A 56,412-nucleotide genomic window follows, 5' to 3' on the forward strand; every position below is an offset into this window, starting at 1 on the left:
TCGTCGACCTTCTTCGGCTTCGGCGCCGACGGCACCTTCGCGTACTGGAACGCCGGCGTGGCCTTCAGCGCATCCTTCGTCGCGCCCGGCAGGTAGATGTTGCCGTTGCGCACGTCGAGCGACCCGATCGGCACCGCGACGTCATGCGCGGCCACGCCGAGGAAGCCGCCGGCCGAAACGATCGCCGCCGACACCGAGCCGTCCGGCGCGACGATCAGGTCGCGCACGGTGCCGACTTTCTGGTTCGCGTCGTTGTACACGACCTTGCCCAGCACGCTCTTCTTCACGCTCCAGCCTTCGAGTAGCGCCTGCGATTGCTCGACGGTCACGCTGAGCGGCTGCGCGCCGGCGATCTGCGCGTGCGCGCTGACGCTCGATGCGAGGACGGTTGCTGCGATGAGGGTCTTGTAGAACTTCATGTAGTTTGCACTCCGGTTCGGTTGTTGTTGATTCCGGGAGCGAAGCGACGCGGGCGCAATGACTGATCGGTGAGCACCCCGCGGATGGCCGCCCCGCGGATGGCCGCCCCGCGCTTCGTCGGTCGCGTGGCGGTCGGCCGCGCCGCCACTGCGTGTGTGCATGACGGACCGGCATGGCCGGGCCGCGGCGTGCAGCACGGCGTTCATAGTAGCGACATTCGCCGGATCGTGCGTCCAGCGTGCAACGCGGCAGAGGGATCGAGCCGGAGCCAGATCAATGACCGTGCGGATAGTTGGTGCACGCGGCGCGGAAACAGCGACGCCGCGGCCTGTCGATCAGGAGAACATGGCAAACAGTCAACAGATCTTCACCGGTGCATCGAACCACGCGGCGGGGGCCACCCCGCCACCCTGCCCCGCTGCCACGCCGCGTCACGCGTTGCGCGAATACACCCGGCGGTGCCGCACCGCCTCGGCCAGCACGTCGAGCACGGGCTCGGTCTGCGACCAGCTCAGGCACGCATCGGTGATCGACACGCCGTACTGCAACGGCACGCCCGGCTTCAGATCCTGGCGCCCGGCCTCGAGATGGCTCTCCACCATCACGCCGACGATCCGGTGCTCGCCCTGCCCCAACTGTCGCGCGAGATCCTGCGCGACGTCGATCTGTCGCTCATGCGACTTGTTCGAGTTCGCATGCGAGCAATCGACCATCACCTGCTCGCGCAACCCGCTCTTGCGCAGCACCGCGCAGCTCGCCTCGACGTGCTCGGCGTCGTAGTTCGGCCCGTTCTTGCCGCCGCGGAGGATCACGTGCGCATCGTCGTTGCCGCGCGTCTCGAAGATCGCGGCCATCCCCATCTTCGTCATCCCCATGAACGCGTGGCTCGCGCGCGCGGCGACGATCGCGTCCGACGCCACCTGCACGCCGCCGTCGGTGCCGTTCTTGAAGCCGATCGGGCAGCTCAGCCCCGACGCGAGCTGGCGATGGCTCTGGCTCTCGGTCGTGCGCGCGCCGATCGCGCCCCACGCGATCAGGTCGGCAATGTATTGCGGGCTCAGCAGATCGAGGAATTCGGTCGACGCCGGCAGGCCCAGCGCGTTGATGTCGAGCAGCAGCTGCCGCGCGGCGCGCAGCCCTTCGTTGATGCGGAAACTGCCGTCCAGGCGCGGATCGTTGATGTACCCCTTCCAGCCGACCGTCGTGCGCGGCTTCTCGAAGTACACGCGCATCGTGATCAGCAGGTCGTCCTTCAGCGCATCGGCGGCGGCCTTCAGCCGGCGTGCGTAGTCGAGCGCCTGGTCGTGGTCGTGGATCGAGCACGGGCCGACGACGAGCAGCAGCCGGTCGTCGCGACCGTGCAGGATGTCGCCGATCGCGCGGCGCGTGTCCTCGACGAGCGTCTGCGTGGCGGCCGGCACCGGCAGTTCGTCCTGCAGCAGCGCGGGGGAAATCAGCGGTCGCACGGCGCCGATGCGGACGTCGTCGATGCGCGTGGTGTCCTGCGTCGCGTCGGCGCTGCCTACCTCGCGATCGTGGGAAGGATTGTCGAGGTTCTGCATGAGAATTCTCCGGGGGACGTCTGGAATGATTGGCAGCCTCGATTATGGCACTCGCGCAAGGCGGCACGCCGCTCGCGCAGAACTTCCGCGCGAGCGTGCGCAAGGCGACGCGAGCCGGCCGTTCGGCCGAGTGGTCGCATGTCGCCGAAGTACCGTACGATCGTGGCTGTCCCCTGCCGATGCGGGCCCTCGTTCGACGCCGGCGGCACGACGCACCATCCGTCCGTGATTGATCGTTCGCAACCTGACCCGACCCGCCAAGATGACCGTATCCGAACTGCTCAGCGCCATCCGCCAGCCCTACGCCGACCTGCTCGCGCAAGCGGCGGCGCAACCGGTGGCCGTCGTCGAACCGGCCTACCGGAAAGCCGACGGCACGCTCGCCACCGAAGGCCCGCTCGCGCTGCCGTGCCGCGCCGATCTCGTTCACACCGCAGGCGAATCGGCCGGCCAGTCGGCGACGGTCGACTCGAATGCGCAACTGGATTTCGAGCCCTTCGCGTTCGAACTCGACACGGCGGCCGTGTCGATCCAGCCATTCGTGTGGGACTGGGTGACGGTCGAAGCGGACGGTTTCGACGAAGCCGCGGCCACCGACGCGTTCAAGGCATGGTTCTTCGCGTGGTTCGACACCGACGACGCACGCGTGCCGACCGAGGACGGCCTGCATGGCCTCGTTCACTATCTGTCGGAGCCGGTACGCACGGAGCACGGATGGCAGGTCAACGCGGATCTCGGTTCGGCGCCGGGCGCGGCCGTCGAGGACTTGCTGTTCCGGCTTGTTGATGCGGGCGCCACGCGGATCGTGCTCGGTTGATGCCGCACTTCACCCTTCGTCGGATCATGATGAAAAAAACCCTTATCGCCCTACTGCTCTTCGCGTCACTGCCCGCGTTCGCCAAGGTTTCCACCGACGTGTACTGCTTCAAATCGGACGGCGACAAACCCGTACGCTTCGAGATGCGCACCTACTACGACGACGCCGTCGATTGGTCGGGCGGCATGGTCCGCTATGCGAAAGCGAAAACGGCGCTGCCGCTGGTGGTCGAGCACGTCGATGAGGAAGTGCTCGTCGAAGGCCGCCCGCATCAGTTCACGACGACCTGGGTCGAAATGGTGGACGGCAGGATCAATGGGCGGTACGAGATGATGTCGCAGGGTGCGATGATCTATTCGATGACCTATACCAGCGCGCGCACCGGCAAGCGAACCGCATTCAGCAGGGCACTGGACGTCGACGCGTCCGAGCAAACCGGGTGCCGCTGGTGATGCGCGCACTGATCCGGATTGTGCTGGCGCTGATCGCGCTGCGCGCGGCGGCAGCCGACGCCGCGCCGCGCGTCGTCTATCGCGGCGTGCTGCAAGGCGCCGGCGAGGTCGTGATGGAACTCGACCGCCGGCCGGCGGCGGACGGCACGATCTCGGGCCGTTATTTCTATACGCAGTACGGTGTCGACATTCCGCTGCACGGCCAGCCCGCGCAGCTCGTCGAGCCGCTCGAGCGCACCGCGTTGCCGGACGAGGTGCGCGACATGACGCGAAACAGCGGCGGCGCCGATTTCGCCCATCCAGCGGCAACCTGGCGCGGCACGCGGGACAACGATGGCTATCGCGGCCAGTGGACCGACGCGCGTACCGGCAAAACGCGGAACTTCACGCTGCGACGCATCGCCGAATACGATCCCGATGCGGTTGCGCCCGGCTCCGTCGAAGCCCTCTCCGATCGTATCGCCGGCGGCGTCGGCAGCGGCATCGCAAGCGGCGCGGCCATCGACATGCGGCAGGCGCCGTATGCGACGCTGAAGCTCGCCGGGCACGCACAGCCGGCCGGCCGCGAAATCGGCGACGGCACCGTCGCATACCGGATGTGGCGCGATCCGCGCACGAAACTCATGTATCCGCGTCTGAGCCGCCACCCCGATTCGGGGGTCATGGCACGGGTCAACCGCTTGCTCGAGCAGCAGCACTGGCAGATGAATCTCGCCGCACTCGAATGCGCGTCGACGCGCTATACCGACGACGGGCCGGCCGCCGGCTCGCTCGGCGGCTTCGACGACGAACAGGTAACGGTCACGTGGCTGTCACCTGCGGCGCTCGGCATCGTGGAATCGGGCAGTACGTACTGCGGCGGCGCCCATCCGAACAATCACTACGATCCGGTCACCTTCGACCTGCTGCGCGGTGCGTACCTCGACTGGAATCGCATGATCGATGCGGCTGCGCCGGCCACGGACGATGAATCGGCAACGAGCGCCGCGCTGGTGAAGTTCATTGAGCGGCTGCGCGACGCAGCCGCACCGGGAAAACAGCCGACGAGCGACGACGGCGATTCGCCGTCGTGCGCCGACGTGTTCCCGCAGTATCTGGCATTCGAACTCGATGCTCCCGGCAAGCTGTCGTTCGTCGTATCCGGAATCGGCCACGCGGCGGGCGCGTGTCTGGGGCCGCAGCTCGACGCGCCGTTTGCCGCGCTCGCGCCGATCCTCAGACCGGGCGGTGCGCGTTACCTCGTCCCGGGCGTCAAGCTGAAGTAATGCGGCGCGGCGCAGGCGCCGCCGTCATCGCATCGGGAGGCGATCAGCCCGCGTCGCCCGGCGCGTCGACGTCGATCCCGAGTTCGGTCGCCATCCGCTGAACGAGCGCGTTCAGCCGCGCCACTTCATCCGCAAGCCGCTTCTGCTCGGCCTTCAGCGCCTCGAACTCGGACGGCGGAACGGAATCCGTGCCGCCACCGGTATCCGGACCGGCGAAGTCGGCGACGTTCACCTCGCCGCACATCAGGTGCATCCAGCGGTTCTCGCGCGCACCGGCCGCACGCGGCAGCCGGATCACGAGCGGCTGCGCACGCGCGGCGAGTTCGTCGAGGAACGCCTCGACCGACGAGATGTCCGCGAAGCCGTGCAGGCGCGCGCTGTTCAGGCGCAGTTCGGCGGCCGTCTGCGGGCCGCGCAGCAGCAGGATCGTCAGCAGCGCGATCGCCTGGCTCGGGATGCCGAGCACGCGATTCATGTTGTGCTCGAAACGCGGCACGCGGCTGCTGCTGCCCTCCATCACGAGGCTCAGGTGCTTGAGACTGTCGAGCGCGGTCGTGACCTCATCCTCGCTGACGTTCATCACCGGCGAGCGTGCGGTTTTCTGGTTGCAGCCCGCGGTCAGCGCATTCAGCGACAGCGGATAGGTGTCCGGCACCGTATGCTGCTTCTCGACGAGCACCCCGAGAATGCGGGCCTCGAGAGGCGTGAGTTCGCGCAGGGCGCGTGGCGTGGGCATATCCGGCGTGGTGTTCATGGATGGCGTCGCAGCGTGCAGCAGGTGAAGGGAAACGTCGCGGCCCGTCCGGCGTCGCGAACGGGCGAGCCATATGATAGCTCGCGCCGTGGGGCCCGGCGCCACTTGCCGCCGCGCCGCGCGCACTTGCCGCAGACGGCTTTCGTCCAACGTATCCGCCGTGCGGCGGTACGCGACGATGCGTGTATTCGGCGCCGCGCATTCACGCTGCCTGGCCGCGGCTGGCATCGCCGCGCGTTTGCGCGTCATGCAAGCCGGCGCTACGATACGTGTTCAGCCGGAGAGGCGGCGCCGCACGCGGCCGCCTTCGCACGCCACGCCGGCACCGCGCATCGCCCGTCCCGCCCGCCGGGTTGCCGCGCATGCGCGGCACTCGCCACTCGTCAACACGGTTCAACCGTTCCCTCGTTCACTCGTTCACCACCATGACCGCATCCTCTTCAGCGCCGAACGTGCGCGCCATCGTCACCGGACACACGCGCGGCCTCGGCGCTTCGCTCGCGGAGCAGCTGCTGCAGGAAGGCATCGCCGTGCTCGGCGTGTCGCGCAGCCGTCATCCGTCGCTCGCCGCGCAGGCCGGCGACCGGTTCGCCGAAATCGAACTCGACCTGTCGGATACGTCGGCCGTGGCGACGTGGCTGGCCGGCGACACGCTGCGCAGCTTCGTCGACGGCGCGTCGATCGTGCTGCTCTTCAACAACGCAGGCATCGTCGATCCGATCGGACCGCTCGACGCGCAGGACCCGGCGCTCGTCGCCCGCGCGGTCGGACTGAATGTCGCGGCGCCGCTGATGCTGTCGGCCGCGCTCGTGCAGGCGGTATCGGCGCCGACCGAATGCCGGATTCTGCACGTGTCGAGCGGCGCCGCGCGCAACGCATACGCGGGCTGGAGCGTCTATTGCGCGACCAAGGCCGCGCTCGATCATCACGCACGCGCCGTCGCGCTCGACGCGAACCGCGCGGTACGGATCTGCAGCGTCGCGCCGGGCGTCGTCGATACGGGCATGCAGGCGACGATCCGCTCCACCAGCGAAGAGAATTTCCCGATGCGCGAGAAATTCGACGAGTTGAAGGCGAGCGGCGCGCTGTCGACGCCCGAGGCCGCCGCACGGCACCTGATCGGCCATGCGCTGAGCGACGCGTTCGGCGCCGAGCCGACGGCCGACGTGCGGAACCTGCCGGCCGGTTAAGCCGCGCACGCGGCGCGTCAGCCTTCGAGCCGCTTCGTCCAGTCTTCCACCTGCCGCTCCGTCCGGCGCTTGTCGAGCATCTTGCGCCAGCCGGGGGGCAACACCGGAACGCCGCACAGCGCATCGAGCGCGGCCATGTCGAGCGTGCGCCGGTACAGCACATCGAGCACCGTCGACAGCGGCCATTGCGGATATCGGCGCTCGTGCAGCGCCAGCACATCGCCCGGCGCCACCCAGCCTTCGTCCAGCACACGGTAGTACCAGCCGGTCCGGCCGCTTTGTTGCACGAGCGCCGCCATGCGCGGATGGTCGAAACGTGCATTGAGCTTCCAGCACGGCTGCCGCGACTGCGACACCTGCAGCACGGCGCCGCCCAGCGTGAACACGTCGCCGAGACACACGTCGTGCTCGGTCACGCCGTGCGTCGACAGGTTCTCGCCAAAGGCGCCCGGCCGCCCGAGCACGTCACGCGCCCCGATCTGCTCGGACCACCACGGATAGTGATCGTACGCATAGTGATGGACCGCCTTGTCGGGCCCGCCGTGATGCCGCGCGTCGGCCTGCCCGTCGCCCGCGAAGCCGAGCGTGCCGAGCCACAGACGCGCGTCGACCGGCTGCTTGTCGATCGCACTCAGGTGCGGCGTGCCGGCCAGCGGGCGACTCGTGCCGACCCGCACCGCGGCGATGGCGACCGCGATCGCCGGCCGCGCGTCGCCGCTCATGCCGGCACACCGTCCGGCAATGCCGCGAGCAGGCGTTCGAGCTCGCGCGTGCGCACGTCGCCGAGCGGCAGCAACGGCCGCCTCGGCTCGCCCGCGTCGAAGCCGCGCAGCCGCAGCCCGGCCTTCACGGTCACCGGCAGGCCGCCGTCGACGATGAACCGCAGCAGCGGCAACTGCGCGTGAAAAACCGTCCTGGCGCGCGCCAGGTCGCCCGCGCGCATCGCGTCGACCAGCGCAATCGGCAACGCGGCATTCAGGTTCGGCGCGGCCGTGCACCATCCGGCCGCGCCCGCGGCCAGCGCGGCAAGCGCCATCGGATTGCTGCCGTTGTAGAACGGGATCGTCCCGTCGCTCAACTGCGCGAGCCGGTGCATCCGCCCGATGTCGCCGGTGCTCTCCTTGACCATCGTCACGTTGTCGACGGTTCGGCAGATCGTCGCGATCAGGTCGGGCGACATGTCGACGCCGCTCGTCGCGGGGTTGTTGTACAGCATGATCGGGATGCCGATGGCGTCGCCGATCGCGCGGTAATGCGCGACGATCTCGTCGTTGCCGAGCTTCCAGTACGACACGGGCAGCACCATCACGGCATCGGCGCCGGCCTGTTCGGCGATGCGCGCGCGGCGCACCGCACCGGCCGTCGTGAGATCGGAGATGCCGACGACGGTCGGCACACGCCGGCGCACCGCGCGAATCGACGCAGTGGCGACCGCCTCCCATTCGGCGTCGGACAGGTACGCGCTCTCGCCGGTACTGCCCAGCGGCGCGATCGCGTGGACGCCATCGGCGATCAGGCGCTCGATCAGCGCATCGAGCGCCGGCAGGTCGATGGCGCCGTCGGCGGAGAACGGCGTAACCGGGTAGGCGATGATGCCTTGCAGCAGGATGGACACGATATGGATTCCTCAGTGATGGATGGACGAGACGGAAGCAATACCCGCGCTCATGCAATACAGTCCGGATGCGTGCGCAATGCGCGCCGCGCGTAGTAGTCGAACGTCACGGCATCGCGCTTCGGCTTCGAAATCCAGTCGTGCGCTTCCCGCGCGAGCGCCGGCGGCACCGGCTTGATCTCGCCGGCCGACATCGCCAGCAATTGCAGCTTCGCGGCCCGCTCGATCAGCAGCGCGAGGATGCAGGCTTCCTCGATCGTCCTGCCGACCACGAGCTGGCCGTGATGCGACAGCAGGATGGCGCGCTTGTCGCCGAGCGCCTTCGAAATGATCTCGCCTTCCTCGTTGCCGACCGGCACGCCGGGCCAGTCCTTCAGGAATGCGCAATCGTCGTACAGCGGGCAGGTGTCCATGTGCGACACGACGAGCGGCTGCTCGAGCATCGACAGCGCCGCGACATGCGCCGGGTGCGTATGGATGATGCAGTTCACGTCCGGGCGCTCGCGATAGATCCACGTATGGAACCGGTTGGCCGGGTTCGGAATGCCTTCGCCGTCGACCACGTCGAGATCCTCGTTCACGCGCAGCAGGTTCGCGGCCGAGATCTCGTCGAAGCCGAGCCCCAGTCGCTGCGTGTAGTACGTGCCGGCGTCGCCCGCGCGGCAGGTGATCTGCCCGGCCAGGCCCGAATCGTGACCGGCGTCGAACAGGATCCGGCACGTGAGCGCAAGCTTTTGCCGCGCGGACCAGCCGCTGTCGCCCACCTCGTTCTCGAGACGCCGCTCCGCCAGCGCGACCAGCGCCTCCTTCGTCAAATTCAGCGTTTCCGCCATGTTCACCTCCTGAATGGATCGGATCTGCCGCGCCGCTCGCGGCCGTGTCCGTGGACACGCAAGACACACGATACACCACAGGACACTTTGTGTCATGCGTTACAATCGATTTTTCGAAGGACACCTGGCGCCCCATGACGATTCGCCTGAAGCTGTTCAGAAAACAGAAGGGCTGGACGCTCGATGTGCTGGCCGACGAGACCGGCCTGACCAAGAGCTACCTGTCTAAAGTCGAGCGCGGCCTGAGCGTGCCGTCGATCGCGGTCGCGCTGAAGCTGTCGAAGGCGCTGAACATCGACGTCGAGCAGCTGTTCTCGGAAAGCCACAACCGCGAGCTGATCACGGTCACGCGCGCCGGCGAGCGCACGGCGATGGGTGCGGCGGCCGACAGCCACGCGCACCGCTTCGAAAGCATCGCGGCCGGCGTCGCGCCGAAGAAGATGCTGCCGTTCGTCGTGCATCCGCCGCACGAATTCGTCGCGTCGACGTTCCGCGAGCACGAAGGCGAGGAATTCCTGTTCGTGCACAAGGGGCGCGTCGAAATCGAATTCCCGAACGAGACGGTGCAACTCAAGACCGGCGATTCAGTCTATTTCAACGCCCTCATCCCGCACCGCACGCGCAGCCTCGGCGCCGCGCAGGCGGAGATCCTGGTCATCGTCAGTCACGACGACTAGCCTCGTCACTTCTTCGCGCAAGGATCTTCCGATGGTCACGAAGGCCACCGCACCGTTCCAGCAGATCAAGACGCTCGTTCGCCAGAAGGTCGACGCGGGCGACTGGCGCCCGGGCGACCGCATTCCGTCCGAACTCGATCTCGCCGCGCAATTCGGCGTCGCGCGCATGACGGTCAACCGCGCGCTGCGCGAGCTGACCGAGGAAGGCGTGCTCAAGCGCATCGCGGGCGTCGGCACTTTCGTCGCCGAAGTGAAGCCGCAGTCGAACCTGCTGATGATCGCGCACATCCGCGACGAGATCCGCGCGCGCGGACACGAATATCGCTGCCGCGTGCTCAGCCAGTCGCGCGAGCCCGCGTCGTTCGACGTCGCGGCCGCGTTCGGGCTGGCGGTCAACACGCCGGTCTTTCACGTGGTGTGCGTGCACGAGGAAAACGGGCGTCCGATCCAGCTCGAGGATCGCTACGTGAATCCGGCCGCCGCGCCCGAATTCATCGATCAGGACTTCCAGGCCGAGCCGCCGTCCGAATATCTGTTCAACAACGTGTCGCACTACGAACTGGAGATCGAGCACGTCGTCGACGCGGCGCTGCCGACGAGCGAACAGGCGCGGCTGCTCGACATGCGCGCCGACGAGCCGTGTCTCACCCTCACCCGCCGCACCTGGACGAACGGGCTGCCCGTCACGTTCGTGCACTTCCTGCATCCGGGCAACCGCTACCGGCTCGGCTCGCGCTTCAAGCCGGGCGCCGGACGGCACCAGACCTGAATCGGCTTCGGCACCCGAAAACGACCACGCGCGGCGGCCGCTTCATCGCGAAACGGCCGCCGCCCGCGTGACGGCGCTCGATATTCGCCGCTCAGATCGCCCCGACCTGCCCCGCGTCGCGCGTCCACACGACCGGAAACAGCGGATGCTCGAGCGGCGCGCCATCCGGCAGTTCATCGGCCAGCCCCGGGAAATCGGGCGACGTCTTCCAGCGGCGCGGCGCGTGACGGATGTCGTCGCCGACGAAGCGGATCGAGAACGCGCGCCGGCGGTTCTGCGTACCACCCGACGCATGCAGCGTCAGCATCCGGAAGCACACCATGTCGCCGGGCTCAAGCGCCCAGTGGCGAATCGGGAATGCCGAGCGGTCAGCCTCGATGTCGGGCAGATCGGCGAGGCTGCCTTCGGGGAACCACTTCGCCTCCTTGTCCATGAACGTGCGCGGCATCAGCCACGGCCCCTGATGCGAACCCGCGACGAATTCCAGCGTCGATTCGAGCGGCACCGGGTCGACCGGAATCCACATGCTGACGTTGTCGTCGCCTTCGATGTTGTAGTACGGCTGGTCTTGGTGCCACGGCGTGCGCTGCCGCGTGCCGGGCTCCTTCACGAGCAGATGGTCGTGATGCAGGCGAACAGTCTTCGTGCCCATCAGCGCGGCGGCCACCGACGGCGCGGGCGACCGCACGATGAAGTCGCGGTACGCATCGTTGTGCCGCCAGTTGCAGAAGTCCTCGAAGAACCAGCCCGGATCGTCGGGCCGGCTCGCGACCTTCGCACGCTCGCTCGGCTGTGCGAGGTTCGCGTCGATGCCGACGCGCAGCGCGGCCACTTCGTCGGGCGAGAAGATGCCCTTGATGCACACCGCGCCTTCGTCGCGGAAGGCGGCGATAAGTTCGGGCGTCACGGCTTTCGCGACGCGGTCCTGGATACTCGTCATGGCTTGCCTGTCGATTGAATGAAGCACGGGATCATGGGGGGCATGCGGTCACGGCGCGGCGGTCAACTGCTGCTTCGCGCCGTAGATGTCGAAGTCGAAGTATTTCGCGGCGATCTTCTGGTACGTGCCGTTCGCGCGGATCGCGGCGATCGCGTCGTTCAGCCGCTTCTTCATGTCGGCATCGCCCTTGCGCACGCCCATCGCGACGCCGTAGCCGGTGATGCGCACGTCGGTCACGTCGGGACCTGCGAACGCGTAGCCCTTGCCGCGCGGCGTCTTCAGGAACGAATAGCCGGCCTGCGTCTTGTCCTGGAAGGTCGCGTCGAGACGGCCGTTCACCAGATCCTGATACACCTGGTCCTGGTTCTGGTACGACACGATCGTCACGCCCTTGGTCGCCCATTCGGCCTTCGCGTACGCCTCCTGCGTGGTGCCCTGGTCGATCCCGACGCGCTTGCCGGCAAGCGACGCCGCGGTCGGCAGCAGCTTCGAGCCGGCCGGCGCGACGAGCGCGCCCGGCGACGCGTACAGCTTGTTCGAGAAGTCGATCTGCTTGAGCCGCTCGTCGGTGGCCGTCATCGCGGACATGATCACGTCGAACTTGCGCGCGCGCAGCGCCGGAATCATCCCGTCGAAGCCCTGCTCGACCCACACGCACTTCGCGCGCAGCTGCTCGCAAATCGCATCGCGCAGGTCGATGTCGAAGCCCGCGAGCGAGCCGTCGGGCTGCTTCGCCTCGAACGGCGGATAGGTGGGATCGATGCCCCAGCGGATCGTCGCCGTGTCCTGCGCGAACGAGACGAGCGGCGCGAACGCCAGCGCGGAAACGACGAGCTTTGCAGTGCGGTTCATGGTGTGTCCTTGTGGTCTCGACGTGGCGGGCGAGCGCCGGGCGTCCGTTGGGGAGCGTCGTTGCCGGCAGGCCCCGGCGCGGTACGCGAAAGACTGGGACTTCCTTCGATGAAACTGCGATGCAGTCTAGACCGCTCAATTTTTGAGCGCAAGCGTAGGGAGCGGGTTGGAGGAGGCTGGAGGGTGAGATCGGGACGAAGGGCGGGATTCATGGCCCGAAGTCGCGGGATTTTCCCGGAATTTCGAGTGTTTACCCGGCGTGATGTTGGGTCGCCACAGAACGAGTTTTTGCGGATATCCGCCGGAGGAAAATGTCTATACAGCGCGGTCTATCGACACATTTTTCCACCCGCGCCGCCCATGCACCCTATACCGCACCAACAACCATGAGTGGCGACGAGTATCGTCGAGATGTAAGATATACTTTACATTCGCGCGCGATGAACCTGCGTCGGGAGGTCAACATGCAACTCTATGAAATCGGTCAGGCCGTTGCAAAACGGAGGGCCGAACTCGACCTCACACAGGCCCAGCTTGCGAAGCTCGCCGGATTGTCTCGCCTCACGGTGAACCAGCTTGAAACCGGCAAGATCAAGGATCTTGGCGTGAACAAGCTGATCCCGCTGCTCGGCGTGCTCGGCATCGAACTCCAGGCACAGCCGCGGCCGGCCCAAAGCGGTCTCTACAAGGCGGTGGTGAGCTCAAACGTCAGCTATAGAGGTGAATTGACCGAGCGACTGCTGGCCGACGCGTTGACCACGGGACAGATTCCCGCAGGATACGAATCGCAGATCTCCGTGATCCTCGACGAGGTGCCGTTGCCGGTGGTGGTGAAGGCCGCCGAAGAAGCTGCCGCACGCTCCGGCACGCCGCTTCGCGCCATCTGGAAGAACCTTGCCGCATGGTCGAAGGATCTTCATCTGTACCGGGAGGTATGGGCATGATTGCACCAGCCGCTTTGCCCGACGGCCCGTGGCAAGGCCTGTTCCGTCACGCACTGCACTCATCGACGATATCCGGACACTCGGCTATACGCCGTCGTTCGACTACTGCGTGAATCTGGCCAGCGAGTTCCTCCGACAGCTTCCCGACACCAGCACCGCCCGCAAATCGCCCCTGCGCTGACCCTGCCTCCAGCAGCCTCGTGTCCGGCGAAACCGCGATTGCCCACGGTCCCCGGCCATGCTAAAAGTCCTCGCACGCATTTGGAAATGAAATGCTCGAATCCAGAAAAGTGCAGAAATGAATCGACCTTTGTTCGACCTCGACCTGTTGCGCGCACTCGTGATGGTCGCCGATTGCGGCAGCTTCACGACCGCGTCCGCGCGGCTGCATTCGACGCAATCGACGGTCAGCCAGAAGGTGCGGCGGCTCGAGGAGATCGCCGGGCATCGCCTGCTCGACCGCGGCACGCGCGACGTGCGGCCGACCGATGCCGGCGTGACGGTGCTCAGCTACGCGCGGCGCATGATCGCGCTGAACGACGAGATGCTGGAAGCGCTGTCGGGCGCGACCGTCGCGCTCACGATCCGGCTCGGCGTGCCCGACGATTTCGCGGCGGGCCGCACGACCCATGCGCTCGCCGCGTTCAAGCGCGATCATCCGCAGGTGAAACTCGAAGTGACGTGTGGGCTGAGCCGGGACATCAGCGCGGCCTACGATCGCGGCGAGCTCGATCTCGTGCTGATCAAGCAGCGGCGCGACAGCCGCGAGGCGGTGGTGCGCTGGCCGGAGAAGCTGCGCTGGATCGACAGCGCGCGGCATCCGACGATCGAACTCGACCCGGTGCCGCTCGTCGTGTTTCCGCCGCGCGGACTCTATCGCGACGACATGATCAAGGCGATCGAGGAGCGCGGCCGCCGCTGGCGGATCAGCTTCACGACGTCGAGCCTGAGCGGTATCCAGGCGGCCGTCGCGGACGGGCTCGGCATCAGCGTGCTGCCCGCGCGCGCGGTGACCGACGACCACGTGGTGCTGACCGACGAGCACGGCGGCTTCGCGCCGATCGGGAACATGGACATCGCGATCCTGCATCGGCCGACGGCCGATCCGATGGTCAGCGAACTGACGAAGGCGCTCGCGGCGATGCTGGAACACGAGCCGGAATAAGCGCGGCCGTCGCGATACGGAGCGACTGCGACGGAGCCCCGGCGTAACCGGGGAAGCCCGCGCTCGTCAGAACATCGTGTTCCCGTTCGCCGCATGCTCCGGCACCGGCTGGTTCACGTCCCAGTGCTCGACGATCTTGCCGTGCTCCAGCCGGAAGATGTCCATGATCGCGCTGCCGCGCGTGCCGGGCTCGCGCACCGCATGCACGTGCAGGATCACGTAGTCGCCGTCGACGAACGCGCGCTTGATCTCGCTGTGCGACTGCGGATATTTGTCGCGCAGGAACGCGACGAACTTGCGGAAACCGTCACGCCCGTCGGCCGCGTTCGGGTTGTGCTGCACGTATTGATCGCCGACATACGCGAGCGCGGCATCGGCATCCTTCTCGTTCAGGCCTTTCTCGTAGAACGCCAGCACCGTGCGGCGATTCGCTTCCTGCTGCGCTTGATCCGCTCCGGCCGCCGCCGCATGCACGGCCGTCACCGCGAACGTCGCCGCGGCCATCCAGCGCGTCCATCGCGCGGCCCGTGCCGCCATCGTGCGTGTGCGTCGCATCGTCGTCTCCCGCAGGATCAGGCTGAAAGAGCCCGATCATACCCGGCGCGATGCGGCTTCGCGCTCAGACCAGCACGCCGTCGCGCGCGACGATCCGCCCCGACGACACGACGAGCCGGCGCGTCGGCCGCGCGACGACGGCCTCGGCGAGCGTCAGCGCATCGACGAGCACGACGTCCGCACGCTTGCCGGCCTCCAGCCCGTAGTCGGCGAAGCCGCAACCGCGCGCCGCGCTGTGCGTCACGCAGTCGAGTGCGACTTCGAGCGCGTCGTCGCGGCGGAAATCGTTGCGCATGCCGATCAGCATCGCGCGTTCCAGCATGTCGGGCGAACCGTACGGCGTCCACGTATCGCGCACGCCGTCGTTGCCGCCGATGACGGTCACGCCGGCCGCGCGGCACGCGACGACCGACGGCACCGGCACCGCGGCCGGCGCGGTCGTGACGATCGCGACGCCGAGTTCAGCCATCCGCGCGAGCAGCGCGTCGCGTTCGCGTTCGGCAACGTCGCCGAGGCAGAAGCCGTGGCTGATCGTGACCTTGCCCTGCATGCCGAGCGCGGCCGTGCGCTGCAGGATCAGGTCGAGCGAGTACGCGCCCATCGACCCGCGCTCGTGCACGTGCAGGTCGAGCCCGCGGCCGTGGCGCTCGGCGATGCCGAACAGCACGTCCACCGCTTCGACCGGATCGCCTTCGATCGCGCACGGGTCGAGGCCGCCGAGCAGGTCGGCGCCCGCGCCGAGCGCGTCGGACAGCAGCGCGGCGGTGCCGGGCCGCTTGAGCACGCCCGACTGCGGAAACGCGACGATCTGGATGTCCACCTGGCCGCGCAGCGTGTCGCGCGTCGCGAGCACGCCGTGTAGATGCCGCAGCCCGGCGTCGGTGTCGACGTCGACATGCGTACGGATGCGCGTCGTGCCGGCCGCGAGGAATGCGCGCGCCAGCGCGAGCGACGCGGCGCCCGCATCGTGACCGCTCGTCGCGCGGTAGTGGCGCTCGTTCTCGATGCGGTCGACGAGGCGCGGCCCCACCGCGTTGCGATACCACGGCATGCCCCAGTGGGTCTTGTCGAGATGCGTGTGGCCTTCGACGAGGCCGGGCAGCGCGAGCGCGTGCGCGCCGTCCTCGATCGCGCAGCCCGCGGGCGCGTCGAGCGACGGGCCGATGCGCGCGATGCGCTCGCCTTCGATCAGGATGTCGAGCGCTTCGCCGGCGTGCGTGCGGACGTTGCGGATCAGCAGGTTCGTCATGTCGGTTCCGGGGTGGTCGGTCGGTGCAGGGCCGTCACGATGCACGCAGCATGACGGCGGTCAGGTCGTTATCGCGGGAAACGCGGCGCCAGCACGGACAGGGGAAGGAACCGCGGCCGGCGCGGCGCGAACGGTCGCAGGGAATGCGGTCACGATATCGGACGGGGCTGCCCGCGGCCAATTAAATGTCGCGATGCAGCGCATTCGATTTCGCGATGCGCGGTGCGCATGCTCGGCTGACGGGGCGCGACGATGGGGCGGGATCGCGGTGGAAGCGGTGGAAGCGGTGGAAGCGGTGGAAGCGGCGGAAGCGGTCGAAGCGGTCGAAGCGGTGGTAGCGGCGGAAGCGGCGGAAGCTGTCGCAGCGGTCGAAGCGGTCGAAGCGGCGGAAGCGACGAAAACAGAGGAAAAGCCGACCATCGCACATCGCGCCACGTCATAGGAATAGCGGCGCCCGGAGGCCGCGTCGCGCCGTCCCGGGCGCCCACTTCAACGCCGCGCCGTGCCGTCGAGTTGCCCGGCAACAGACTTTACACGTTGTTACCCGGCCGCACCGGACGCGCATCCACCCATTACTTATACTCACGGCGAGTTCGCCACCCGTCCCGGAATTCGTCGGCGAACACGTTGCCGATGCAGGAATCATCATGATGCGCATGCCTTCCACCAAGACCGTTCTGTTCGCCTCGCTCGTCGCCGTGGCGGCGCTTCCGCTGACCGCCTGCGTCGCACCCGGCTACTACGGTGCGCAACCCGGCTATCCGCAGCAGCAATATGCGACGCCCGGCTACGCACAGCCCGCGTATTCGCAGCCCGGCTACGTACAGCCGCAGCAGCCGGCTTATCCGAACCAAGCGCCGCAGTACGACCAATACGGCAACCCGCAGCCTTACGGCGGCCAGTACGGCAACGGCTACGGCGCGCAATACGGCACGCAATACGGCACGGTCGCGAACATCCAGCCGGTCAGCGGCTCGGTCGGCACGTCGGGCGTGGCCGGCACCGTCGTCGGTGCGCTGGTCGGCGGCGTGCTGGGCAACCAGTTCGGCCGCGGCCACGGCCGCGAGGCGGCCACCGTGATCGGCGCGCTGGGCGGCGCCGTCGCCGGCAACCAGATCGGCCAGCAGATGGGCGCGGCCCAACCGCCGAGCAGCTACCGGATCGACGTGCGGATCAGCGACGGCTCGACGCGCTCGTTCGACGTGCAGTCGCCCGGCGACCTGCGCCCGGGCGATCGCGTGCAGATCAACGGCAATCAGCTGTCGCGTTATTGATCCAGACCGCATGCGCCTGACCTGATCGGGCGCATCGCGCGCATCAGGCGCATTGCGCAGATTGCGCGCATCGCGCTTACTCGACGCCGCGCGCCGCCGCGGCGCTACGACGCGCGCGCTTCCCTTCATCTCCTTCCTTCTGTCAGCGCAGCACGCTTGCCGCGCTGACACGTCATCGTCAGCTCCCGCACAGCGCCGATACTCGCGCGAGCCACCCGTTTGCGCTTAGCATTGTCGATGCCCTGCCGCGCATCGCGCAGCAGATTCCGACACCCCAACAAGAACTGCATCCGATGATCACGATCCGCCTGCTCGACGCCGCCGATGCGGCGCAGTTCCAGTCCGTGCGCCTGCGCGCAATCGACACGTCGCCGACCTCGTTCCTGCCGACCCGCGACGAAGAAGCCGGCATCACGGTCGACGAATTCGCGACGCGCATCACGCCGAGCGGCGTGCAGGCCGTGTTCGGCGCATTCGACGGCGCAACGCTCGTCGGCATCACGGGCGTGCGCCGCGATCCACGAGTGAAGGTCGCGCACAAGGCGCTGATCTGGGGCGTGTTCGTCGATCCCGCGTATCGCGGGCGCGGCATCGCGCAATCGCTGCTCGACAGCGCGACCGCGCATGCGGCGCAAGCGTGGCAATGCAGCCAACTGATGCTGTGCGTCAACGAGATCAACGGCACCGCCGAACGCCTGTACGCGTCGCAAGGGTTCGTGCGGTTCGGCACGGAACCGCGCGCGTTGTTCATCGACGGCCGCTTCTACGACGAGCACCACATGGTCAAGACGCTGGCGTAACGCGCTCGCGTGCATCGACCGGCCGCACGCGAACGCGTTCTCGTGCGTTACCTCACCGCGTATCGGTGACCGTCATGTTGACGGCCTGCCCGGCGATCGTCACGTTCGTCAGCGTCATCGCGCTCACGTTGAACGCGTAGATCGGCCCCGGCGACGTGACGGTCGGCGTGCCCGACGCGACCGGCGTGCCGAAGTCGCAGTTGCGGATCGTCACGCCGGAGATCGGCTGCACGGCCGGCGTCGGCGGCGTGCCGTTGTAGTCGAACGCGACCGGCCCCTGCGCGACGATCGCCTGGAAGCACGACGCGGTCACGCCGTTCAACGTCACGTTGCTCGCCTTCACGTCGGAGATCGTCACGTTCTGCACGACCGGCGGCCGCGTGCGCACGGCGTCGTTCGCGGGCTGGTAGTCGCAGTCGAATGTGACGATGCCGCCCTGCGCGGCCGACGGATTGCCGGCCGCCGGCGTCGCCACGCCGAGCGGCACGCTCGCGTTGACCGGGCTGCCCGCGAGCAACGCGCTGCCGTAGCCGCCGCCCTTCAGCGTCACGCCGTTCGGCAGCGTGACGCCCTTCACGTGGAAGTCCTTCACGTAGCCGCCCCGGTTCATGTTCGTCTTCACGCGAATCGCGATGTTCAGCGGGTTGGTCTGCCAGTTCGCGTTCAGCATCGACAGGTTGGTCGCGTAGATCTGCTCGACGCCGCCGCCCATCTCGCTGCCGAGCGTGATGCCGCCGTGCCCGCTGTTCATCGTGCAGTCGCGGATCAGGTGCCGCTTCGCGGGGCCGTATTCCGTGTCGCGGTCCTTGCCCGACTTGATCGCGATGCAGTCGTCGCCGGTGTTGAACGTGCAGCCTTCGCACAGCACGTCGGTGCACGCGTCCGGATCGAAGCCGTCGTTGTTCGGCCCGATGCTGTTCGTCGTCACGCCGCGCATCACGACGTTGCGGCTCGCGGTCGGATGGTGCTGCCAGAACGGCGTGTTCTGCGTCTGGTAGTGCTCCATCAGCACGTTGGTGCAGCCGATGAATTCGACCATGCACGGCCGCAGGTAGTGACCGAGGCCGAAGATGCGCTTCTCGACCGGCACGCCGGCCTCGGACAGCGCCGGCAGGTAGTTCTGATCCTGCTGCCACGGCGTGACGGGCGACGTGAGCAGCGCATAAAGCGCATCGGAGATCGCGGGCGCGACGATCCGCAGGTCGACGTTGTTCGGATTCGCATAGTTCTGGGCCGGCACCGTCGCGCCGGCACCGTATGCACCCGACGAACCCTTGTAAGTCCACCAGCACACGCTGCTGCTGCCGGCGCCGGAGAACGGCGTCATCGCCTGTCCGTTCAGCACCGATGTCGGCCCTTCGCCGGTCAGCGCGATGTTCGTCGCGTTGCGCGCATAGACGGGGGCGCCGTAGTTCAGGCAGTCGTTCGCCTGCCAGCGGCTGTAGTAAAGGCGGCCGTTCGCGCCGCAGTCGACCGGCCCGTCCTTCGCATAGTCGGCCGGGTTCGGGCTGAAGTAGATCGTGCAGTTCGCGCTCAGGTGGAAATTCACGTTGCTCTGCAGCACGATCGGCCCCGCGCAGTACCAGTTGCCGGGCGGCACGACCACGCGGCCGCCGCCTTCGCGCACGCACGCGTCGATCGCCGCGAGAAACGCCGGACGCGAGTCGAACGCGCCGGGCGCGGTCGTCAGTTCGGAACCGGGGCTGACCGGAGATTTCGCCGCCGGGTACGGCGACGTCTGCGCGACGGTCGCGCACGCGCGTGCGCCGTAGTGCGTGACGTCGAAGTCGTGCCTGCGGAACGCGAGGCGCGACACATGCGCGAGCGATGCCGCGATGCGCGCCGCCGCACCGTGCTCGCCCCAAATCAGGTCGACCGCCGCATTGGGCGACGTGCCGGCCGCCGCAAACGCGCGGGTGGCCGCGAGTGGTCCACTGACCACGGCGCCGCCGGCGAGCGCGCCGGTCCAGCCGATGAAGTCGCGACGCGATACCCGCCGCGGCGCGGGCGATCGGACAGACGAAGACGAACGGCGACGATTTGCGGCCATGGGCACTCCTTCAATGGTTTGGGAGATCGATGCGCCGGACGGCGGATCGCGATTCATACGTCGTCGTACCACATCACGCAGTCTAGACGCGATCGAAGCGGCGGATGAATCTGTCGTTTACCCTGTTTCTACCGGCTTAACGTCGGATATGTGAGCGCACACTCACTTCGTGATTCTTACGCGTGGATATATGTTGTCGTATCTTTATGCGCAAAAACTCGATGTCCGACAGCAACGCGGTCGAGCCGAATCGACCGCGCGCATGGAATATGACAAGCTCGCTGAGGCCTCACCCGTCCATTCCAACCCGTCACAGGAGCCTCAATTGCGTACCCGACACGGAGTCGACCTCATCCGCGCCCGCGCGCTGTTCGATCGCGAGCGCCGTGCATTCACCGAAGCCATGCCGACCTCCCGCGCGTTGTCCGCGGAAGCCGCCGAGCATTTGCTGTTCGGCGTGCCGTTGCACTGGATGCAGGACTGGTCGACCCCGTTCTCGCTGGTCGTGAAGGAGGCGCGCGGCGCGACCTTCACCGACGTCGACGGTCATCGCTACGCGGACTTCTGCCTCGGCGACACCGGCGCGATGTTCGGCCATGCGCCCGAGCCGGTCGCGCGCGCGCTCGCCGACCAGGCGACCCGCGGCTACACGACGATGCTGCCGAGCGAGGACGCCGCGTGGGTGTCGCGCGAACTCGCGCGCCGCTTCCGGCTGCCGGTCTGGCAGTTCGCGCTGAGCGCGAGCGACGCGAACCGCTTCGTGCTGCGCTGGGCGCGCGCGGCCACCGGCCGCAACACGATCGTCGTGTTCAACGGCTGCTATCACGGGACCGTCGACGACGTGTTCGTCGATCTCGTCGACGGCCGCCCGACGCAGCGCGACAGCCTGCTCGGGCAGTCCTACGACCTGCTCGCGAACACGCGCGTCGTCGAGTTCAACGATCTCGACGCGCTCGAAGCAGCGCTGAAGGCGGGCGACGTCGCATGCGTGCTCGCCGAGCCCGCGATGACGAACATCGGGATGGTGTTGCCGGAGCCGGGCTTCTGGGACGCGGCGCGCGCGCTGACGCGCCGCTACGGCACGCTGCTCGTGATCGACGAAACGCACACGATCAGCAGCGGCCCGGGCGGCTACGCGGCCGCGCACGGCCTGGAGGCAGACGCGCTGGTGGTCGGCAAGCCGATCGCCGGCGGTGTGCCGTGCGCGGTGTACGGTTTCAGCGCCGAATTCGCGGAACGCGCGAAAGCGGCGAAGCTGAACGCGCCGCCCGGCCATTCCGGGATCGGTACGACGCTCACCGCGAACATGCTCGCGATGCGAGCGATGCGCGCGACGCTCGCCGAAGTCGCGACCGACGCCGCATATGCGCACATGTTCGAACTGGCCGCGCGACTCGCCACCGGGCTCGAACAGGCGATCGCGAAACACGGGCTGCCGTGGTGCGTGACACGGATCGGCGCGCGCACCGAGTTCCAGTTCTCGCCCACGCCGCCGCGCAACGGCACGATCGCGGGCGAACAGCTCGACAGCGAGCTCGAGCACATCGTGCATCTGTACCTGCTGAACCGCGGCGTGCTGATCACGCCGTTCCACAACATGATGCTCGTGTGTCCGCAGACGACGGCCGACGACGTCGACACGCTCGTCGCGCAGTTCGACGCGTGTCTGGGCGAGCTGGCGTGATGTGATGAGCGGCGCGCCGGGCTCGCCGGCATGCGCGAGCCCGACGCCTGCGCGCCCGTTCGTCGCACAGCGCCCGCGTGGGAAACGTCACATCACTGCCGTGACATCAGTCGAGACACGGTTTGCCCGCCGGCACGAATTGCCCGCGCCCCGGCTCCGCCGCGAGCAGCCGGCCGTCCTCGACGAGCAGCTCGCCACGCGACAGGCAATGACGCGGCCAGCCCGTCACCTCGATCCCTTCATAAGGCGTGTAGTCGACCGCATGATGGAGCGACGCATTCGCGATCCGCACGCGCTTGTCCGGATCCCATACGACGATATCCGCATCGGCGCCGACCGCGATCGTCCCCTTGCGCGGATACAGCCCGTACAGCTTCGCGGGCCGCAGCGACGTCAGCTCGACGAACTGGTGCAGCGATAGCCGCCCCTGGCGCACGCCGTCGAACAGCAGCGGCAAGCGCGTCTCGAGCCCCGGAATTCCATTCGGAATATGGTCGAACGAAACGGCATGGCCGCCCGGATGCTTGCCGCACGGATCGTCATAGTTGAACGGCGCATGGTCCGAGGAAAACACCGAGAACACGCCCTGCTTCAGCGCCTTCCACACAGCCTGCTGGTTCGCCGGATCGCGCGGCGGCGGACTGCACACGCACTTTGCGCCTTCGTACCCGTCGTGACCGCCGTGACCGCCGTGACCGCCGTGACCGCCGTGACCGCCGTGACCAAGATCGTCGGCCGTCAGGTACAGGTACTGCGGGCAGGTTTCCGCCAGGATCGGCAACCCGCGCGACTGCCCCCAGCGGATCTGCTCGATCGCTTCCGCACCCGACACGTGCACGATCAGGATCGGCACGTCGACGAGTTCCGCGAACGCGATCGCGCGATGCGTCGCCTCGCGCTCGACCACGGCCGGCCGCGCATGCGCATGGAAATGCGGCGCGACGTGGCCGTCGCCGAGCAGCCGCTCGGTCAGCCAGCCGATGCAGTCCGAGTTCTCCGCATGCACCATCACGAGCGCGCCGTGCTCGCGCGCGACCGACAGCACGTCGAGCATCTGCCGGTCGTTCAGCTTCAGGTCGTCGTAGGTCATGTACACCTTGAACGACGTATAGCCGTTCGCGATCAGCCGCGGCAGCTCCTCGGCCAGCACATGCGGCGTCGGATCGGCGACGATCAGGTGAAAGCCGTAGTCGATCAGCGCGCGCCCTTGCGCGCGCCGGTGATAGTCGTCGACGGCCGCCTGCAGCGACTGCCCCTTCGCCTGCGCGGCGAACGGAACCACGGTGGTCGTGCCGCCGCACAGCGCGGAGCGCGTGCCGGTCAGGAAGTCGTCGGCCATCTTCAGCCCATCGGGCATCGGCTGGTCGAGATGGCAGTGCGCATCGACGCCGCCCGGCATCACGAGCATCCCGCTCGCATCGAGCTCGCGCGGCGCGCGCGGCAGCCCGTGGCCGAGCATGGCCACGCGCCCCGCGCGGATGCCGATGTCGCACGAGAACCGGTCCGCCGCCGTCACGACGTCCGCGTGACGGATTACGAAATCGAGATCGTTCGACATGACGCGCGCCTCAGATCACGTCGCTGAAGAGACGCCCCCAGCCCTTCACTTGCCGCGTGTCGTAGTCGGCGAGCTGCAGCGACTTCCACACGACGGTCGAGATCGTGTCGTAGATCGGGATGCCCGTCTCTTCCTCGAGCGCGGGCACCAGGTGCGCGGCGTTCAGGTTCGTGCAGAAGATCGAGATCGCGCGCGGGCCGGCCTTCGCGACTTCGCGCACCATCGCGCCGATCTGGTCGCCCGTCACTTCGGAGAACGAGAAATTGACCTTCAGGTTCAGGTGGCGCTCGGCGATGCAGTCCAGGCCTGAGCGGCGATAGTTGTCGACGATCTTCGTCTGCACGTCGTCGAGATACGGCGTGACGAGGCCGAACTCGTGCGCGCGGGTCTTCTTCAGGATCTCGTTGAGCGCGAGCACCGAGGTCGTCGCCGGAATGCCGGTCGCTGCGGTGATGCGCTCGCACAGCCGCTCGTCGGCCTCGAAGCCGAGCCAGCCGGACGACGTGCCGTTCCATGCGATCACGTCGACCTTCGCATCGGCGAGCAGCATCGCGGCCTGGATGATCTTGTCGTCGTCGAACTGGCCGAGCGCCTGGCCCGTCAGCGAGATCTCGGTGACCGGAAAGCGTGCGAAGTGCGCGGACACGCCCGGCAGCCCGGCGACCATCGCGCTCGTCAGCGGCTCGAGCGACGTGTTGGAAGAAGGCGTGAGCATGCCGAGCAGGGTACGTTTCTTCATGATGAGGTTCTCTCTACCAGTGAATGCAATCAATGCGGTGAAAAGGGTCGGTCAAGGGGTCGGTCAGACCGGGAGCTTGTTTTCGTAGTCGATCGCGCTGGAGCACACGAGCAGGCCGACGCCGGCCGCCGCGAACACCATCAGCGCAAGGAAGTAGGAACCGGTGAACTGCACGATCGCGCCAACAAGGATCGGCACGGTGACGCCGCCGAGGTTGCCGCCGAGGTTCATGAGGCCGCCGAGGAAGCCGATCTTGTTGCGCGTGCCGAGCGACGACGGGATGCACCAGTACAGGCCGCACCAGCGCAGGAAGAACAGCGTCGACGACAGCAGCGCGACGCACGCCACCGGGCTCTTCACATAGGCGACGGAAAAGATCGACACGGTCGCGATCACCGCGGCGATGCCGAACAGCGTGCGCATCACGACGTTCGGGCGGCCGCCCGCGGCTTTCCACTTGTCGGCGATCCAGCCGCCGAGCAGCTCGCCGATGAAGCCGCAGAAAAAGATGATGAAGGTCGAGCCGCCCATCTGCTTGATGTCGAAGCCGTGCACCTTGTGCAGGTAGTTCGGCATCCACGTGAGCAGCCCGTAGAACACGCTGTTGAAGCACATCCAGCCGAAGAACATGCACCACACCGAGCGGTACTTGAAGAAGTCGCGCGAGCGGCCCGACGCACCGGCCGGCTCGGACGCGAGGTCGCTCGCGTGCGACGCCTCGATGTAGTCGGCTTCGAGGTCGTTGACGCCCGGATGCTCGCGCGGTGTATTGCGGATGTAGTACCACGCGAGGAAACCGGCGAGCACCGTGCCGACGCCGGCCACCGCGAACGCGAGCCGCCACGAGCCGAGCAGCGCGATCAGGCCGGCGATCAGCACCGCGCCCAGGGCCGCGCCGAGCGGCGCGCCGCCGTCGAGCAGCGTGGCGCCGCGGCCGCGTTCGGTCTGCGTCATCCAGATTGCGTTGAGCTTGCCGCCGGCCGGGTAGATCGGCGCTTCGGACGCACCGAGGCCGAGGCGCGTGAGCAGGAGCGACGGTGCGTTGGTGCACAGCGCGGCGATCGCCTGGAAGAAGCCCCAGAACACGGTCGCCATCGCGATCACGATGCGCGGCTTGAACCGGTCGGCCAGCATCCCGCCCGGGATCTGCATCACCGCATAGGTCCAGAAAAACGAACTGAGGATCAGACCCTCCATCGCCGGCCCGATGTGGAACTCCTGCGAGATGTAAGGCATGGCGACGGACAGCGACGCGCGATCGACGTAGTTGATCGCGATGAGGCTCAGCATGACGACGAATATCTTCCAGCGGACGGCGGACTTGCCGACCGTCATGGCAGCGACACCGGAGGTTGAAGACATGGACGGACTCCAGGGATGAACGAGGATGATCAGGACGTCGTGCAACGTTGAGCCAAGTATAGGATTAGAAATTTATAATTACAGTTATCGTAAACGATTGGTTTTATTGAATTTGTTTTGTCACTACGATGGTGCAGGGTAAGCCCCGATATCGTGATAAGCTCGCACCATCATGAGCCAGACACCCCGCAATCCCCTCCTTCTGCGCACCCGCGGCATGGCCGCGGAGATCGCCGCGCGCCTGCGCGTGATGATCGACGAGGGCGAATTGCCGCCCGGCGCGCGCATCGACGAAAAAGAGCTGAGCCTCGCGTTCGACGTGTCGAAGACGCCGCTGCGCGAGGCGCTGAAGGTGCTCGTCGCGGAAGGCGCCGTCACGCATCGCCAGTACATCGGCTATCGCGTCGCGTCGATCGACGTCGACGATCTCGTCTCGACGTTCGAGCTGCTGCACGGGCTCGAGGCGATGGCGGGAGAGTTGCTGCGCAAGCGCATCGGCGCGTCCGCGCTCGCCGCGCTGCAGGCGAAGCACCGGCGCATGGTCGAGTGCCACGAGGCCGGCAAGCGGGTCGAATATTTCCGGCTGAACCAGCAGATCCATCAGATGATCATCGACGCGGCGGGCAACCCGGTGCTGTCGGGCATCTATGCGTCGCTGATGTCGAAGGTGCACCGCGCGCGCGGCGCCGCGAACGCCGACACGCTGCGCTGGGCCGAATCGCTGCACGAGCACGAGGAAATCATGGCCGCGCTCGCTGATCCCGACCATGCGGTGCTGCCGCAGGTGCTGCGCCGCCACTCGGAGAACACCGCGCGCGAAGTGCTGGCGATCCTCGATCGCACCGGCACGGCGGACGCGCCCGGCAAGCGGGCGGCCCGCGCGTAGCCGCCTGCCGAACGAACGCACAAACGCACGACCGAACCGGCCGCGTGACGGCCCGCCAGCCCCGCGCTACGCAGCCTTCAACGCGCGCCGCGCCACTTCCGCGAAATAGCGCGCGCCGACCAACAAGATCTCGTCGTTGAAATCGTACGTCGCGTTGTGCAGCGGCACGCCGCCGTGCCCGGCCGCTTCGCCGTTGCCGATGAACACGAAGTTGCCCGGCACCACCTGCAGGAACGCGCCGAAGTCTTCCGAGATCATCATCGGCTGCACGTTTGCGTTCACCGCGTCGGCGCCCGCGACCTGCGCGGCGGCTTGCACGGCCGTGTCGACCCATTCCGGAGAATTCACCGTCGGCGCGAACTCGTGCGTGTACTCGAACGTGCAGGTCGCGCCGTGCGTACGGCAGATGCCGTCGCTGATCTCGCGCATCCGCGTTTCCAGCAGCGCCTGCACGTCGCGCGAATAGCTGCGCGTGTCGCCCTTGATCGTCACCGTCGACGGAATCACGTTGCGCAGCCCGTCGGTGATGAACTCCGTGCACGAGATCACGGCCGGCTGGCCCGGATCGAGATTGCGCGACACGATCGTCTGCAGCGCGAGCACGATCTGCGAGCCGATCACGATCGGATCGATGCCCATGTGCGGGCGCGCCGCATGCGTGCCGCGCCCGTCGATCCGGATCACGAAGTTGTCCTCGCTCGCCATGATGCCGCCCGCGCGCGTCGAGAACGTGCCGGCGCGCATGCCCGGCATGTTGTGCGCACCGAAGATCGCGTCCACCGGAAAGCGCTCGAACAGGCCGTCGGCCATCATCGCCTTCGCGCCGCGCCCATGCTCCTCGGCCGGCTGGAAAATGAAGCGCACCGTGCCGTCGAAGCCCCGGCTCTCGGCCAGCAGCCGCGCGGCGCCGAGCACCATCGACATGTGGCCGTCGTGCCCGCACGCGTGCATCTTGCCCGGCGTGCGCGACGCATGTTCGCGGCCCGGCGCGCGCTCGGCGATGTTCAGCGCGTCCATGTCCGCGCGGATGCCGATCGCGCGCGTGCCGGTGCCGACCGTCAGGTTCGCGACGACGCCCGTGCCGCCGATCCCGCGATGCACGTCGAGCCCGAGCGTCGTCAGGATCCGTGCGACGTAGTCCGACGTGTTCACTTCCTCGAAACCCGTCTCCGGGTGCTGGTGCAGATGCCGGCGCCAGGTCTTCAGTTGCCCCTGCAGCGTGCTTTCTTCCGTTGCGTCGGTTGCGTCCATCGTGGTTGCCTCGTCGATCGTCATATCGTCCGGTTCATTCAGGCCATCGCGGCCGCGTGATTCAGCCAGTCGCGCTGGCGCGCGAGCACCGCGCCATCCGTCTCGCCGACGCACTGCCGGTAGACGGATGGCGCGGTCGCACCTTCCGTGTTGATCGCCAGCACGCGCGAATGCGCATCGAGCCTGGCCTGACGCGCCAGCGCCGGGTCGCGCATCAGCACGGTCAGCCCCGCGATGCCCGCGGCGCCCGACTCGCCGGACACGAACGGCACGTCGCGTTCGCTGCCGGCTGCCAGCGCGCGCATCGCCCGGACCGCGTCGTCGTCGTCGATCAGCATGAAGTGGTCGATGCTCGGCTCGAGGAAATCCCACGCGAGCGGCGACGCCTCGCCGCACGCGAGCCCGGCCATCACCGAATCGACGCTGCCGGTCGCCTTCGTCGCGCGCCCGGCGAGCGCGCTCTGGTACAGGCAATCGGCCTGGCGTGGCTCGACGACGATGAAATGCGGCCGCCGCGCGCCAGCGTGCTCCCAAAGATAGCTCGCGATGCCGGCCGCCAGACCGCCGACACCGCCCTGCAGGAAGACGTGCGTGAACGCCCGGCCGCCATCGTCGTGATCGTCCGCCGGCTGCTGCGCGAGCGCTTCGGCCGCGATCACGCCGTAGCCCTGCATCACGTCGCGCGGAATCGCCTCGTAGCCGTCGTACGACGTATCCGACACCACGTGCCAGCCGTTCTCGTGCGCGAGCCGCGCGGCGTGCACGACCGATTCGTCGTAGTTGCCGGCGATCCGCACGATCCGCGCGCCGTGCGCGGCGATCGCGTGCTCGCGCTCCGCGTCGACGTGCGCATGCAGCACGATCACGCAGCGGCAACCGATCGCGCGCGCGGCGGCGGCCAGCGCCCGGCCGTGATTGCCGTCGGTCGCGCTGATCACCGTGAGGTCGGTGAGCGACGCCGCGTAGCGGCCCGTGACGAGCCCCCGCGGATCGAGTTCCTCGCGGTGGCGCAGCCGCTTCACGAGCCGCATCAGCGCGCTCGGCGCGCCGAGCGCCTTGAAGCTGCCGAGCGGCGAGCGGCACGCCTCGTCCTTCACGCTGACGCTCGCGACGCCGAGCCGCGCGGCCAGGTCCGGCAGCGTGCGCAACGGCGTGCGCGCGGCGCCGACGAGCGGCCAGTGCGACAGCCACGCGCCGCTCTCGTCGGCCGCTGCGATGTTCATGACACGGCGCAGCGTATCGGGATAGTCGGTGCGCAACGCGCGGGGGTTGGCGATCAGCATGGCGGGAAGGGCTCCGGAAAAGGGCCGCGCGGGCGGCCCGTCGGTGGATGCGGTGCGGGCGCACACGGGTTGCGCTCGCCGTCGGTCCGAAAAATAATATTGCGCGGGCCGGTCAAAAAAATCGCCAAATCGACGGGTCGCACGCAAAAATTTCTCATTCTTTCGAGGTTGCCGCGCCATCATGCCCACCCCACTCGATGCGTTCGATCGCAAGCTGCTGATGGAAGTCCAGCGCGACGCGCACACGCCGCAGAACGAACTCGGCGCCCGCGTGAACCTGTCGACCGCCGCCGTGAACCGCCGCCTGCGGCGGCTCGCGGACGACGGCGTGATCGAGCGCTATACGGCGGTCGTCGCGCCGGACAAGGTCGATCATCCGCTGACGATCGTCGTGAACGTGGAAGTCGAGAGCGAGCAGATCGACCTGCTCGACGCGATGAAGCGGACCTTCGAGCGCTGCCCGCAGATCCAGCAGTGCTACTACGTGACCGGGGAATGGGATTTCGTGCTGATCCTGGCCGTGCGCAACATGGATCAGTACAACGCGCTCACGCGCGAGCTGTTCTTCGCGAACAACAACGTGAAGCGGTTCAAGACGCTGGTGAGCATGAGCCGCGTGAAGGTCGGGCTCGAGGTGCCGGTGGACCTCGACGCATGACGTCAGCGCCCGTCGGCGGCCAATGACCCGAAAAACGTCGCGACCTTGGCCTTGCTCGTCGTCTGCAAGCGCGACATGAGCCCGTGATCGATGTGCCGCAGGCCGTAAGTCGCGCCGATGTCGCGCTGCAACCGGCACCACAGATGGCTCGCGATCTCCGCGTCGACCATCGCCCGGTGAGCGCGGCCCGTCTGCGGCAAGCGCAGCATGTCGGCCAGGCTCGACAGGCGGTGACTGCGCGCGTGCGGATAGATGCGCCGCGCGACGAGCATCGTGCACGCAAACGCATGCTCGGCCGCCATGCCGAGCATCCCGAGCTCGGCCTGCCAGAACCGCTTGTCGAAGCCGGCGTTGTGCGCGACGACCGGATGGTTTCCGACGAACGCGGCGGCTTCCTTCATGACCTGCGACACCGGCGGCGCCGACGCAATCATCTCGTTGGTGATCCCGGTGAGCGTGACGACGTCGGACGGAATGCGGCGTCCCGCGTTCATCAGGCTCTGGTAACGGTCGACGATCTCGCCGTCGCGCAGCAGGATCACCGCGATCTCGGTCGCCCGGTCGCCCAGGTTCGGAGAAAGCCCGGTGGTTTCGAAGTCCAGTACCGCTACGGTTTGCATGGTTGAATCGGGGGAAAGATACCTGGCAAGGAACGTCGGTCAGCACGCGTCGCGCCGACAAGAAAGCGCCATAGTATCCCGGGCGCGGCCTCCGGCGGCAAACGCCCTCGTCACGCGCGGCTCACCGCCGCTTTTTTTCCATGCGCACCGGCGCGCTCGCCATTGCCGCGGCGGAACCACGGCGGATGGTCCGATCCACGCACCGATCGGCACATCCGCGTTCCGGCTACATCAGCGACAACTGAAGCTCGCCGCCGAATTCACGTCGCCCGAACCGTTGTAGCGCGCGACCTGCGGATACGGGCACAGCGGACGCGTGCGTCCAGCCCCCCACGAACTCGGCACGTCCGCATTCGGCACCGCGTTCGTCGCGTCGCGCGCGGTGGCAACGATCGCGGCGGGCGCCTGCCCCTGCTCGACCCACGCCACGAGCGGCGTCAGCATGTCGAACTGGTCGGCCGCCGGCCCGCCCGCGCAGTGGTTCATCCCCGGCACCGGATAGAAGCGCGCGAAGCTCGACGCGTCGCCGCCGTTCGCCTGTGCGACCTGCGCATACCAGTCGCGCGTATCGTTGAACGAGAACACGGGATCGCCGGTGCCGTGATAGACGAGCAGCTTCGCGCCGCGCGACTTCAGCGCGGACAGGTTGGTCTCGTCGGGCGGCGTCATGAACGACCACGACGATTGCGTGTACACGCCATTCGTCGCGAAAATCGCCGGCGCGTCGTTGTCCATGTCGAAGCCGAGCGCGAAGCCGGCGAGGTTCGCGAGCGTCGCGGCGGTTTTCGGCGGCGTCATGAACGTGAACGCCATCGCAGCCGGGTCGAGCGTGATCGAATTCGACTGCTTCCAGCCGGCCCAGCCGGCGGCGGCCACACCCGGATCGTACGGAAAGCTCGCGTAGAGCGCCGTGCCCGCGCTGTTGCGCGCCCCCGCGAACACGTTCTCGAGCGCACTCTTCTGCGCGGTCGTCAGGCAGGATCCGGTGCGCGTGCCGTTCGCGCAGGCCGGGATGTCCGTCTCGACGCTGAAGTGCGCCTGACACGCGGCGACGTCCTGCACCATGCCGTCCGTCGCGCCGTCGAGCGCATCGCACTTGTCGAGAATCTTCGCGCCGACGAACTGGCGCTCCGCGTCGTTGAAGCCGCTGCGGATGTCGGGCAGCCCGTTCGAGCCGGTCGCCGACGCGATCTTCGCGAACTGCTGCGCGCCGTACATCTCGCCGATCGCCGCCTTCGGCAGGTGAAAGCCCGGGTCGCCGGCGATGATCCCGTCGTAGTCGGCCGGGTTGCGCACGGCCGTGACCATCGCGTGACGGCCGCCGTTCGAGCAGCCGCCGAAATAGCTGCGGTCGGGCGCCTTGCCGTACGCGAGCCGGATCACCTGCTTGGCCATCGGCGTAAGCGCATCGACCGCGCCGTAGCCGTAGTCGAGCCGCGCCTGCGGATCGAGGCCGAACAGCGGGTTCTGCGCGGCGCTGTGCCCGGAATCCGAGCTGATCACCGCGAAACCCTGGTTCAGCGCGTCGGTCAGCGGCCCGCCGCCGCCGATCTCGCCGGTCGCGGTCACGACGTTGCCGTCGAGGCCGCCGTTCGCCTGATAGAAGAAGCGGCCGTTCCACGCCTTCGGCAAGCGCATCTGGAAGCCGATCGCGTAGGTGTTGCCGTCCACCGCGCTCACGCGCTCGTTCATCTTCCCGGCGATCACGCAGTGCTCGGCGATCGGCTTGCCGGCCACCGTCAGTGCGCCGGCGGCCGCGGTCGTCACCGATGTGAACGACGTGTTCGCATATGCAAGCTTCGCGGCGAGCGCGTCGCAGGTCTGCGTCATCGCGGCCGGCGTCGCGGCGCTCAGATGCGTCGGCGCGGAGCTGACCGAATCGTCGCCGCCGCAACCGGCGAGCATGGCCGCCGACAGCGGCGCGATACAGAGGAATGCAGATTGTCTCTTCACGATATCTCCCGTTCGTCAGGCTGCCGAATCAGAACATGTGCCGGACGCCGACCATCGCGCCGAGCTGCCCCATCCCCTGGCCGGGCGTCGTGCCGGCCCCGCCGCCGCTGACCGCGTAGCGCGCATGCGCGCTGTTCCACAGATACGACGATTGCGCGTAGACGGCCGTGCGCTTGGTCAGCAGATAGGTCGCGCGCAGCGTGGCCATCGTCGCGCGCGTGTCGTGCGCGCTGTTGACGATCCGGTAGCCTTCGCCGTCGACGACGAAGTCGGGCTTGATCGCATACGACGCGCCGAGGAAGAACAGGTCCGAATGCGCGCCGGCCGCGGCCGGCGAACCGGTCGACACGCGCCGCCCGATCCAGCCCGCGCCGATGCGCGCGCCCGCCGCCTGCGCGTAGGCGCTCACGTGCGTGCGTGCATCCTTGCCGCCGCTGCTGGTGAAGGCGACCGGCGCGACGCCGTCGAAGAAGTTCGCGGCGGCGCCCGTGCCGCCGCGCTGCTCCTCGTACGACGCCGCCGCCCCGAAATACGCGCTGTCGTACTTGAGCATCACCGACCAGTTGCGGCATTGCACCGCGTCGCCCGGCACCTGCCCCGCGCACGTGCCCTGCCCCGGCGAGTTGCCGGTGCCCGCGCCGTCGCGGCCGAACGAATACGCGGCGCCGAGCGTCACGCCGCGATACGTGCCGACGTAGGTCACCGCGTTGTCGGCGCGGCCGTTCGGCACGTACGCGTCGAGCGAGCCGAGCCCGTAGATGTCGGGGCCGATGATGTCCGCGCCCTGCAGCGCGAGATAGGTCATCGTGTACTGGCGGCCGAACGCGAGCGTGCCGAAGCCGCTCTTCAGCCCGACGAACGCCTGCCGCCCGAACAGCCGCCCGCCCTGCCCGAGGTCGCCGCCGCGCACGTTGAACCCGCTTTCGAGCGTGAACACCGCCTGGTAGCCGCCGCCGAGATCCTCGGTGCCGCGCAGGCCCCAGCGTGACGGCAGCTCGCCCGTCACGCCCGGCATGCGCACCACGTGGTCGCCGGCCGCGTTCGCGTGCGACACGAACTCGACGCCCGTGTCGATGATTCCGTACAGCGTCACGCTCGACTGCGCGTGCGCGCCCGGCGCGGCGAGTGCGCAGCAGGCGCCGGCGGCCAGCAGGCCGTTCCTGGTTTTCGTGTTCATTGCGTTTGTCTCCAGACCTTGAGTAGGCGCGCTCTGACGGCGCGCATCGAAAAATCGTGAACGTCAGTCGCCGGCTTGCGGGCGGCGAATCAGCACCAGCGCGGCGACGGCCGCGACGAGCGTGACGGGGATGCTCGCGCCGATCACGACCGGCGCGCTGCGGCCGGCGGCCAGCAGCGTCGCGGCCGCCAGCGGCCCGACGACGGAACCGAGCCGCCCGACCGCCACCGCCGCGCCGACGCCCGTGCCGCGCATCGCGGTCGGGTAATAGATCGCCGCGAGCGCATACAGCACCGACTGCCCGCCGACCACGAACATCCCGGCGGCAAACGCGGCCGCCGCGAGCGACGCGAAGCCGGGCGCGGCCGAGAGCGCGGCAAGCGACAGCACGATCCCGACATACATGCCGCCGACCACGCGCGACGCGCGCATCCGGTCGAGCGCCGCGCCGATGCCGAGCGCGCCGAGCCCAGCCCCGACGTTGAACGCGATCTGCACGAGGCCGACATGTGCACGGTCGAGCCCGCGCGCGGCCATCAGCGACGGCAGCCAGTTCAGCAGGAAGTAGAGGACGATCAGCGTGCAGAAGTAGCTGATCCACAGCGCGAACGTCGACGTCGTGCGGCCGTCGCCGAACAGCGTGTGCGCGACGCTGGTGCGTGCGGCCGGCGTGCCGGCGACGTCGAGATACGCGCGCGATTCCGGCAGGCACCACGCGAGCAGCGGCACGAGCAGCAGCGGCCCGGCGCCGCCGACGTAGAAGATGTGCCGCCATTCGGTGTCGCCGGCGAGCAGCACGCCGATCAGCGACGCGATCACGCCACCGAACGGAATGCCGCAATACATCGTCGCGACCGCGCTGCTGCGCAAGCGCGGCTCGACCGCTTCGGACGACAGCGCGATCAGGTTCGGCATCGCGCCGCCGAGGCCGATGCCGGTCAGCACGCGCACGACGACGAGCATCCAGAAGCTCGACACCTGCGCGGTCGCGATCGACAGCAGCCCGAACAGCACGGCTGACGCGATCAGCACGCGCTTGCGGCCGATCCGATCGGCGAGCCGCCCGCCGAGAATCGCGCCCGGCAGCAGCCCGAAGGTGCCCGCGCTGAACGCGATGCCCATCTGCGACACGGTCAGCCCGAACTCATGCGCCATGCGCGGCGCGGCGACCCCGACCGACTGCAGGTCGAGCCCTTCGAGGAGGGCGACCGCGAAACACAGCGCGAGCGTGGTCGCGACCGTGGATTTTTCGGCAACGTAAGTGTTCATCCTGTCTCCAATCCCATGTCTTGTAGTCGGTCGGCCCTGCAACGGCCGCCGCGCGCCGCCGCCGGCCAGGGGCGGATCGGCGCGCGAGGTGTCGTCCGAATGGCCGCCTTTATCAGGCAGCCTGATTCGCTGGCCGCAAGAATGCCTGCCGGTGTCGTGACCGGCCGGTCGTTATGCCTGCTTGGTCCTGCTTGGTCCTGCTTGGTCCTGCTTGGTCCTGCTTGCTCCTGCTAATGCCTGCTCGTGCCGCCTACGCGTAAATCACGTCGGGATCACGCCGCGCCGGGTCGTACAGCGCGTCGATCGTCGCCGCGCGATGCTGCTGCACGGCCGCCTGGTTCAGCGAACCCTTGTCGGTCACTTCGCCGAGATCGAGCGACGGCGGCGTGTCGATCAGCCGGATGCGTGCGACGAACGTCGAACCGCCGCTGGCATGCCGGTTCAGCGCGGCAAGCCACGTCGTGAACGCCGCGCGCACGGCCGGCGCGCGCAGCACGTCGGACACCGGCGCGTCGGCGGGGAGCCCCGCCAGCGCGCGGCACGCGTCGACGCGCGGAAACACGAGCAGCCCGATGTCGTCGCGATTGATTCCGGTGACGACCACGTCCTGCACGTACGGCGCGCCGCTCGACACCGCGTTCGCGCGCAACGGCCCGACGCTGACGAAGGTGCCGCTGCTCAGCTTGAAGTCCTCGGTCAGCCGCCCGTCGAACTGCAGCCCGAGTTCCGGCCGCTGCGGATCGGCGAAGACGCCCGCGTCGCCGCTGCGGTAATACCCTTCGTCGTCGAACACGTCGCGTGGATCGACGTCCGCGTGCCAGTAGCCGCGCATCACGTTCGGCCCCTTGAAACGCAGCTCGAGCTTGCCGCCGCACGGCACCAGCTTCGCGTCGCAGCCCGGCGCGGGCAGCCCGATATAGCCGGCGCGCATCAGCGGCCCCGTCGTGAACAGGCACGACGGCGACGCCTCCGTCATCCCGAGGCCGGCCATGATCCGGATGCGCTCGCCGCAATGCGCGTAGGTCACGCGGTCGAGCCGGTCCCACGCGGCCTGCGACAGCCCCGCACCGCCGAAGAAATACAGCTTCACGCGCGAGAAGAACGTGTCGCGCAGCGCGGCATCGCGTTCGAGCGCGACGGTCAATTCTTCCCAGCCCTTCGGCACGTTGAAGTAGATCGTCGGCGCGATCTCGCGCAGGTTGCGCACGGTTTCGTCGAAGCGGCCCGGCATCGGGCGGCCGTCGTCGATGTACAGCGTGCCGCCGTTGTACAGCGCGATGCCGAGGTTGTGACTGCCGCCGAACGTGTGATTCCACGGCAGCCAGTCGACCAGCACCGGCGGCTCGCGCGTGAGCTCGGGCATCGTCTGGCGCAGCATCTGCTGGTTGCTGCACAGCATCCGGTGCGTGGTCGGCACCGCCTTCGGCTGCTTCGTCGAACCGGACGTGAACAGGATCTTCGCGAGATGATCGGGGCCGATCGCCGCGTGGATCGCGTCGATCGTGCGCGGTGCCGTCGCAAGCAAGCGCGAGAGCGGCACCGCGCGGCCCTTTCCGTGCGCGCCGGCGTCGTCGTCGCGTGCGACGATCAGCGCCGCATCGGCCGGCAACGTGGCGTCGAGCGCACGCGTGAACGGCGCGCGTTCGGCGACGAAGACCGCACCCGGGCGCAGCACGCCGAGCGTGTGGCGCAGCTTGCCGTAGTCGGTCGACACGAGCGAATACGCGGGCGAGATCGGCGCATACGGCACGCCGGCCAGCATCGCCGCGAACATCAGTTGCAGATGCTCGAGATCGTTGCCGGACAGCACCGCGAGCGGACGCTCGGCCGACAGCCCGAGATCGACGAGGCCCTGGCCGAGCGCGCGTGCGCGCTCGAGCATCTGCGCGTAGGTGATCTCGATCCAGCGGCCATCGGCGCCGCGCCGCGCGGCCAGCACGCGGTCGGGGTGCGCTTGCGCGCCGCGCACGAGGCAGTCGGTCAGGCGCGTCGGGTAGTCGCCGAGCGGTTCGCGCGAACGCAGATACCACGTGCCGTTTTCCGCGCGGCGAATCTCGGCCGCGCCGACGGCGACGGCCGCCGCGCGATAGCGCACGCCGCCCGTGTCGCTCACCTGCCCGCTCGCGGGCGTCGCTACATTCATCGTCGGCTCGCTCATATCGGGTAGTGACGCGGCGTGGTCTGCACGGTGATCCAGCGCAGCTCGGTGAATTCGGCGATCGACGCACGGCTGCCGAAGCGGCCGTAACCGCTCGCCTTGGTGCCGCCGAACGGCATCTGCGCCTCGTCGTGCACGGTCGGCCCGTTGATGTGGCAGATCCCCGACTCGATCCGTCGCGCGAGCGTCATCGCCCGTGCGATATCGCGGCTGAACACGCTTGCCGACAACCCGAACTCGCTGTCGTTCGCGAGCGCGACCGCTTCGTCGTCGCTATCCGCGCGCAGGATCGCGACCACCGGCGCGAACGATTCCTCGCGATAGAGCCGCATGTCGCGCGTGACGCCGTCGACGATCGCCGGCTGCATCGTCGCGCCGTCGATCCGGCAGCCGAGCGGCAAGCGCGCGCCGTGCGCACGGGCATCCTCGACGAGCGACGCCGCGCGCGCGGCCGCCGCCGCATCGACCATCGTGCCGAGCGGATGGCCGGCCAGCGGATCGCCGGCGACCAGCGTGCGCGCCTTCCCGGCCAGCCGTTCGACGAGCGCATCGGCGATCGGCCGCGCGACAATCACGCGCTCCGTCGACATGCAGATCTGGCCCTGGTTGAAGAACGCGCCGAATGCGATCGCGTCGACGGCTGCGTCGACATCCGCATCGTCGAGCACGAGCACCGGCGCCTTGCCGCCGAGTTCGAGCAGCACGGGTTTCAGGTACGCGGCCGCATGGCGCGCGATGATGCGCCCGACGTGCGTCGACCCGGTGAAGTTGATCCGCTTCACGTGCGGATGCGCGATCAGCCGCTCGACGAGTTCCGGCGCATCGGCCGCCGCGTGCGTGATCACATTGACGACGCCCGCGCCGAGCCCGGCGTCGTCCAGCACCGCGCCGATCAGCGCGTGCACGCCCGGGCACGCTTCGGACGCCTTCAGCACGACCGTGTTGCCGCACGCAAGCGGCATCGCCAGCGCGCGCGTGCCGAGGATCACCGGTGCATTCCACGGCGCGATGCCGAGCACCACGCCGCACGGCACGCGCATCGCGAGCGCGAGATTGCCGGGCACGTCGGACGGGATCACGTCGCCGTCGATCTGGGTGGTCATCGACGCGGCCTCGCGCAGCATGTTCGCCGCGAGCGTCACGTTGAAGCCGAGCCAGCCAGGCGTCGCGCCAGTTTCGGCGACGCCGGTCGCGATGAATTCGTCGATGCGCGCGTCCATCAGGTCGGCCGCCTTCAGCAGCCGGTGGCGCCGCTCCGTCGGCGCGAGCGCCGCCCAGGCGGGGAACGCGCGGTGCGCGGCGTCGATCGCCGCGTCGGCGTCGGCCGGGCCGGCCGCCGGCGCGCGCGACGCAAGCGCGCCCGTCGCGGGGTTGAATCGGTCGAAGGTTCGCCCGTCGCGGGCGGTGCACCACTCGCCCCCGATCAGCATCCGTCTGTCGGTCATGTCGTCTCCTGCCTTGCTGTCTCTTGCGGTTGCGTCGGCGGTGATATCAGCGCTTGTATGCCTGCAGGCCCGGCTTGATCGCCTTGTCGTCGAGGAACTGCTTCAGCCCCTGCTCGCGGCCGCGCTCCGGGTCGCGCAACTGCGCCTGGTCGAGCTTCGCATACAGATAATCCTCGCACTGCTCCCACGTGAGTTCGCGCGAACGCTTGAAGCCATGCTTCGCCGCGCGCAGCACGACCGGGTTCTTGTCCATCAGCCGTGCGGCGAGCGCGATCGTCGCGTCGCGCAGCCCGGCCAGCGGCACGCTGCTGTTCACGAGGCCCATTTCCGCCGCTTCGACGCCGGTGAACGTGTCGCCGGTCATGATGTAGTGCAGCGCGCGGCGATGCCCGACGGTGTCGGCCATCGCCTTGCTGACGAGGTTGCCCGGCGGGATGCCCCAGTTGATCTCCGACAGCCCGAACACCGCTTCGTCCGCCGCGATCGCGAGGTCGCACGCGACGAGCGGCGAGAACCCGCCGCCGAAGCACCAGCCGTTCACCATCGCGATCGTCGGCTTGTTGTACATCCGCAGACGGCGCCACTGCCATTCCGACGCGTCGCGCCGCACCTTTTCCTGCAGCGCGTCGGAGCCGCCGTCGATCTCGCGGAAATATTCCTTCAGATCCATGCCGGCCGTCCATGCGCTGCCCGCGCCGGTCAGCACCAGCACCTTCGCGTCGTCGTCGAACTCGATCGCGTCGAGTACCTGCAGCATTTCCCGGTTCAGCGTCGGGCTCATCGCATTGCGCTTGTCCGGACGGTTCAGCGTCACCCACGCGATGCCGGCCTCCACGTTCACTTCAACGGTCTGCCAGCGGTTGTCGTACTTGCTCATGTTCTGTTCCTGTCGTTCGTTCCTGTGCGATTCGGTGCGCAGCATTTCTGCTGCGGACGGCTTCATTTAATATCAGGCTACCTGATATTGCAAGCGGCATGAGCGCCGGTGTAAACCCGGAGCGCAAAGCGGGGGAAGCGACGGAATCGGGGAACGGTCAGGCGACCGGCAACGCGAACGCGGGCCGCGCGGCCCGCGCCGTGAAGGTTCGAAAAGGGGCCGAAAAGGGGTCGGTCAGCCGCGCAGGTTGCGCGAGAACAGTTCGAGCGCGCGCTGCACGTGCGCGGCGTCGTCGGCGGAGATGTTGCCGAGCATGCGCGTCTCGAGCGGGCGCAGCACGGTTTCGCATTCACGCAGCATCGCCGCGCCTGCGTCCGTCAGCGTCAGCAGGATGATGCGGCCGTGCGACGGGTCGGCTTCGCGGGTGACGAAACCGCGGGCGGCCATCACGCTCATCACCTCGTTCGCCGATTGCGGCGTGATCCATGAGCGCTCGGCCAGTTGCGCATTCGACGATGCGCCGCGCGCCTCCAGCACCGACAGCGCCGTGTATTGCGCGAGCGTGATGCCAAGCGGTGCGAGCGCGTCGGTCATGTGCCGGCGCAGCAGCCGGTCGAGACCGCCGATCACGTAGGTCAGGCGCTGCGGCGCGCGCGCCTTCGGCTTGTCGCCCGTCGCGCGGGCGGCGTTCTTCGCGGTGTTCTTCGGGGACGCGGGCTTGGTCGGTGCGGAACTCATGGTGCGGGCGGGATGGAATTGCGGGCCATCTTACCAGCACGTCGAGGCGGTGAAAGGGGTGGTCCAGCAAGTCAGACAGCCGCCGCGCGCTCATGCATGCACGGCAGGCCGCGAACGTGTCAGCGAAGCCCGCTGCGTCAGCGGCATCCCATGAACGGGATCCAATACGCGATCAGCCGCGCGGCGCGCCCATGAAGCGCGCGGTCGGCAGCCCCGCATGGCGCGTCTGCGCGACGAACACGCCGCCGGCATCGGCGTCGCTCGCCAGCGCGTCGTCGCTCAACCCGACGCGCGCACTCGTCACGTACAACCGGCCTTCGCCATCGAGCGTCACGCAGCTCGGCTGCGCGGTCGGCACCGCGATGCGTTCCGTCTCGACGCCGTCCGCGGCGTAGCGCACCACCCGCCGGCCGCCCCACTGCGCGTTCCACAGGCCGCCGTCGCGGTCCATCGTCGAGCCGTCCGGGTCGCCGTCCGCATCGGTCAGCCGCACGAACGGCCGCACGCCGGCCACACCCGCGCGGCCGTAATCGCACACGAGGATTTCACGCACGAGCGAATCGCAGAAGTACATCTTCGAGCCGTCCGGCGAGAACGCGATGCTGTTCGCGATCGCGGCCGGCGGCAACGCGAGCCGTTCGAGCGTGAGGTCGGCATTGAGCCGGTAAAACCCGCCGACCGCGCGCGGCGGGTCGCCGCCCTCGTCCTTCATCCCGAACACGAACGCGCCGGACGGATCGCAGCGCCCGTCGTTCAGCCGCGTCGGCAGATCGGGCTCGACGTCGACGATCCGCGTGAACGCACCGCTGCGCAGATCGAAGAACGCGAGATGCGTCGCGAGCCCGACGAGCAGCACGTCCGGATCGTGCGTCAGCGCGAAGCACGCAAGCCGTTCGGGCATCGGCCACTGCGTGAGGTCCGAACCGTCCGCGCGGCAGCGCCACAGTTGCGCGCCTTCGATATCCACCCAATACAGCGCGTGCGTCTTGTCGCACCACGTCGCGCCTTCGCCGAGCGTGTTGCGGGTGTCCGCCAGCCGCGTCGCCGACGCGGCCGGATCAATCTGTTGCATTCCGTCTCCCGATACTTGTTACATGCGCAGGCAGCCACGCATTCGTCAGATCTTCATCGCGCGCCGCTGGTTGCGACGATACTGGTCGAACAGCACCGCGAGCAACAGAATTCCGCCGCGTATCAGATATTGGTAAAAGGTCGGCACGTTCAACAGGCTCATCGCGTCCTGCACGGAGCCCATGATCAGCACGCCGACCAGCACGCCGGAGATCGTCGCGACGCCGCCCGTCAGCGACACGCCGCCGAGCACGCACGCGGAGATCACGCCGAGCTCGAGGCCGACCGACGTCTTCGGGTCGCCGAGGCTCATCCGCGACGCGAGCATCACGCCGGCGAAGCCGGTCACGAGCCCCTGCAGCACGAACACCGCGATCTTGATGCGCATCACCGGCAGCCCCGCGAGCAGCGCGGCCTCGCAGTTGCCGCCGACGGCCAGCACGTTCTTGCCGAACACCGTCTTGCGCAGCAGGAAGCCGAACACGACGAAGCCGATGATGTTGCTCCAGATCGGATACGAGATGCCGAGGAACGAGCCGGCGCCGAGCTCGAAGAAGCGTTCCTCGGAGATCATCACCGCGTCGCCGTTCGACGTGATGAACGCTAGCCCGCGCACGACTTCCATCATCGCGAGCGTGACGATCAGCGAATTGATCCGCCAGCGCGCGATCAGCACGCCGTTCACGAGCCCGACCGCGCCGCCCGCGAGGATGCCGGCCATGGTGCCGAACACCACGCTGTGCGTCGCGGTGATCAGCGTCGACGCGACGACGCCCGAGAACGCGACGATCGACGCGACCGACAGGTCGACTTCGCCGAGCGCGAGCACGAACATCATCGTCACCGCGATCGAACCGATCAGCGTGACCGACAGCAAGAGGCCCTGGATGTTGCGCGGCGTGAGGAAGTCCGGCACGGTCAGCGACAGCGTCGCGAACAGCACGAGAAACACCATCACGATGCCGGAGCGGTTGATCAGTTGCCACACGCCGCCGCGCGCTCGCGCGGGCGCGGCCGTGGCATCCGGGGACGGGGAAGTACGTTGGGGTTGCATTGCCTGGCTCATATCAGTTCAGTTGCTTTCCGGTTGACTGCACGGCGCTAACGCGGCAGCGCGAGCTTGATCAGCGCGTCGGGCGTCGCCTGCGCCTTCGCGACTTCGCCCGCGATCCGTCCTTCCTTCATCACGATGATCCGGTCCGACACGCCGATCACCTCGGCCAGGTCGCTCGACACGAGGATCACCGTGCGGCCCGCTTCCGCGAGTTCGTAGAACAGGTTGTAGATTTCCGCACGCGCGCCGACGTCGATGCCGCGCGTCGGTTCGTCCATCAGGAACACGTCGATGCGCTCGGCCAGCCAGCGCGCGAGCACGACCTTCTGCTGGTTGCCGCCCGACAGCGCGCCGATCGGCGTGTCGCCGTCGGGGGTCTTGATCGCGAGCCGCTCGATGTAGCGTTGCGCGAGGTCGCGTTCGCGCCGCGCGTCGAGCAGCACGCGTGCCGGGCTGAAATGACGGCGCGCGCTGATGTTCAGGTTGTCGGCCACCGACGCGATCGCGACGATGCCTTCCTGCTTGCGATCCTCCGGGCACAGCGCGATGCCGGCGCGCACCGCGTGGCGCGGGCTCGAAAACGCGACGCGCTTGCCGCCCAGCTCGACGTGGCCGCCGCTCGGGCGCGTCGCGCCGTACAGCAGCTTCATCAGTTCCGAGCGGCCCGCGCCGACGAGCCCGAAGAAGCCGACGATCTCGCCGCGGCGCGCGGCGAACGACACCGGCTCGGACAAGCCGGGCCCGGTCAGCCCCTTCGCCTCGATCATCACGTCGCCGGCCGCGCGCGACCGGTAGCCGTACACATCCTCGATCGAGCGGCCGACCATGCAGCCGATCAGCTCGTCGCGATCGAGGTCGGCGACCGATTCGAACGTCTCGATCCGGCGGCCGTCGCGGAACACCGTCACGCGGTCGCACAGCGCGTCGACTTCCTCCATCCGGTGCGTGACGTAGATGATCGCGCGCCCTTCCGCGCGCAGCGAGCGGATGATGCGGAACAGCTGCGTCGTCTCGCGCGCGGACAGCGAACTCGTCGGCTCGTCGAACGCGATCACGCGCGCGTCGCGCATCAGCGCCTTGCCGATCTCGATCATCTGGCGCTGGCCGATCGACAGATACTTCACCGGGATGTCCGGATCGATGTGCTCGCCGAGGCGCTCCAGCGCATCGAGCGCACGCACCGCGAGCGCGCGCTCGTCGACCACGCCGAGCCGGCTCGGCAACTGCCCGAGCATCAGGTTCTCCGCGACCGTCAGCTCCGGCACCAGATGCAGCTCCTGGTAGATGATCGCGATGCCGGCCTCGAGCGCGGCACGCGTCGACGCGAAGCGCTGCACCGTGCCGTTCAGCGTCAGCGTGCCGGCCTGCGGCTGGTTCACGCCGGACAGCACCTTCAACAGCGTCGACTTGCCCGCGCCGTTCTCGCCCATCAGCCCGTGCACTTCGCCCGCGCGCACCGACAGCGACACGCCATCGAGCGCGCGCACGCCCGGGAACGTCACCGTGATCCCGTCGAGCGAGAGCAGCGCGCCGCCGGGCGGCGCGGCGGCGCCGTGCGTGGCCGCGTCGTCGTTGCCGGACACGGCCGTCATCGTCTGCATCGTCATCGCGTCGTCGCCTCGCACGCTCAGATGCCGAGCTCGGTGCGCACGGCCTGCCAGTTCGCGCGCGTCATCAGCTTGCCGCTCGTCTGCGTGTCGGCCGGCGGCGTCTTGCCGTTGCGGATCCAGTCGACGAGGTTCTGCGTGCTGTCCTTGCCGTGGTTCGTCGAGCTGACCGCGATCGTCCCGTAGAAGCCGGTCGGCTCCTTCTTCTGGAATTCGGCGAACGCCTCGCCCGCGCCGTTGATGCCGACGCCGATCACGTCGGCCGCCGGGATGTGCAGCTGTTCGGTCGCGCGCACCGCGCCGAGCACGGTTTCCTCGTTCAGCGCGTAGACCACCCACTTCTTCACGTTCGGATGGCGCGCGAGCACGGGCGCCGCGGCGCTGAAGCCGCCTTCGTCGTCGGTCGTCTTCTGCGGCGCGTCGAAGATGTTCTCCTTGCGGAAGCCGTTCGCGAGCAACGCCTGCGTCGCGCCGTCGGTGCGCAGCTTCGCGGTCGGCAGCTCGTAGTTGGTGATGCGCAGCGCGCCGACTTCCTCCGGCTTCCAGCCGCGGCGCTTCATCTCGTCGGCGATCGCCTGGCCGACCTGGTTGCCGATCTTGATCGCCGACATCCCGAGATGCGGCACGTTCGACAGCGGCTTGCCGGTCGAGTCGACGAGCTGGTCGTCGACGGTCACGAACTTCATGTTGTAGCGCTTCGCGCGCGCGGCGATCGCCGGCCCGAGGCGCACGTCGGGCGCGCAGATCACGAAGCCCTGCGCGCCTTGCGAGCCGAGGTTGTCGATCGCGGCGAGCACCTTCTCGCCGTCCGGCGTGCCGATCTTCACGACCGAGAAGTTCTCCTTCTGGCCGAGCGAGGCGGCCGCGTTCTGCTCGTTGATGAACCATGCCTGCTCGGGCATCTTCACCAGGAAGCCGATCTTCAGCGGCGCGTCGGCGTGCGCGGCGCCCTGCATCCCGAGCGGCGCGAGGCAAAGCGCGGCCAACAGTGCGCGCAGGGTGTGTCGGCGAGTCGTGCGGTTCATGCGGTGTCTCCTTGTATTGGCTTGGGTCTTCAACATCCGTCGTACACGGTCGCGCTCGCGATGAGGCGCGCCGGCACGTTTTCAGCGGCCGAACGCGTCGGTCCCGACGCGCCGCCCGAACAAAAATGCGTCGGCGACGAGCCGCAACGGCCGTACGTCGACGTCGCTTTCGCCGCGCGCGATCAGCGCGCGGAAGTGAGCATACAGCGCCGGATACTCGCGCTGCGGGCCGATCTCGACCGGCTCGCCGGCGATCGACAGTTGCGCGCCGCCGCGGCTGATCGCGAGCACGCCGTCCGACGTGTCGACCGCGATCTCCCATTGCTCGACGGGGCCGTGCCGCCAGTCGAATTCCGCGTGCACGGGCACGCCTTCCGTATCGGCGCAATCGAGTTCGGCCGCGATCGGCGTCTGCACGTCGCTCGGCACGTAGAGCGTCGCTTCGCGCAGCACGAGCTCGCGCGGCAGGATCCGCGTGACGATCGACAGCGCGTTGATGCCGGGATCGAACACGCCGAGGCCGCCCGGCTCCCAGATCCATTGCTGCCCCGGATGCCAGCGCCGCACGTCTTCCTTCCAGCGCACCTGCACCGCGCGGATCGTACGCGTCGCGAGCCACGCGCGCGCCGGTTCCACCGCGCTCGCGCAGCGCGAATGCCAGGTCGCGAACAGCGTGAGGCCGCGTTCGCGCGCGAGCGCGTCCAGCGCGGCCACTTCGCCCAGCGTCGCGCCCGGCGGTTTCTCGAGCATTACGTGCTTGCCGGCTTCGAGCGCCGCGCGTGCCTGCGCGTAGCGCACCTGCGGCGGCGCGCACAGCGACACCGCTTCGAGTTCGGGCTCGGCGGCCAGCAGCGCACCGAGCTCCGGATAATTGCGCACGCCGCTGACTTCCGCGTGACGGCTCGCGCACGCGGTCAGCGCGAAGCCCGGTTCGGCGGCGATCGCCGGCAAATGCTGGTCACGCGCGATCTTGCCGATCCCGATCACGCCCAGCGAAATCTCCTTGCTCATCTGCGTTCCTCCTTCGCTACTCGGTCAGTGCGCCCAGCGCAGCACGAGCGGATCGAGCCGGCGCGCGATCGCGAGCAGCTCCGCGCGCGTGTCCGGATGCAGTTCCGGCATCGGATGCCGCGGCCGCTCGCACGCGATCACACCGCCTTCGCGCATCAGCGCCTTCGCGGTGAGAATGCCGGACTGGCGGTTCTCGTGATTGATCAGCGGCAGCCACGCCTGGTAGCGTGCGTACGCATCGTCCTGCCGCCCTTCGCGCCACGCTTCGAGGATCGGCCGGATGCCGTCCGGATACGCGCCGCCCGTCATCGCGCCGGTCGCGCCGGCATGCAGGTCGGCGAGCAGCGTGATCGCCTCCTCGCCGTCCCACGGCCCTTCGATCGCGTCGCCGCCGAGCCGGATCAGCTCGCGCAGCTTGTTCGCGGCGCCGGGCGTCTCGATCTTGAAGTACGCGACCTGCTCGATCTCGCGCGCCATCCGCGCAAGCAACGGCGCGGACAGCGCGGTGCCGCTCGCAGGCGCATCCTGGATCATGATCGGGATGTCGATCGCATCCGACACGCGCGCAAAGAAGTCGACGATCTGCGCTTCGGGCACGCGGAACGTCGCGCCGTGATACGGCGGCATCGTCATCACCATCGCCGCGCCGAGCTGCTGCGCGCGCAGGCTGCGCGCCGCGCACACCTGCGTGCTGTAGTGCGACGTCGTGACGATCACCGGCACACGGCCGGCGACGTGCTCGAGGATCGTGCGCGTGAGCACGTCGCGTTCGTCGTCGGTGATCGCGAATTGCTCGGAGAAGTTCGCGAGGATGCACAGCCCGTCCGAGCCCGCATCGATCATGAAATCGACCGCGCGCTTCTGGCTCGCGAGGTCGAGCTCGCCGGTCTCGGAAAACATCGTCGGGACGACGGGGAAGATGCCGCGATAGCGCGGTGTGCTGCTCGATGTCATGGTTCGGGTCCTGCGTCGGTCGAATCGGCGTTCAGCCGGAAAAACAAGGCGTTCAGGATTCGCGGGCCAATGCGCCCGCGGCCGGCTCGGGCGCGCGCAGCGCGGCCCGGACCACGAACGTCATCAGCACCGCGAACAACAGCGTCGCCGCGAGAAAGTACAGGCCGGCCGCGAGACTGCCGGTCGATGCCTTGATCAGGCCGATGCCGTACGGCCCGAAGTAGCCGCCGAGATTCGCGAGCGAATTGATCGCGGCGATGCCGACCGCAGCACTCGTGCCGGTCAGGAATTCGCCGGGCAGCGCCCACACGACGGCCTGGATCGAATAGAGCGAGAACGCGGTGAGGCAGATGAACGCGAACTGCAGCGCGGGCTGGCGCACCCATGCGCTCGCGGCCATCGTCACGGCGGCGGCCGCCGACACGACGACGATGTGCCAGTAGCGCTCGCGCTTGCGGTCCGAATGGCGCGGCACGACGAGCAGGCCGACCACCGCGAACAGATACGGCACCGCGGACAGCAGCCCGGTCGCCGCATCGCCGGCGCCGAATGCGTGGATGATCGTCGGCAGCCAGAGCGACAGCCCATAGATGCACAGCGGAAACGGCAGGAACAGCGCGGCGAGCAGCAGCACGCGGCGGTCGCGCAATGCGGCGAGCGGATTGCCGTGCGAAGCCGGTCGATACGTGTCGCGGTCGGCGGCGAGCTGCCGCGAGATCCAGCGGCGTTGGTCGTCGTTCAGCCAGCGCGCATGCGCGGGCGACTCGGGCAACAACCGCAGCGTAGGCCAGGCGAGCAGCACGGCCGGCAAGCCGCTGACGACGAACAACGTCTGCCAGTCCGACAGCCCGAACCAGCCGTGCGTCGACAGCAGCCACCCGGCGAGCGGGCCCGTCACGATGCCGGCGAGCGGCTGCGCGAGCACGAGCAGGCCGATCACGCGCGCACGGCCGCGCATCGGGAACCATTGCGTGAGGAAGTAGAGGATGCCGGGATAGAGGCCGGCTTCGGCCGCGCCGAGCAGGAAGCGCAGCACGTAGAAACTGGCCGGCCCCTGCACGAGCGCCATCGCGATCGTGATCACGCCCCACGTCGCGAGGATGCGCGCGAACCACACGCGTGCGCCGAAGCGTCCGAGCGCGAGGTTGCTCGGCACTTCGCACAGGAAGTAGCCGATGAAGAACAGTCCGGCGCCGAGCCCGTAGGCGGCGTCGCCGAGGCCGATCGCCGCGTTCATGTGCAGCTTCGCGAAGCCGACGACCGTGCGGTCGACGTAGGCGACCACGTAGATCAGCGCGAGGAACGGCACCAGCTTGCGCGTGAGCAGGCGGGTCAGTTGCCGTTCGTCGACGGCTGCCGGCGAATCGGACTGTCCCGCCACGGCGTGCGCGGGCGTGTACTGCGTCGTCATCTTGTCTCCTGTCGGCCCCCGTTAGCGCTTTAGCGCTTACGGGGGCCCCATGCTTCGCGGTAGCCCACGTTGGCGCTTTAGCGCTTGTGGGGGCCCCATGCTTCGCGGTCGACGTACGCTGGCGCTTCAGCGCTTGCGTACATCCCATCCTTTACGGCGGCCCGGTTAAGCGCCCTGCCACAGCCGGCACTTCACCCTGCTTCCCTCAGGCCCCGCCGCGATCCGTTTGTCGCTCAATGCGAATGGCTCGGCACGTCCGCGCCGCGCATGCCGACCAGGAAGTCGAGGTCGCACCCCTCGTCGGCCTGCAGCACGTGATCGATATACAGCCGCGCGTAGCCGCCCTTGCCAAGCTGCGCGGCCACGCCCGGCGCCGCTGTCGGATCGACGTCCGACAGGCGGCGCTGCAGTTCGTCGTCCGGAATGTCCAGGTGCAGCGTGCCGGCCTCGCAGTCGAGCTCGATCCAGTCGCCGTTGCGCACGGCGGCCAGCGGCCCGCCCGCGGCCGCTTCCGGCGCGACGTGCAGCACCACCGTGCCGTACGCGGTGCCGCTCATCCGCGCGTCCGAGATCCGCACCATGTCCTTCACGCCCTGGCGCAGCAGCTTCGGCGGCAGCCCCATGTTGCCGACCTCGGCCATCCCCGGATAACCGCGCGGCCCGCAGTTCTTCAGCACCATCACCGAACTCGCATCGACGTCGAGCGCTTCGTCGTTGATCGTCGCCTTGTAGTGCTCGAGATTCTCGAACACCACCGCGCGGCCGCGATGCTTCAACAGCTCGGGGCTCGCCGCCGACGGCTTCAGCACCGCGCCGCGCGGCGCGAGATTGCCGCGCAGGATGCAGATCCCGCCGTCGGCGATCAGCGGCCGGTCGAGCGGGCGGATCACCTCGTCGTCGTAGTTCGGCGCTTCGCGCACGTTGTCCCACAGCGACTTGCCGTTGACGGTCAGCGCGTCGGGGTGCGGCAGCAGCCCGCCTTCGCCGAGCCGGCGCAGCACGGCCGGCAGGCCGCCCGCGTAATAGAACTCCTCCATCAGGAAGCGCCCGGACGGCATCAGGTCGACGATCGTCGGCGTGTCGCGGCCGATGCGCATCCAGTCCTCGAGCTCGAGCGGCACGCCGATGCGGCCCGCGATCGCCTTCAGGTGGATCACCGCGTTGGTCGAGCCGCCGATCGCCGCGTTCGCGCGGATCGCGTTCTCGAACGCCGCGCGCGTCAGCACCTTCGACAGCACGAGCCCTTCGAGCGCCATCTCGACGATCCGGATGCCGGACATGTGCGCGAGCACGTAGCGGCGCGAATCGACGGCCGGAATCGCCGCGTTGTGCGGCAGCGCCACGCCGAGCGCCTCGGCCATGCACGCCATCGTCGACGCGGTGCCCATCGTGTTGCAGGTGCCGGCCGAGCGCGACATGCCGGCTTCGGCCGACAGGAAGTGATGCAGGTCGATCTCGCCCGCCTTCAGCGATTCGTGCAGTTGCCACACGGCGGTGCCCGAGCCGATGTTCTTGCCTTCGAGCTTGCCGTTCAGCATCGGGCCGCCCGACACGACGATCGCCGGCACGTCGCAGCTCGCCGCGCCCATCAGCAGCGCGGGGGTCGTCTTGTCGCAGCCGGCGAGCAGCACGACCGCGTCGATCGGATTGCCGCGGATCGCTTCCTCGACGTCCATCGACGCCAGGTTGCGCGTGAGCATCGCCGACGGCCGCAGGTTCGATTCACCGTTCGAGAACACCGGGAACTCGACCGGAAACCCGCCCGCCTCGAAGATCCCGCGCTTCACGTGCTCGGCGAGCTTGCGGAAGTGCGCATTGCACGGCGTCAGCTCGGACCACGTGTTGCAGATGCCGATGATCGGCCGACCGTCGAACTCATGATCGGGGATGCCCTGGTTCTTCATCCAGCTTCGGTACATGAAGCCGTTCTTGTCGTTCGTGCCGAACCATTGGGTGGAGCGCAGCCTGGGTTTTGTTGCCGACATCGTCAGTCCTGTGGTGACGGGATACCGGCGCAGTCTAGGCAGAATTTTGATAACTCGCTAATGACGTTTTAGGCGATTACGATATCGATTCCGATATCGATATAAACCCGTACCATGCTCGAAGCCAGCCCGTGGGGAAACCGCAGCCGCCTGAAGACGCGCCAGCTCCTGCTGGTCGTCGCGCTCGCCGACGAAGGCAGCATTCACCGCGCGGCGGCCGCGCTGAACATGACGCAGCCGGCCGCGTCGAAGCTGCTGCGCGAGCTCGAGGAATCGATCGGCGCGGTGCTGTTCGAGCGCCTGCCGCGCGGGATGCGGCCGACGCTGTATGGCGACGCGCTGATCCGCCACGCGCGCGCGGCGCTCGGCAGCCTCGACCAGGCGCGCGAGGAGCTGGCCGCGCTGAAGGCCGGCCATCTCGGGCATGTGGCGGTGGGCGCGATCACGTCGCCGGGGTTGCGGCTGGTGCCGCCGGCCGTCGCCGCGGTGAAGGGCACGCATGCGAACGTGCGCGTGTCCGTCGCGATCGACACGAGCAATGTGCTGCTCGAACACCTCGCGCAGGACAAGCTCGACATCGTGCTCGGCCGGTTGTCGGCCGAACACGACAAGCTGCACCTGCGCTACGAGCCGCTGACCGGCGAGCCGGTCGCGGCGGTCGTGCGGCCCGGCCATCCGCTGCTGGCGCAGGCGCCGCTGTCGCTCGCCGACGTGCAGCGTGCCGCGTGGGTCATGCCGCCGGCCGGCAGCGTGCTGCGCCACCGCTTCGAGCTCGTGTTCCAGCGCGCGAGCCTCGCGCCGCCCGCGAACGTCGTCGAGACGGCCGCGCTGCTGTTCATCACGCAGTTGATCGAGCAGAGCGACATGATCGCGGTGCTCGCGGAGGACGTCGCGCTGTACTACGCGCGACATGGCATCGTGTCGGTGCTGCCGCTGGAGATGGATTGCCGGATGGACGATTTCGGGATCATCACGCGCACCGACCGGCTGCATTCGCCGGCCGTCGCGGTGATGGCCGACGCGATCCGCGCGGCCGCGCGGGAGGTTTACGGGGTCGCGTTGTAAGTCACGCCGTCGCGAATTCGATCACCGGCTCGCACCGGATCGGGAAGTTCACGGAGTTCGCGATATAGCACTTCGCATGCGCATCGTGATGCAGCCGCTCGGCCAGCTCGCGATCGTCGCCCGCGCGGATCGTCACGCGCGGGTGCAGCACGATTTCGGTGAAGCGCCCGTGCTCGGGGCTGTCGAGCATCGTCCCTTCGGCGTCGTCGACATACGCGAGCACGCGGATGCCGGCTTCCGAGCAAAGATGCAGATACCACAGCTTGTGGCACGCCGATGCCGACGCGAGCAGCAGATCCTCCGGATTCCAGCGCGCCGCATCGCCGCGAAACGCCGCGTCCGACGAGCCCGGAATGTCCGGCTTCGAGCCGGCGCTGATTACATGATCGCGGCCGTATTCGCGGTACCCCGACGTGCCGGTTCCCCGGTTGCCGGTCCACTCGACTGCCACGCGGTACTTGTGTTCGCCATGCGCCATCTCGCTCTCCTCTGCAATCGGATGTGAGGCCGCCATTGTGTCACCGCGATGCCATTTGGTATACCATTATTCCAAAATGAGGACTCAAGGGATGGAAGCCAGACTCGATTCCACGGCGGACGCCGTGGCCGCATCGCTGCGGGAAATGATCATCAACGGCGAGTTGCAGGCCGGCGAGCGGCTCGTCGAGCGCGACCTCGCCGAGCACTTCGGGATCAGCCGGATTCCGATGCGCGAGGCGATCCAGCGCCTGGAGCGCGAAGGGCTGCTGGACATTTTCCGCAATCGCGGCGCGATCGTGCGGATGCTCGGCGCGTCCGACGTGCAGGAAATCTACGACATGCGCGTGCTGCTCGAAGGCGACGCCATCTACCGGAGCGTGAAGCGGCTCGACGACGAAACGCTGGCGCGCGCCGAACTCGTGCATCGCTTGCTCGGCGAATCGAGCGTGGCGCGCCGCCAAGGCGAGTTGAACCGTGAATTCCATGTGCTGCTGTATTCATGCTGCGGCAACGCGCGCCAGTTGAAGGCGATCGCGGAACTGCGCAGCCAGGTCGAACGGTACGAGCGCCTGCAGGCCACGCTGCTCGCAGATACGCCGTCGTTCCAGGTCGAGCACGAAGAAATTCTGCAAGCATGCCGCGAACGCAATGCTCGCGGCGCCCGCGCGATGACCGTCGCGCATCTGGACTCGGTCCGGCGCATCGTGATGCGGCTCGTCGAAGGCGACTGAGGCCGGCCGGCGGCCAAGCGCGGTCTCGCGCGTTTCCGGCCACCATCACGCGGCAAGCCATCCGATCGGCCTCGCCGGCTGGAAACGCTCACTCCCGTGCATATCCAGCGGTCGCAGGCGCAGCGTGCCCCCACGACCCGATAGTTCGCCCGGCGGGCCTCCGAACACAACCCGGCAGCTCTTCGTTCTCCCGCTCCCTCTCCCCGCAATGCAACAAGGTCAACTTACGATTGCAAATAGATCTCATTTGCATTAGATTTCGGCGCGCAAATGAACTGTTTGGAACACGGATGCCGACGTGAGACGGCCCGCGGTGCCCGAACGCGGACCAATCTCTGAAGGACGGGGTATGAGCAGGAAGAACTGGGCGGCCGCACCGATGGCCATCGTCGTCGGCACGGCCGGCCTGAGCGCCGCCGAGGCTCAGGAACTGTCGCTGCCCGCGATCGAAGTCTCCGGGCAGCGCACGACGGCGCCGTTTCGCGCACCCGAATCGACGAGCGCGACGCGCACCGAGACGGACGTGATGGAGATTCCGTTCGCGGTCAGCAGCGTCGACAAGAAGCTGATCCAGACAGTCGCCGCCACACGCGGCGAAGACCTGTACGACTGGGTCGCCGGCGTCGCGCGCCAAAACAACTTCGGCGGGCTGTGGGACAACTACGCGGTGCGCGGCTTTGCCGGCGACGGCAACACGTCCGGCACCGACTACCTCGTCAACGGCTTCTCGTGGAATCGCGGCATCAGCGTGCCGCGCGACACCGCCACGCTCGAACGCATGGAAGTCCTCAAGGGGCCCGCGTCCGCGCTATACGGCCGCGGCGACCCCGGCGGGCTCATCAGCTACACGACGAAGCAGCCGCAGTTCGCGCGCGCGAACACGATCGGCGTGTCGGCCGGCAGCTACGGCGCGCTGCGCGAGACGCTCGATTCGACCGGCCCCGTCACGAAGTCGCTCGCGTACCGCTTCATCGCGATGAACGAGGACAACGGCAGCTTCCGCGATACCGTGTCGAGCAAGCGCTACCTGTTCGCGCCGTCATTCACGTGGGACATCGGCGCGGACACGACGCTCCACTACGAATTCGAGACCGCCCGGCAGCGCGCGCCGCTCGATCGCGGCGTGGTCGCGGTCAACGGGCAGCTCGGCGTGGTGCCGGCGTCGAGGTTCATGGGCGAGCCGCGCGACGGCGACTACGACGTGCGCAATTCGGGCCACCAGTTCACGCTCGAGCATCGCTTCAATGCCGACTGGTCGGTCAACGCCGGCTTCGCGCAGCGCGACACCGACCTGTCCGGCCGCTCGTCCGAAGCGTTCGCGCTACAGCCGGACGGGCGTACGCTATGGCGCCGCTACCGGCAGGTCGCGTTTCACTCGAACGACGTGCAAGGCCGCGTCGAGGTGGCCGGCAAGGGCCGCACGGCCGGCATCGGCCACACGTTCGTGATGGGCGTCGACGCGTATCGCTTCAACTACGACCAGTTCGTGTCGCGCTCGACGCCGACGGCCGCGGCGCCGTATGCGATCGACATCTTCGATCCGGTCTACGGCCAGCCGGCGCCCGTGCCGCGCACCGCGACGAACCTGCTCGAGCGCGACGACGGCCAGGGCCTGTACGCGCAGGACACGCTCGCGTTCGGGCCGCACTGGAAAGTGCTCGCCGGGCTGCGCTGGGACCGCTTTCACCAGTCGGTCGAGAACCGCCTGAAGGGCGTGACGACGAGCCAGCTGCAAACGGCGCTGAGCCCGCGGCTCGGCATCGTGTACGAGGCCAGCCCCGCGCTGTCGCTCTACGCGAACACCGCGTATTCGTTCCGGCCGAACAACGGCGCCGACGTCAACGGCCGCGCGTTCGATCCGGAGAAGGGACACGGCTATGAAGCCGGCGTGAAATGGGCCGGCACGCGCTGGCTCGCGACCGTCGCCGCGTTCTACGTGAACAAGCGCAACGTGCTGAGCGCCGATCCGGCGAATGCCGGGTTCTCGCGTGCGGCCGGCGAAGTACGCAGCCGCGGCGTCGAATTCGAATGGAACGGCGAACTCGGCCACGGCGTGCGCGGCATCGTCAACCTCGCGTACGTCGATGCGCAGGTCACGCACGACAACGTGCTGACGCCGGGCGCACGCCTCGTCGACATTCCGCGGCTGAGCGGGAGCGCGCTGCTGATGTACGAAACCGCGCTGCCGCTCGTCGACAAGGCCGGCGCGGGCGCGGGCGTGATCTACGTCGGGCGCCGCGCGGGCAATACCGCGAACACGCAGGACGGCTTCGACCTGCCCGCTTACGCGACCGTGCAGCTCAACGGCTACGTGCAGGTCAACAAGCATCTGCGCGCGTCGGTCGTGCTGAACAACCTGTTCAATCGCACGTACTACGTCAGTTCGTACAACAGCCTGTGGGTCACGCCGGGCGCGCCGCGCAGCCTGTTCGCGTCGCTCGCGTACTCGTTCTAGAACGGCTGGTCGACGGGCATCGCGCGCCGGACGCAAACCGTGCGTGCGGTGCGCGGAAAGCCACCCGGGCATGTCCGCCCGTTGCGGCAAGGTGCGCGTCGACCCTCGCTACATAAAGCGTCGCCCCGACACCTCCGCCGTCGTGCCACGCACCACCAACCGCGGCAACGACGCGATCCGCACGCGCGACGCATCGTCGATCCGACCGCCCGCCTCGCGCAGCGCGTTGAGCAGTTCGACCGCGAGCCCGGCGGCCTCGGCGGTCGGGATCGCAACCGTCGTCAACGTGGGACGCGTGTCGCTCGCCAGATGAATATCGGTAATGCCGACGATCGACAGGTCGTCGGGCACGCGCCGGCCGCGATCGGCCGCCGCGTGCAGCGCGCCGATCGCGGGCAGGTCGTTGGTCGCGACCAGCGCGGTCAGCCCGGGATGCGCGTCGAGCAGCCGGCCCGCCGCGCGCACGCCGCCTTCGATCGAATCGGAATCGGGCCCGGCCGCGACGATCGACGCGTCGAGCCCCGCTTCGCGCATCACGTCGACGAAGCCGTCATAGCGCGCCGCCTGCACGCCGCTCGCCGACCCGCCGACGATCACGCCGATCGTCCGGTGCCCGAGTTCGAGCAGATGCCGCGTCGCGATCCGCCCGGCTTCGCGGAAATCCACCGCCACGCACGGCAACCCTTCGGGCGGCGCATCGGGCCGCTCCCACAGACACAGCACGACCGGCACGCCGCGCCGCGCGACGTCGGCCAGATCCGGCAAGTGCAGGTTCGCGTTGGTCACGAGAATGCCTTCGGAAATCGTGCCGGCGATCTGGTCGAGATACGCTCTGCCCTGCAATGGGTCTTCGTTCGTATTGCAGACGATCAGGAACTGCCCGTTGCGACGCACCGCGCGCTCGACCGCGAGCGCGAACTCCGGATAGAACGGGTTCGCGATGCTCGATACCATCAGCGCGACCGTCGGCGCGCGCCCTTCCGCGAGTGCCCGCGCCGCGAGATGCGGCCGGTACCCGAGCGCCTGCACGGCTTCGAGCACGCGCGCGCGGGTGGCTTCGCCAACCCGGCCGCGGTTGCGCAGCACGTTCGAGACCGTCGCGGCCGTCACGCCGGCGCGGCGGGCCACTTCATCGAGTGTCGCCATGACTTGCTCACTATATGAGACGTTGATCCAGTATTTGCTTCGCTCACCGAAGCGGCGCACTATCGCCGCACACCCTGCCGCCCGACCGACGGGCGCGACTCGGCCGCGATCGCTATCGGCTCTTTTTTTGATCGCGATGATTAAGCGCTTAAGCACTGATGAAAGCGCATTAGAACATGGAGCGGAGACAATGGCGAGCATCTCGATGCGGCGCGTGCAGAAAGCCTATGGCGAGCACGCGCCGGTCATTCGCGACGTCGATCTGGAGATCGGCGCGCACGAGTTCTGCGTGTTCCTCGGGCCGTCCGGCTGCGGCAAGTCGACCCTGCTGCGGATGATCGCGGGCCTCGAGGACCTGAGCGACGGCGAGCTGTCGATCGACGGCCGCCGCGTCGACGACGTGCCGGCCGCCGAGCGCGGCGTCGCGATGGTGTTCCAGAGCTACGCGCTGTTTCCGCACATGACGGTCTACGAGAACATGGCGTTCGGGCTGAAGCTCGCGCGCGTGCCGAAGGCCGAGATCGACCGGAAGGTGCGCGACGCCGCGCGAATCCTGCAGCTCGATACGCTGCTCGA

Annotated in this window: 52 protein-coding genes (2 of these 52 only partly in view); 18 read left to right on the forward strand and 34 right to left on the reverse strand. The window is 68.3% G+C overall.

What is annotated here, in order from left to right:
• Both SB771_RS23310 and SB771_RS23315 read right to left on the reverse strand, forming a co-directional pair.
• Positions 1-419 carry the 5' portion of a PRC-barrel domain-containing protein gene (locus SB771_RS23310; protein WP_006750226.1) on the reverse strand. It extends 10 nt beyond the left edge of the window, so 419 of the gene's 429 nt are visible here — the first part of the coding sequence; its start codon is at positions 417-419; its stop codon lies beyond the left edge, outside the window.
• 432 nt (positions 420-851) lie between these two features.
• Positions 852-1,982, reverse strand: coding sequence for a 3-deoxy-7-phosphoheptulonate synthase (locus SB771_RS23315; protein WP_012367089.1), 1,131 nt, complete (start codon positions 1,980-1,982; stop codon positions 852-854).
• A gap of 262 nt (positions 1,983-2,244) precedes the next feature.
• Between SB771_RS23315 and SB771_RS23320 the strand changes: the two genes are divergently transcribed.
• The 3 genes from SB771_RS23320 to SB771_RS23330 are packed head-to-tail and all read left to right on the forward strand — an operon-like array spanning position 2,245 to position 4,516.
• The gene (locus SB771_RS23320) at positions 2,245-2,799 is read left to right on the forward strand and encodes a hypothetical protein (protein WP_175659968.1); all 555 of its coding nucleotides are present in this window, start codon (positions 2,245-2,247) and stop codon (positions 2,797-2,799) included.
• The gene (locus SB771_RS23325) at positions 2,799-3,251 is read left to right on the forward strand and encodes a hypothetical protein (RefSeq protein WP_241244795.1); all 453 of its coding nucleotides are present in this window, start codon (positions 2,799-2,801) and stop codon (positions 3,249-3,251) included. Before SB771_RS23320 ends, SB771_RS23325 begins: the two co-directional genes overlap by 1 nt.
• Complete coding sequence (locus SB771_RS23330; RefSeq protein WP_175659967.1) at positions 3,251-4,516, forward strand: hypothetical protein; 1,266 nt, start codon at positions 3,251-3,253, stop codon at positions 4,514-4,516. The genes SB771_RS23325 and SB771_RS23330 overlap by 1 nt, the downstream gene beginning before the upstream one ends.
• A gap of 43 nt (positions 4,517-4,559) precedes the next feature.
• On the opposite strand, the gene SB771_RS23335 is transcribed toward SB771_RS23330, so the two are convergent.
• Positions 4,560-5,270 carry a YceH family protein gene (locus SB771_RS23335; protein ID WP_175656784.1) on the reverse strand — a complete coding sequence of 237 codons (711 nt, stop codon included), beginning with the start codon at positions 5,268-5,270 and terminating at the stop codon, positions 4,560-4,562.
• Between the two features lie 425 nt (positions 5,271-5,695).
• On the opposite strand from SB771_RS23335, the gene SB771_RS23340 reads away from it, so the two are divergent.
• Positions 5,696-6,460, forward strand: a complete 765-nt coding sequence (locus SB771_RS23340; protein ID WP_175659966.1) for an SDR family oxidoreductase — start codon at positions 5,696-5,698, stop codon at positions 6,458-6,460.
• Between the two features lie 17 nt (positions 6,461-6,477).
• Here SB771_RS23340 and SB771_RS23345 read toward each other — a convergent pair whose 3' ends face one another.
• From SB771_RS23345 to SB771_RS23355, 3 genes are read right to left on the reverse strand one after another with little or no spacing between them, the layout of a single operon-like run.
• A complete protein-coding gene (locus SB771_RS23345; RefSeq protein ID WP_175659965.1) occupies positions 6,478-7,182 on the reverse strand; it encodes an MOSC domain-containing protein in 705 nt (234 codons plus the stop codon).
• Positions 7,179-8,075 carry a dihydrodipicolinate synthase family protein gene (locus SB771_RS23350; protein ID WP_105832574.1) on the reverse strand — a complete coding sequence of 299 codons (897 nt, stop codon included), beginning with the start codon at positions 8,073-8,075 and terminating at the stop codon, positions 7,179-7,181. Before SB771_RS23350 ends, SB771_RS23345 begins: the two co-directional genes overlap by 4 nt.
• A 50-nt stretch (positions 8,076-8,125) precedes the next feature.
• Complete coding sequence (locus SB771_RS23355; RefSeq protein ID WP_105832573.1) at positions 8,126-8,908, reverse strand: aldolase; 783 nt, start codon at positions 8,906-8,908, stop codon at positions 8,126-8,128.
• A 134-nt stretch (positions 8,909-9,042) separates the two neighbouring features.
• On the opposite strand from SB771_RS23355, the gene SB771_RS23360 reads away from it, so the two are divergent.
• A complete protein-coding gene (locus tag SB771_RS23360) occupies positions 9,043-9,585 on the forward strand; it encodes a helix-turn-helix domain-containing protein (RefSeq protein WP_175659964.1) in 543 nt (180 codons plus the stop codon).
• A gap of 31 nt (positions 9,586-9,616) precedes the next feature.
• Positions 9,617-10,354 (forward strand): histidine utilization repressor, encoded by a 738-nt coding sequence (gene hutC, locus SB771_RS23365; RefSeq protein ID WP_175656790.1) that lies wholly within the window; start codon positions 9,617-9,619, stop codon positions 10,352-10,354.
• Positions 10,355-10,445: 91 nt separating this feature from the next.
• On the opposite strand, the gene SB771_RS23370 is transcribed toward hutC, so the two are convergent.
• Entirely contained in the window at positions 10,446-11,294 is an 849-nt protein-coding gene (locus tag SB771_RS23370) for a phytanoyl-CoA dioxygenase family protein (RefSeq protein ID WP_175659963.1), read from the reverse strand.
• A gap of 48 nt (positions 11,295-11,342) precedes the next feature.
• Positions 11,343-12,146: an ABC transporter substrate-binding protein gene (locus tag SB771_RS23375; protein WP_105832570.1), complete on the reverse strand. Its 804-nt coding sequence runs from the start codon at positions 12,144-12,146 to the stop codon at positions 11,343-11,345.
• 464 nt (positions 12,147-12,610) lie between these two features.
• Here SB771_RS23375 and SB771_RS23380 point away from each other — a divergent pair, with 464 nt between their 5' ends.
• Positions 12,611-13,090: a helix-turn-helix domain-containing protein gene (locus SB771_RS23380; protein WP_165754018.1), complete on the forward strand. Its 480-nt coding sequence runs from the start codon at positions 12,611-12,613 to the stop codon at positions 13,088-13,090.
• A gap of 298 nt (positions 13,091-13,388) precedes the next feature.
• Positions 13,389-14,255 carry a LysR family transcriptional regulator gene (locus SB771_RS23385; protein ID WP_175659962.1) on the forward strand — a complete coding sequence of 289 codons (867 nt, stop codon included), beginning with the start codon at positions 13,389-13,391 and terminating at the stop codon, positions 14,253-14,255.
• A 66-nt stretch (positions 14,256-14,321) separates the two neighbouring features.
• Here the strand turns inward: SB771_RS23385 and SB771_RS23390 are convergent, their stop codons facing one another.
• Both SB771_RS23390 and SB771_RS23395 read right to left on the reverse strand, forming a co-directional pair.
• A complete protein-coding gene (locus tag SB771_RS23390; RefSeq protein WP_175659961.1) occupies positions 14,322-14,810 on the reverse strand; it encodes a nuclear transport factor 2 family protein in 489 nt (162 codons plus the stop codon).
• 64 nt (positions 14,811-14,874) lie between these two features.
• Positions 14,875-16,059: an amidohydrolase family protein gene (locus SB771_RS23395; protein ID WP_175659960.1), complete on the reverse strand. Its 1,185-nt coding sequence runs from the start codon at positions 16,057-16,059 to the stop codon at positions 14,875-14,877.
• Positions 16,060-16,252: 193 nt separating this feature from the next.
• On the opposite strand from SB771_RS23395, the gene SB771_RS23400 reads away from it, so the two are divergent.
• The 3 genes from SB771_RS23400 to SB771_RS23410 all read left to right on the forward strand — a co-directional run bounded on the left by SB771_RS23400 (position 16,253) and on the right by SB771_RS23410 (position 18,133).
• Complete coding sequence (locus SB771_RS23400) at positions 16,253-16,501, forward strand: hypothetical protein (RefSeq protein ID WP_175659959.1); 249 nt, start codon at positions 16,253-16,255, stop codon at positions 16,499-16,501.
• A 205-nt stretch (positions 16,502-16,706) separates the two neighbouring features.
• On the forward strand, positions 16,707-17,333 hold the full coding sequence (locus SB771_RS23405; RefSeq protein WP_006750207.1) for a glycine zipper 2TM domain-containing protein: 627 nt from the start codon (positions 16,707-16,709) through the stop codon (positions 17,331-17,333).
• Between the two features lie 293 nt (positions 17,334-17,626).
• Entirely contained in the window at positions 17,627-18,133 is a 507-nt protein-coding gene (locus SB771_RS23410) for a GNAT family N-acetyltransferase (protein ID WP_175659958.1), read from the forward strand.
• Between the two features lie 52 nt (positions 18,134-18,185).
• Here SB771_RS23410 and SB771_RS23415 read toward each other — a convergent pair whose 3' ends face one another.
• Positions 18,186-20,183 (reverse strand): glycoside hydrolase family 28 protein, encoded by a 1,998-nt coding sequence (locus tag SB771_RS23415; protein ID WP_175705300.1) that lies wholly within the window; start codon positions 20,181-20,183, stop codon positions 18,186-18,188.
• A 325-nt stretch (positions 20,184-20,508) separates the two neighbouring features.
• Here SB771_RS23415 and SB771_RS23420 point away from each other — a divergent pair, with 325 nt between their 5' ends.
• Positions 20,509-21,867, forward strand: a complete 1,359-nt coding sequence (locus SB771_RS23420) for an aspartate aminotransferase family protein (protein WP_175659956.1) — start codon at positions 20,509-20,511, stop codon at positions 21,865-21,867.
• Positions 21,868-21,973: 106 nt separating this feature from the next.
• On the opposite strand, the gene hydA is transcribed toward SB771_RS23420, so the two are convergent.
• The 3 genes from hydA to SB771_RS23435 all read right to left on the reverse strand — a co-directional run bounded on the left by hydA (position 21,974) and on the right by SB771_RS23435 (position 25,526).
• The gene (gene hydA, locus SB771_RS23425) at positions 21,974-23,425 is read right to left on the reverse strand and encodes a dihydropyrimidinase (protein WP_175705301.1); all 1,452 of its coding nucleotides are present in this window, start codon (positions 23,423-23,425) and stop codon (positions 21,974-21,976) included.
• A gap of 10 nt (positions 23,426-23,435) precedes the next feature.
• Positions 23,436-24,164: an aspartate/glutamate racemase family protein gene (locus SB771_RS23430; RefSeq protein ID WP_126226260.1), complete on the reverse strand. Its 729-nt coding sequence runs from the start codon at positions 24,162-24,164 to the stop codon at positions 23,436-23,438.
• Positions 24,165-24,227: 63 nt separating this feature from the next.
• On the reverse strand, positions 24,228-25,526 hold the full coding sequence (locus tag SB771_RS23435) for an MFS transporter (protein ID WP_175659954.1): 1,299 nt from the start codon (positions 25,524-25,526) through the stop codon (positions 24,228-24,230).
• A gap of 172 nt (positions 25,527-25,698) precedes the next feature.
• Here SB771_RS23435 and SB771_RS23440 point away from each other — a divergent pair, with 172 nt between their 5' ends.
• Positions 25,699-26,412, forward strand: coding sequence for a GntR family transcriptional regulator (locus SB771_RS23440; RefSeq protein ID WP_175659953.1), 714 nt, complete (start codon positions 25,699-25,701; stop codon positions 26,410-26,412).
• A 66-nt stretch (positions 26,413-26,478) separates the two neighbouring features.
• On the opposite strand, the gene SB771_RS23445 is transcribed toward SB771_RS23440, so the two are convergent.
• Positions 26,479-27,663 (reverse strand): M20 aminoacylase family protein, encoded by a 1,185-nt coding sequence (locus tag SB771_RS23445; protein ID WP_175659952.1) that lies wholly within the window; start codon positions 27,661-27,663, stop codon positions 26,479-26,481.
• A 38-nt stretch (positions 27,664-27,701) separates the two neighbouring features.
• On the reverse strand, positions 27,702-28,946 hold the full coding sequence (locus SB771_RS23450) for a diaminopropionate ammonia-lyase (protein WP_175659951.1): 1,245 nt from the start codon (positions 28,944-28,946) through the stop codon (positions 27,702-27,704).
• 181 nt (positions 28,947-29,127) lie between these two features.
• Here SB771_RS23450 and SB771_RS23455 point away from each other — a divergent pair, with 181 nt between their 5' ends.
• Positions 29,128-29,604 carry an Lrp/AsnC family transcriptional regulator gene (locus SB771_RS23455; RefSeq protein WP_175656799.1) on the forward strand — a complete coding sequence of 159 codons (477 nt, stop codon included), beginning with the start codon at positions 29,128-29,130 and terminating at the stop codon, positions 29,602-29,604.
• Between the two features lie 2 nt (positions 29,605-29,606).
• Here SB771_RS23455 and SB771_RS23460 read toward each other — a convergent pair whose 3' ends face one another.
• The 16 genes from SB771_RS23460 to SB771_RS23535 form a co-directional block, all read right to left on the reverse strand.
• Complete coding sequence (locus SB771_RS23460; protein ID WP_175659950.1) at positions 29,607-30,224, reverse strand: PolC-type DNA polymerase III; 618 nt, start codon at positions 30,222-30,224, stop codon at positions 29,607-29,609.
• Positions 30,225-30,455: 231 nt separating this feature from the next.
• A complete protein-coding gene (locus tag SB771_RS23465; RefSeq protein ID WP_175659949.1) occupies positions 30,456-32,177 on the reverse strand; it encodes a tannase/feruloyl esterase family alpha/beta hydrolase in 1,722 nt (573 codons plus the stop codon).
• Positions 32,178-32,205: 28 nt separating this feature from the next.
• Positions 32,206-33,354, reverse strand: a complete 1,149-nt coding sequence (locus SB771_RS23470; RefSeq protein ID WP_011659852.1) for a porin — start codon at positions 33,352-33,354, stop codon at positions 32,206-32,208.
• A gap of 63 nt (positions 33,355-33,417) precedes the next feature.
• Positions 33,418-34,623, reverse strand: a complete 1,206-nt coding sequence (gene mhpT, locus SB771_RS23475; RefSeq protein ID WP_175659948.1) for a 3-(3-hydroxy-phenyl)propionate transporter MhpT — start codon at positions 34,621-34,623, stop codon at positions 33,418-33,420.
• Between the two features lie 250 nt (positions 34,624-34,873).
• Positions 34,874-36,781, reverse strand: coding sequence for a feruloyl-CoA synthase (locus SB771_RS23480; protein WP_175659947.1), 1,908 nt, complete (start codon positions 36,779-36,781; stop codon positions 34,874-34,876).
• Positions 36,778-38,226: an aldehyde dehydrogenase gene (locus SB771_RS23485; RefSeq protein ID WP_175659946.1), complete on the reverse strand. Its 1,449-nt coding sequence runs from the start codon at positions 38,224-38,226 to the stop codon at positions 36,778-36,780. The genes SB771_RS23480 and SB771_RS23485 overlap by 4 nt, the downstream gene beginning before the upstream one ends.
• Before the next feature lie 46 nt (positions 38,227-38,272).
• On the reverse strand, positions 38,273-39,103 hold the full coding sequence (locus SB771_RS23490) for a p-hydroxycinnamoyl CoA hydratase/lyase (RefSeq protein ID WP_175659945.1): 831 nt from the start codon (positions 39,101-39,103) through the stop codon (positions 38,273-38,275).
• A gap of 234 nt (positions 39,104-39,337) precedes the next feature.
• On the reverse strand, positions 39,338-39,841 hold the full coding sequence (locus tag SB771_RS23495) for a MarR family winged helix-turn-helix transcriptional regulator (protein ID WP_175659944.1): 504 nt from the start codon (positions 39,839-39,841) through the stop codon (positions 39,338-39,340).
• A 172-nt stretch (positions 39,842-40,013) separates the two neighbouring features.
• A complete protein-coding gene (locus SB771_RS23500) occupies positions 40,014-40,913 on the reverse strand; it encodes an SMP-30/gluconolactonase/LRE family protein (RefSeq protein WP_175659943.1) in 900 nt (299 codons plus the stop codon).
• A 45-nt stretch (positions 40,914-40,958) separates the two neighbouring features.
• On the reverse strand, positions 40,959-41,978 hold the full coding sequence (gene araH, locus SB771_RS23505; protein ID WP_175659942.1) for an L-arabinose ABC transporter permease AraH: 1,020 nt from the start codon (positions 41,976-41,978) through the stop codon (positions 40,959-40,961).
• A 35-nt stretch (positions 41,979-42,013) separates the two neighbouring features.
• A complete protein-coding gene (gene araG / locus SB771_RS23510) occupies positions 42,014-43,573 on the reverse strand; it encodes an L-arabinose ABC transporter ATP-binding protein AraG (protein WP_175659941.1) in 1,560 nt (519 codons plus the stop codon).
• Positions 43,574-43,593: 20 nt separating this feature from the next.
• Entirely contained in the window at positions 43,594-44,598 is a 1,005-nt protein-coding gene (locus SB771_RS23515; RefSeq protein WP_011659861.1) for an arabinose ABC transporter substrate-binding protein, read from the reverse strand.
• 81 nt (positions 44,599-44,679) lie between these two features.
• Entirely contained in the window at positions 44,680-45,609 is a 930-nt protein-coding gene (locus SB771_RS23520) for a Gfo/Idh/MocA family protein (protein ID WP_105832552.1), read from the reverse strand.
• Positions 45,610-45,633: 24 nt separating this feature from the next.
• Positions 45,634-46,563 carry a dihydrodipicolinate synthase family protein gene (locus SB771_RS23525; protein ID WP_175659940.1) on the reverse strand — a complete coding sequence of 310 codons (930 nt, stop codon included), beginning with the start codon at positions 46,561-46,563 and terminating at the stop codon, positions 45,634-45,636.
• A gap of 52 nt (positions 46,564-46,615) precedes the next feature.
• On the reverse strand, positions 46,616-47,974 hold the full coding sequence (locus tag SB771_RS23530) for an MFS transporter (protein WP_175659939.1): 1,359 nt from the start codon (positions 47,972-47,974) through the stop codon (positions 46,616-46,618).
• Positions 47,975-48,207: 233 nt separating this feature from the next.
• Positions 48,208-49,959: an IlvD/Edd family dehydratase gene (locus SB771_RS23535; RefSeq protein ID WP_011659865.1), complete on the reverse strand. Its 1,752-nt coding sequence runs from the start codon at positions 49,957-49,959 to the stop codon at positions 48,208-48,210.
• Between the two features lie 114 nt (positions 49,960-50,073).
• On the opposite strand from SB771_RS23535, the gene SB771_RS23540 reads away from it, so the two are divergent.
• The gene (locus tag SB771_RS23540; RefSeq protein ID WP_126226271.1) at positions 50,074-51,024 is read left to right on the forward strand and encodes a LysR substrate-binding domain-containing protein; all 951 of its coding nucleotides are present in this window, start codon (positions 50,074-50,076) and stop codon (positions 51,022-51,024) included.
• A 1-nt stretch (position 51,025) separates the two neighbouring features.
• On the opposite strand, the gene SB771_RS23545 is transcribed toward SB771_RS23540, so the two are convergent.
• Complete coding sequence (locus SB771_RS23545; RefSeq protein WP_105832547.1) at positions 51,026-51,502, reverse strand: OsmC family protein; 477 nt, start codon at positions 51,500-51,502, stop codon at positions 51,026-51,028.
• A 91-nt stretch (positions 51,503-51,593) separates the two neighbouring features.
• Between SB771_RS23545 and SB771_RS23550 the strand changes: the two genes are divergently transcribed.
• Both SB771_RS23550 and SB771_RS23555 read left to right on the forward strand, forming a co-directional pair.
• Entirely contained in the window at positions 51,594-52,235 is a 642-nt protein-coding gene (locus SB771_RS23550; protein ID WP_175659938.1) for a GntR family transcriptional regulator, read from the forward strand.
• 349 nt (positions 52,236-52,584) lie between these two features.
• Positions 52,585-54,690 carry a TonB-dependent siderophore receptor gene (locus tag SB771_RS23555; protein WP_175659937.1) on the forward strand — a complete coding sequence of 702 codons (2,106 nt, stop codon included), beginning with the start codon at positions 52,585-52,587 and terminating at the stop codon, positions 54,688-54,690.
• 108 nt (positions 54,691-54,798) lie between these two features.
• Here SB771_RS23555 and SB771_RS23560 read toward each other — a convergent pair whose 3' ends face one another.
• Positions 54,799-55,836: a LacI family DNA-binding transcriptional regulator gene (locus SB771_RS23560; protein WP_126226274.1), complete on the reverse strand. Its 1,038-nt coding sequence runs from the start codon at positions 55,834-55,836 to the stop codon at positions 54,799-54,801.
• Positions 55,837-56,026: 190 nt separating this feature from the next.
• On the opposite strand from SB771_RS23560, the gene SB771_RS23565 reads away from it, so the two are divergent.
• A protein-coding gene (locus SB771_RS23565) for an ABC transporter ATP-binding protein (protein ID WP_175659936.1) crosses the window boundary here: on the forward strand, positions 56,027-56,412 show its 5' end (the start). Its footprint extends 763 nt past the window's final position; 386 of the gene's 1,149 nt are visible here — the first part of the coding sequence; the start codon lies at positions 56,027-56,029; its stop codon lies beyond the right edge, outside the window.

The sequence above is a fragment of the Burkholderia sp. SIMBA_051 genome, assembly GCF_046534915.1.
Taxonomy (GTDB): Bacteria; Pseudomonadota; Gammaproteobacteria; order Burkholderiales; family Burkholderiaceae; genus Burkholderia; species Burkholderia ambifaria.

Excerpts from the sequence above, each read along its gene's own strand:
- SB771_RS23315 (WP_012367089.1), bottom strand. The coding sequence starts at position 1,982 with ATGCAGAACCTCGACAATCCTTCCCACGATCGCGAGGTAGGCAGCGCC.
- SB771_RS23320 (WP_175659968.1), top strand. The coding sequence starts at position 2,245 with ATGACCGTATCCGAACTGCTCAGCGCCATCCGCCAGCCCTACGCCGAC.
- SB771_RS23325 (WP_241244795.1), top strand. The coding sequence starts at position 2,799 with ATGCCGCACTTCACCCTTCGTCGGATCATGATGAAAAAAACCCTTATC.
- SB771_RS23330 (WP_175659967.1), top strand. The coding sequence starts at position 3,251 with ATGCGCGCACTGATCCGGATTGTGCTGGCGCTGATCGCGCTGCGCGCG.
- SB771_RS23335 (WP_175656784.1), bottom strand. The coding sequence starts at position 5,270 with ATGAACACCACGCCGGATATGCCCACGCCACGCGCCCTGCGCGAACTC.
- SB771_RS23340 (WP_175659966.1), top strand. The coding sequence starts at position 5,696 with ATGACCGCATCCTCTTCAGCGCCGAACGTGCGCGCCATCGTCACCGGA.
- SB771_RS23345 (WP_175659965.1), bottom strand. The coding sequence starts at position 7,182 with ATGAGCGGCGACGCGCGGCCGGCGATCGCGGTCGCCATCGCCGCGGTG.
- SB771_RS23355 (WP_105832573.1), bottom strand. The coding sequence starts at position 8,908 with ATGGCGGAAACGCTGAATTTGACGAAGGAGGCGCTGGTCGCGCTGGCG.
- SB771_RS23360 (WP_175659964.1), top strand. The coding sequence starts at position 9,043 with ATGACGATTCGCCTGAAGCTGTTCAGAAAACAGAAGGGCTGGACGCTC.
- hutC (WP_175656790.1), top strand. The coding sequence starts at position 9,617 with ATGGTCACGAAGGCCACCGCACCGTTCCAGCAGATCAAGACGCTCGTT.
- SB771_RS23370 (WP_175659963.1), bottom strand. The coding sequence starts at position 11,294 with ATGACGAGTATCCAGGACCGCGTCGCGAAAGCCGTGACGCCCGAACTT.
- SB771_RS23375 (WP_105832570.1), bottom strand. The coding sequence starts at position 12,146 with ATGAACCGCACTGCAAAGCTCGTCGTTTCCGCGCTGGCGTTCGCGCCG.
- SB771_RS23380 (WP_165754018.1), top strand. The coding sequence starts at position 12,611 with ATGCAACTCTATGAAATCGGTCAGGCCGTTGCAAAACGGAGGGCCGAA.
- SB771_RS23385 (WP_175659962.1), top strand. The coding sequence starts at position 13,389 with ATGAATCGACCTTTGTTCGACCTCGACCTGTTGCGCGCACTCGTGATG.
- SB771_RS23390 (WP_175659961.1), bottom strand. The coding sequence starts at position 14,810 with ATGCGACGCACACGCACGATGGCGGCACGGGCCGCGCGATGGACGCGC.
- SB771_RS23395 (WP_175659960.1), bottom strand. The coding sequence starts at position 16,059 with ATGACGAACCTGCTGATCCGCAACGTCCGCACGCACGCCGGCGAAGCG.
- SB771_RS23400 (WP_175659959.1), top strand. The coding sequence starts at position 16,253 with ATGCAGCGCATTCGATTTCGCGATGCGCGGTGCGCATGCTCGGCTGAC.
- SB771_RS23405 (WP_006750207.1), top strand. The coding sequence starts at position 16,707 with ATGATGCGCATGCCTTCCACCAAGACCGTTCTGTTCGCCTCGCTCGTC.
- SB771_RS23410 (WP_175659958.1), top strand. The coding sequence starts at position 17,627 with ATGATCACGATCCGCCTGCTCGACGCCGCCGATGCGGCGCAGTTCCAG.
- SB771_RS23415 (WP_175705300.1), bottom strand. The coding sequence starts at position 20,183 with ATGGCCGCAAATCGTCGCCGTTCGTCTTCGTCTGTCCGATCGCCCGCG.
- hydA (WP_175705301.1), bottom strand. The coding sequence starts at position 23,425 with ATGTCGAACGATCTCGATTTCGTAATCCGTCACGCGGACGTCGTGACG.
- SB771_RS23430 (WP_126226260.1), bottom strand. The coding sequence starts at position 24,164 with ATGAAGAAACGTACCCTGCTCGGCATGCTCACGCCTTCTTCCAACACG.
- SB771_RS23435 (WP_175659954.1), bottom strand. The coding sequence starts at position 25,526 with ATGTCTTCAACCTCCGGTGTCGCTGCCATGACGGTCGGCAAGTCCGCC.
- SB771_RS23440 (WP_175659953.1), top strand. The coding sequence starts at position 25,699 with ATGAGCCAGACACCCCGCAATCCCCTCCTTCTGCGCACCCGCGGCATG.
- SB771_RS23445 (WP_175659952.1), bottom strand. The coding sequence starts at position 27,663 with ATGGACGCAACCGACGCAACGGAAGAAAGCACGCTGCAGGGGCAACTG.
- SB771_RS23450 (WP_175659951.1), bottom strand. The coding sequence starts at position 28,946 with ATGCTGATCGCCAACCCCCGCGCGTTGCGCACCGACTATCCCGATACG.
- SB771_RS23455 (WP_175656799.1), top strand. The coding sequence starts at position 29,128 with ATGCCCACCCCACTCGATGCGTTCGATCGCAAGCTGCTGATGGAAGTC.
- SB771_RS23460 (WP_175659950.1), bottom strand. The coding sequence starts at position 30,224 with ATGCAAACCGTAGCGGTACTGGACTTCGAAACCACCGGGCTTTCTCCG.
- SB771_RS23470 (WP_011659852.1), bottom strand. The coding sequence starts at position 33,354 with ATGAACACGAAAACCAGGAACGGCCTGCTGGCCGCCGGCGCCTGCTGC.
- mhpT (WP_175659948.1), bottom strand. The coding sequence starts at position 34,623 with ATGAACACTTACGTTGCCGAAAAATCCACGGTCGCGACCACGCTCGCG.
- SB771_RS23480 (WP_175659947.1), bottom strand. The coding sequence starts at position 36,781 with ATGAGCGAGCCGACGATGAATGTAGCGACGCCCGCGAGCGGGCAGGTG.
- SB771_RS23485 (WP_175659946.1), bottom strand. The coding sequence starts at position 38,226 with ATGACCGACAGACGGATGCTGATCGGGGGCGAGTGGTGCACCGCCCGC.
- SB771_RS23490 (WP_175659945.1), bottom strand. The coding sequence starts at position 39,103 with ATGAGCAAGTACGACAACCGCTGGCAGACCGTTGAAGTGAACGTGGAG.
- SB771_RS23495 (WP_175659944.1), bottom strand. The coding sequence starts at position 39,841 with ATGAGTTCCGCACCGACCAAGCCCGCGTCCCCGAAGAACACCGCGAAG.
- SB771_RS23500 (WP_175659943.1), bottom strand. The coding sequence starts at position 40,913 with ATGCAACAGATTGATCCGGCCGCGTCGGCGACGCGGCTGGCGGACACC.
- araH (WP_175659942.1), bottom strand. The coding sequence starts at position 41,978 with ATGAGCCAGGCAATGCAACCCCAACGTACTTCCCCGTCCCCGGATGCC.
- araG (WP_175659941.1), bottom strand. The coding sequence starts at position 43,573 with ATGACGATGCAGACGATGACGGCCGTGTCCGGCAACGACGACGCGGCC.
- SB771_RS23515 (WP_011659861.1), bottom strand. The coding sequence starts at position 44,598 with ATGAACCGCACGACTCGCCGACACACCCTGCGCGCACTGTTGGCCGCG.
- SB771_RS23520 (WP_105832552.1), bottom strand. The coding sequence starts at position 45,609 with ATGAGCAAGGAGATTTCGCTGGGCGTGATCGGGATCGGCAAGATCGCG.
- SB771_RS23525 (WP_175659940.1), bottom strand. The coding sequence starts at position 46,563 with ATGACATCGAGCAGCACACCGCGCTATCGCGGCATCTTCCCCGTCGTC.
- SB771_RS23530 (WP_175659939.1), bottom strand. The coding sequence starts at position 47,974 with ATGACGACGCAGTACACGCCCGCGCACGCCGTGGCGGGACAGTCCGAT.
- SB771_RS23535 (WP_011659865.1), bottom strand. The coding sequence starts at position 49,959 with ATGTCGGCAACAAAACCCAGGCTGCGCTCCACCCAATGGTTCGGCACG.
- SB771_RS23540 (WP_126226271.1), top strand. The coding sequence starts at position 50,074 with ATGCTCGAAGCCAGCCCGTGGGGAAACCGCAGCCGCCTGAAGACGCGC.
- SB771_RS23545 (WP_105832547.1), bottom strand. The coding sequence starts at position 51,502 with ATGGCGCATGGCGAACACAAGTACCGCGTGGCAGTCGAGTGGACCGGC.
- SB771_RS23550 (WP_175659938.1), top strand. The coding sequence starts at position 51,594 with ATGGAAGCCAGACTCGATTCCACGGCGGACGCCGTGGCCGCATCGCTG.
- SB771_RS23555 (WP_175659937.1), top strand. The coding sequence starts at position 52,585 with ATGAGCAGGAAGAACTGGGCGGCCGCACCGATGGCCATCGTCGTCGGC.
- SB771_RS23560 (WP_126226274.1), bottom strand. The coding sequence starts at position 55,836 with ATGGCGACACTCGATGAAGTGGCCCGCCGCGCCGGCGTGACGGCCGCG.